General features: G+C 67.4%; 47 protein-coding genes and 1 riboswitch (1 of these 48 running past the window's edge). Of the genes, 30 read left to right on the plus strand and 17 right to left on the minus strand.

Annotated elements, in window-relative coordinates:
* Window positions 1-451 precede the first annotated feature (451 nt).
* The 4 genes from ACUXVE_RS01570 to hemH all read right to left on the minus strand — a co-directional run bounded on the left by ACUXVE_RS01570 (window position 452) and on the right by hemH (window position 4656).
* Complete coding sequence (locus tag ACUXVE_RS01570) at window positions 452-2548, minus strand: methyl-accepting chemotaxis protein (RefSeq protein ID WP_445513685.1); 2097 nt, start codon at window positions 2546-2548, stop codon at window positions 452-454.
* Between the two features lie 14 nt (window positions 2549-2562).
* On the minus strand, window positions 2563-2712 hold the full coding sequence (locus ACUXVE_RS01575) for a hypothetical protein (protein ID WP_222388105.1): 150 nt from the start codon (window positions 2710-2712) through the stop codon (window positions 2563-2565).
* A 127-nt stretch (window positions 2713-2839) separates the two neighbouring features.
* On the minus strand, window positions 2840-3697 hold the full coding sequence (locus ACUXVE_RS01580) for an alpha/beta fold hydrolase (protein ID WP_222388106.1): 858 nt from the start codon (window positions 3695-3697) through the stop codon (window positions 2840-2842).
* A complete protein-coding gene (gene hemH, locus ACUXVE_RS01585; protein ID WP_033832561.1) occupies window positions 3694-4656 on the minus strand; it encodes a ferrochelatase in 963 nt (320 codons plus the stop codon). The genes ACUXVE_RS01580 and hemH overlap by 4 nt, the downstream gene beginning before the upstream one ends.
* 166 nt (window positions 4657-4822) lie before the next feature.
* Here hemH and ACUXVE_RS01590 point away from each other — a divergent pair, with 166 nt between their 5' ends.
* The 4 genes from ACUXVE_RS01590 to tatC all read left to right on the plus strand — a co-directional run bounded on the left by ACUXVE_RS01590 (window position 4823) and on the right by tatC (window position 7250).
* Window positions 4823-5713 (plus strand): lipid-binding SYLF domain-containing protein, encoded by an 891-nt coding sequence (locus tag ACUXVE_RS01590; protein ID WP_222388107.1) that lies wholly within the window; start codon window positions 4823-4825, stop codon window positions 5711-5713.
* Window positions 5714-5787: 74 nt separating this feature from the next.
* A complete protein-coding gene (tatA, locus tag ACUXVE_RS01595) occupies window positions 5788-6015 on the plus strand; it encodes a Sec-independent protein translocase subunit TatA (protein ID WP_025878762.1) in 228 nt (75 codons plus the stop codon).
* 15 nt (window positions 6016-6030) lie between these two features.
* Window positions 6031-6504, plus strand: a complete 474-nt coding sequence (gene tatB, locus ACUXVE_RS01600) for a Sec-independent protein translocase protein TatB (protein ID WP_222388108.1) — start codon at window positions 6031-6033, stop codon at window positions 6502-6504.
* Window positions 6501-7250, plus strand: a complete 750-nt coding sequence (gene tatC, locus ACUXVE_RS01605) for a twin-arginine translocase subunit TatC (protein ID WP_025878764.1) — start codon at window positions 6501-6503, stop codon at window positions 7248-7250. The genes tatB and tatC overlap by 4 nt, the downstream gene beginning before the upstream one ends.
* Before the next feature lie 91 nt (window positions 7251-7341).
* Here the strand turns inward: tatC and ACUXVE_RS01610 are convergent, their stop codons facing one another.
* The 3 genes from ACUXVE_RS01610 to ACUXVE_RS01620 are packed head-to-tail and all read right to left on the minus strand — an operon-like array spanning window position 7342 to window position 10858.
* Window positions 7342-8253, minus strand: a complete 912-nt coding sequence (locus tag ACUXVE_RS01610) for a BPSS1780 family membrane protein (RefSeq protein WP_025878765.1) — start codon at window positions 8251-8253, stop codon at window positions 7342-7344.
* A gap of 51 nt (window positions 8254-8304) precedes the next feature.
* Complete coding sequence (locus tag ACUXVE_RS01615) at window positions 8305-9051, minus strand: glutamine amidotransferase (RefSeq protein ID WP_093821105.1); 747 nt, start codon at window positions 9049-9051, stop codon at window positions 8305-8307.
* Window positions 9023-10858 (minus strand): GspE/PulE family protein, encoded by a 1836-nt coding sequence (locus tag ACUXVE_RS01620; protein WP_222388109.1) that lies wholly within the window; start codon window positions 10856-10858, stop codon window positions 9023-9025. Before ACUXVE_RS01620 ends, ACUXVE_RS01615 begins: the two co-directional genes overlap by 29 nt.
* Window positions 10859-10941: 83 nt before the next feature.
* On the opposite strand from ACUXVE_RS01620, the gene glyQ reads away from it, so the two are divergent.
* The 6 genes from glyQ to ACUXVE_RS01650 all read left to right on the plus strand — a co-directional run bounded on the left by glyQ (window position 10942) and on the right by ACUXVE_RS01650 (window position 25905).
* Window positions 10942-11853: a glycine--tRNA ligase subunit alpha gene (gene glyQ, locus ACUXVE_RS01625; RefSeq protein ID WP_089237912.1), complete on the plus strand. Its 912-nt coding sequence runs from the start codon at window positions 10942-10944 to the stop codon at window positions 11851-11853.
* An 88-nt stretch (window positions 11854-11941) separates the two neighbouring features.
* Entirely contained in the window at window positions 11942-14017 is a 2076-nt protein-coding gene (glyS, locus tag ACUXVE_RS01630; protein WP_445513686.1) for a glycine--tRNA ligase subunit beta, read from the plus strand.
* 243 nt (window positions 14018-14260) lie between these two features.
* Window positions 14261-16057, plus strand: a complete 1797-nt coding sequence (locus ACUXVE_RS01635) for an autotransporter assembly complex protein TamA (protein WP_081794577.1) — start codon at window positions 14261-14263, stop codon at window positions 16055-16057.
* Window positions 16054-19920, plus strand: coding sequence for a translocation/assembly module TamB domain-containing protein (locus tag ACUXVE_RS01640; protein WP_445513687.1), 3867 nt, complete (start codon window positions 16054-16056; stop codon window positions 19918-19920). Before ACUXVE_RS01635 ends, ACUXVE_RS01640 begins: the two co-directional genes overlap by 4 nt.
* 169 nt (window positions 19921-20089) lie before the next feature.
* Window positions 20090-22237 carry a S46 family peptidase gene (locus tag ACUXVE_RS01645; RefSeq protein ID WP_445513688.1) on the plus strand — a complete coding sequence of 716 codons (2148 nt, stop codon included), beginning with the start codon at window positions 20090-20092 and terminating at the stop codon, window positions 22235-22237.
* A gap of 224 nt (window positions 22238-22461) precedes the next feature.
* On the plus strand, window positions 22462-25905 hold the full coding sequence (locus tag ACUXVE_RS01650; protein ID WP_222388114.1) for a hybrid sensor histidine kinase/response regulator: 3444 nt from the start codon (window positions 22462-22464) through the stop codon (window positions 25903-25905).
* A 39-nt stretch (window positions 25906-25944) separates the two neighbouring features.
* Here the strand turns inward: ACUXVE_RS01650 and ACUXVE_RS01655 are convergent, their stop codons facing one another.
* The 3 genes from ACUXVE_RS01655 to acs form a co-directional block, all read right to left on the minus strand.
* Window positions 25945-26520: a manganese efflux pump MntP gene (locus ACUXVE_RS01655; RefSeq protein ID WP_032976929.1), complete on the minus strand. Its 576-nt coding sequence runs from the start codon at window positions 26518-26520 to the stop codon at window positions 25945-25947.
* Between the two features lie 89 nt (window positions 26521-26609).
* A riboswitch (yybP-ykoY riboswitch) is annotated at window positions 26610-26699 on the minus strand.
* 288 nt (window positions 26700-26987) lie between these two features.
* Window positions 26988-27653 (minus strand): response regulator transcription factor, encoded by a 666-nt coding sequence (locus ACUXVE_RS01660; RefSeq protein WP_006477308.1) that lies wholly within the window; start codon window positions 27651-27653, stop codon window positions 26988-26990.
* Window positions 27654-27734: 81 nt separating this feature from the next.
* On the minus strand, window positions 27735-29678 hold the full coding sequence (gene acs, locus ACUXVE_RS01665; RefSeq protein WP_025878776.1) for an acetate--CoA ligase: 1944 nt from the start codon (window positions 29676-29678) through the stop codon (window positions 27735-27737).
* A 245-nt stretch (window positions 29679-29923) separates the two neighbouring features.
* On the opposite strand from acs, the gene ACUXVE_RS01670 reads away from it, so the two are divergent.
* From ACUXVE_RS01670 to xth, 4 genes are all read left to right on the plus strand, one after another.
* A complete protein-coding gene (locus ACUXVE_RS01670; protein ID WP_025878777.1) occupies window positions 29924-31345 on the plus strand; it encodes a DcaP family trimeric outer membrane transporter in 1422 nt (473 codons plus the stop codon).
* Window positions 31346-31406: 61 nt separating this feature from the next.
* Window positions 31407-33062, plus strand: a complete 1656-nt coding sequence (locus ACUXVE_RS01675; RefSeq protein WP_132823602.1) for an MFS transporter — start codon at window positions 31407-31409, stop codon at window positions 33060-33062.
* A gap of 189 nt (window positions 33063-33251) precedes the next feature.
* Window positions 33252-34658, plus strand: a complete 1407-nt coding sequence (locus tag ACUXVE_RS01680) for a coniferyl aldehyde dehydrogenase (protein ID WP_445513689.1) — start codon at window positions 33252-33254, stop codon at window positions 34656-34658.
* 222 nt (window positions 34659-34880) lie between these two features.
* Complete coding sequence (gene xth, locus ACUXVE_RS01685) at window positions 34881-35648, plus strand: exodeoxyribonuclease III (protein WP_093821081.1); 768 nt, start codon at window positions 34881-34883, stop codon at window positions 35646-35648.
* Between the two features lie 72 nt (window positions 35649-35720).
* Here the strand turns inward: xth and ACUXVE_RS01690 are convergent, their stop codons facing one another.
* Window positions 35721-35972 carry a GlsB/YeaQ/YmgE family stress response membrane protein gene (locus tag ACUXVE_RS01690; protein WP_025878785.1) on the minus strand — a complete coding sequence of 84 codons (252 nt, stop codon included), beginning with the start codon at window positions 35970-35972 and terminating at the stop codon, window positions 35721-35723.
* Window positions 35973-36056: 84 nt separating this feature from the next.
* Between ACUXVE_RS01690 and ACUXVE_RS01695 the strand changes: the two genes are divergently transcribed.
* The 9 genes from ACUXVE_RS01695 to ACUXVE_RS01735 all read left to right on the plus strand — a co-directional run bounded on the left by ACUXVE_RS01695 (window position 36057) and on the right by ACUXVE_RS01735 (window position 44264).
* Window positions 36057-36656, plus strand: a complete 600-nt coding sequence (locus ACUXVE_RS01695) for a 4'-phosphopantetheinyl transferase family protein (RefSeq protein WP_099785896.1) — start codon at window positions 36057-36059, stop codon at window positions 36654-36656.
* Window positions 36657-36695: 39 nt separating this feature from the next.
* The gene (rsmG, locus tag ACUXVE_RS01700; protein ID WP_033832551.1) at window positions 36696-37334 is read left to right on the plus strand and encodes a 16S rRNA (guanine(527)-N(7))-methyltransferase RsmG; all 639 of its coding nucleotides are present in this window, start codon (window positions 36696-36698) and stop codon (window positions 37332-37334) included.
* Window positions 37335-37446: 112 nt separating this feature from the next.
* Window positions 37447-38244 carry a ParA family protein gene (locus ACUXVE_RS01705; protein ID WP_025878788.1) on the plus strand — a complete coding sequence of 266 codons (798 nt, stop codon included), beginning with the start codon at window positions 37447-37449 and terminating at the stop codon, window positions 38242-38244.
* Window positions 38244-39167, plus strand: coding sequence for a ParB/RepB/Spo0J family partition protein (locus ACUXVE_RS01710; protein WP_049465059.1), 924 nt, complete (start codon window positions 38244-38246; stop codon window positions 39165-39167). Before ACUXVE_RS01705 ends, ACUXVE_RS01710 begins: the two co-directional genes overlap by 1 nt.
* A 142-nt stretch (window positions 39168-39309) precedes the next feature.
* Window positions 39310-40035: a suppressor of fused domain protein gene (locus tag ACUXVE_RS01715; protein ID WP_093821077.1), complete on the plus strand. Its 726-nt coding sequence runs from the start codon at window positions 39310-39312 to the stop codon at window positions 40033-40035.
* A 64-nt stretch (window positions 40036-40099) separates the two neighbouring features.
* Window positions 40100-41065: an NAD-dependent epimerase/dehydratase family protein gene (locus ACUXVE_RS01720; protein WP_445513690.1), complete on the plus strand. Its 966-nt coding sequence runs from the start codon at window positions 40100-40102 to the stop codon at window positions 41063-41065.
* A 90-nt stretch (window positions 41066-41155) separates the two neighbouring features.
* A complete protein-coding gene (locus tag ACUXVE_RS01725) occupies window positions 41156-41878 on the plus strand; it encodes a glycosyltransferase family 2 protein (protein WP_093821073.1) in 723 nt (240 codons plus the stop codon).
* A complete protein-coding gene (locus tag ACUXVE_RS01730) occupies window positions 41878-42225 on the plus strand; it encodes a lipid-A-disaccharide synthase N-terminal domain-containing protein (protein WP_005414908.1) in 348 nt (115 codons plus the stop codon). Before ACUXVE_RS01725 ends, ACUXVE_RS01730 begins: the two co-directional genes overlap by 1 nt.
* A gap of 266 nt (window positions 42226-42491) precedes the next feature.
* Entirely contained in the window at window positions 42492-44264 is a 1773-nt protein-coding gene (locus ACUXVE_RS01735; RefSeq protein WP_093821071.1) for a DUF885 domain-containing protein, read from the plus strand.
* 122 nt (window positions 44265-44386) lie between these two features.
* Here the strand turns inward: ACUXVE_RS01735 and ACUXVE_RS01740 are convergent, their stop codons facing one another.
* The 5 genes from ACUXVE_RS01740 to ACUXVE_RS01760 all read right to left on the minus strand — a co-directional run bounded on the left by ACUXVE_RS01740 (window position 44387) and on the right by ACUXVE_RS01760 (window position 51010).
* Window positions 44387-47596, minus strand: a complete 3210-nt coding sequence (locus ACUXVE_RS01740; protein ID WP_445513691.1) for an efflux RND transporter permease subunit — start codon at window positions 47594-47596, stop codon at window positions 44387-44389.
* Window positions 47597-47605: 9 nt separating this feature from the next.
* On the minus strand, window positions 47606-48799 hold the full coding sequence (locus ACUXVE_RS01745) for an efflux RND transporter periplasmic adaptor subunit (RefSeq protein ID WP_222388120.1): 1194 nt from the start codon (window positions 48797-48799) through the stop codon (window positions 47606-47608).
* Window positions 48796-50049 carry a TolC family protein gene (locus tag ACUXVE_RS01750; protein ID WP_445513692.1) on the minus strand — a complete coding sequence of 418 codons (1254 nt, stop codon included), beginning with the start codon at window positions 50047-50049 and terminating at the stop codon, window positions 48796-48798. Before ACUXVE_RS01750 ends, ACUXVE_RS01745 begins: the two co-directional genes overlap by 4 nt.
* A 56-nt stretch (window positions 50050-50105) precedes the next feature.
* Entirely contained in the window at window positions 50106-50450 is a 345-nt protein-coding gene (locus tag ACUXVE_RS01755) for a hypothetical protein (protein WP_445513693.1), read from the minus strand.
* Between the two features lie 161 nt (window positions 50451-50611).
* Window positions 50612-51010: a RidA family protein gene (locus ACUXVE_RS01760; protein WP_445513694.1), complete on the minus strand. Its 399-nt coding sequence runs from the start codon at window positions 51008-51010 to the stop codon at window positions 50612-50614.
* A gap of 110 nt (window positions 51011-51120) precedes the next feature.
* On the opposite strand from ACUXVE_RS01760, the gene ACUXVE_RS01765 reads away from it, so the two are divergent.
* On the plus strand, window positions 51121-52014 hold the full coding sequence (locus tag ACUXVE_RS01765) for a LysR family transcriptional regulator (RefSeq protein ID WP_445513695.1): 894 nt from the start codon (window positions 51121-51123) through the stop codon (window positions 52012-52014).
* On the opposite strand, the gene ACUXVE_RS01770 is transcribed toward ACUXVE_RS01765, so the two are convergent.
* Entirely contained in the window at window positions 51983-53215 is a 1233-nt protein-coding gene (locus tag ACUXVE_RS01770) for a nucleotide disphospho-sugar-binding domain-containing protein (RefSeq protein WP_445513696.1), read from the minus strand. The genes ACUXVE_RS01765 and ACUXVE_RS01770 overlap by 32 nt on opposite strands.
* A 203-nt stretch (window positions 53216-53418) precedes the next feature.
* Between ACUXVE_RS01770 and dnaQ the strand changes: the two genes are divergently transcribed.
* The 6 genes from dnaQ to uvrD form a co-directional block, all read left to right on the plus strand.
* The gene (gene dnaQ / locus ACUXVE_RS01775; RefSeq protein ID WP_208081474.1) at window positions 53419-53928 is read left to right on the plus strand and encodes a DNA polymerase III subunit epsilon; all 510 of its coding nucleotides are present in this window, start codon (window positions 53419-53421) and stop codon (window positions 53926-53928) included.
* Between the two features lie 240 nt (window positions 53929-54168).
* Entirely contained in the window at window positions 54169-54405 is a 237-nt protein-coding gene (rpmB, locus tag ACUXVE_RS01780; RefSeq protein WP_005411638.1) for a 50S ribosomal protein L28, read from the plus strand.
* A gap of 10 nt (window positions 54406-54415) precedes the next feature.
* Window positions 54416-54583, plus strand: coding sequence for a 50S ribosomal protein L33 (gene rpmG, locus ACUXVE_RS01785; RefSeq protein WP_170272460.1), 168 nt, complete (start codon window positions 54416-54418; stop codon window positions 54581-54583).
* Between the two features lie 207 nt (window positions 54584-54790).
* Window positions 54791-56209 (plus strand): cardiolipin synthase, encoded by a 1419-nt coding sequence (cls, locus tag ACUXVE_RS01790; RefSeq protein ID WP_445513790.1) that lies wholly within the window; start codon window positions 54791-54793, stop codon window positions 56207-56209.
* A gap of 24 nt (window positions 56210-56233) precedes the next feature.
* Window positions 56234-57655: an FAD/NAD(P)-binding protein gene (locus ACUXVE_RS01795; protein WP_445513697.1), complete on the plus strand. Its 1422-nt coding sequence runs from the start codon at window positions 56234-56236 to the stop codon at window positions 57653-57655.
* A 9-nt stretch (window positions 57656-57664) separates the two neighbouring features.
* Window positions 57665-57671, plus strand: partial view of a DNA helicase II gene (uvrD, locus tag ACUXVE_RS01800; RefSeq protein WP_032976788.1) — the 5' portion only. 2186 nt of this gene lie beyond the right edge of the window; 7 of the gene's 2193 nt are visible here — the first part of the coding sequence; the start codon lies at window positions 57665-57667; its stop codon lies beyond the right edge, outside the window.

Consider the following 57671-nt stretch of genomic DNA (forward strand, 5'->3'; position numbering starts at 1 on the left):
GGAAGTGAAACGTAGCTGCGCCGATGGTAGTGTGGCCTAAGCCATGCGAGAGTAGGTCATCGCCAGGGTTTATACCCAAAACCCCGCTGCTCACGCAGCGGGGTTTTTCTTTGTGCACGAGAAACCCAGGGTAGTGCTGGCCACTGGCCGGCAACCAGGTGCAGCCGCGTGGTGTTCATGAGGTTCCCGGCCAGCGGCCGGCACTACCGGAACTCGATACCCACGCGTAGATGCGGCGCCCAGGCGGTGCCGCATTCTTTGGAGCGCAGCAGTTGGCGGAGATGCTTCGCCGCAGTGGCAGGTGCCCCCGACCCTCACCATCGTGTCGCGGGCAGCCTTGAACGGATTGCGTTCGTACTCGTTGAGCCGACGAACCCTGCCGCTAACCACGCCCAACAAAAAGGCGGCGCCCTGCGGGCGCCGCCTTCCATGCAGCAGACGCAGGCCCGGATCAGTCGATCAACGCGGCCTCGCGCCGGCGGAACACCGATACCGCCTGGTTCAGTGCACCGGCCTGCGACTGCAGTTCACGTGCCGCCGCAGTGGCTTCTTCCACCAGCGCCGCGTTCTGCTGCGTGGCCTGGTCCATCTGCACCACCGTCTGGTTGATCTGCTCGATACCGGAGGACTGCTCCTGTGACGCCGCCGAGATCTCGCGCATGAGGTGGCTTACGTTCTCCACGCCGCCAACGATGCCCTGCATGCGCTGTCCGGCATCGGCCACCAACTGGGCGCCCTCGCCGACCTGACGTCCTGCCTCGTCGATGAGGACCTTGATCTCCTGGGCCGCCGCCGCCGATCGCTGCGCGAGCACACGGACCTCGCTGGCGACGACCGCGAACCCGCGTCCCTGTTCGCCGGCGCGTGCCGCTTCAACCGCTGCGTTGAGCGCGAGGATGTTGGTCTGGAAGGCAATGCCGTCGATCACGCCGGTAATGTCGCCGATCCGCTTCGACGCGCCTTCGATGGCCTGCATGGTGTCGACCACCCGCTGCATGGCGTGGTTGCCATCACTGGCTGCGCCCTGGGTGGAGGCGGCCAGCTCGCTGGCCTGTCGCGCATGCGCCGCATTCTGGCGCACGGTGGCGGTCAGCTCCTCCATCGAGGCGGCCGTTTCCTGTAGATGAGCGGCCTGTCGCTCGCTGCGCTCGGACAGCGCGCCGTTGCCGGCGGCGATTTCGCTGGCCGCTGTGCTGATGGTGGTGGCGCAGTGCTGGATGTGGCCGACCATGCGCGCCAGCTGGCCGGCGGTGGCGTTGGCATCGCGCTGGATGGCGGCGAACGCGCCGTGGTACTCGCCCTGCATGCGACGGTCGAGATCGCCGTTGGCCATCGCCGAAAGCATCTGCCGGACTTCGTCGACAGTGCTGCCCAGTGTGTCCAGCAGCTGGTTGATGCCCCCGGTCAGGCCGTCGAGGAAGCTGGCGCCTTCGCTGGCCTGCAGGCGCTGTTCCAGATCACCCTGCGCGGCGGCATCGACAATCCCGGCGACGGCATTCTCCAGCGTCAGTTCGTGGGTACGGTCATGCCATTCCACCGCAAAACCCAGGCGCGCGCCCTGTGCGTCGAACACTGGGGTGACGACCTGGGCGAAGTGCACCGGCCCGATCCGCACCTTGCCGTTGTGTGTCGCCTGCAGCCCATTGAGGATGCCGCGGATGCGGTCAGGGTTGGCATGGAAGCGATGGATGCTGCTGCCAACCAGCCGCTCGGCGTCGAAATCGGGGAAGGCCTGGCGCAGCGTGGCCTGCTGGTTGCGCAGCAGCGCCACCACCGAGCGGTTGACGTAGCGGATGACGTGATCGTTGTCTGCAATCATCATCGCCGTGCGTGAGGCATCCAGTGCCTTGCGAATCTGCGCGTTCTCGGCGTGTACCTCGGCCTCGCGGCCGCGCTGTGCCTGCACATGGCGTGCGGTATCGGCCAACGCGTGGGCCAGTGAGCCGGGCGCGTAGCTGCGTGCGTCGGTGTGTGCGCCGAGGTCGGCGCCGGTGGCGATGTCGCGCGCCAATGCCGCCAGGCGGTGCGGCCCGTGACCCAGCGCTTCGCTCTGTTGGCGCAGGCGTGCGGCGGTCTGGCCCAGCACCAGCGTCAGCACCGCCAGGGCCATGCCATTCAACAGCGGCGGCAGGACGGCCGCCCCATCAGGCAACGGCGCCAGCAACGCACTGACACCCACGGCGCCGGCCAGCCACAACGGCATACGGTCACGCTGGATGAGCAGCACGCCCAGCAGCAGCGCGATGGGCAATGCGGCATTCCATCCGCTGATATGGCAAAGCAGGCTCAACTGCAGCGCCAGCACGACGGCCAGGCCGTTGCGCGCGAGCGCATGGCCGGCCTGGCGCCAGCCCAGCCAGGCGGCTGGCAGCACCGCGGTGGCAACGGCGCTCGCAGCGGGCACCGACGTGCCGCGCACGGCCAGTACAAGGCCGATCGCTGCCAACACGCCGCTGCCCAGCAGCAGGCGACGATCGCTCCGCTCGGCCAGCTGTTGCAGATAGGGGAGGCGGCCCTGGTCGGGCGGGCGGGAGGACGCAATGGACATCGGCAACTCCTGGATCAACGGACGGCAACGACCCTGCAACGCCCTGCGCGGGTGAGCGCGACGACGGCATGGCCGGGGAATTCGGGGAATGCGGCGCAGGCAGCGACGCGGAGGACGGACACCGTGGCCACATCCTGTGGATGACGGTGCAGCAGACGGGACATGCGGACTTCCTTGCAGAACCAGGAACGAGCCGCAGGCACAAAGGGCCTGCGTGCTGTGGACGCAGGCGCCCACTACCGTTCTATCGGCCGCACTGGCGCAGAGTGAAGTGCGCGCGGCCGACGATGGTCAGCGTGCGTTGGCGTTTTCGCTCAGGAACGCATTGATGACGGCGGCGATTCGTGCCGGGTGTTCCATGTGCAGGTGATGGTTGCCGGGGAATACCGCCAGGCGGCCATCACGCAGATGCTGCAGGCGCTCGCTGCGCATCGGTTCGGGATAGTACGACTGTGCAGGCGTGGCATAGATCACCTGGGTCGGACAGGTGATGGCCTGCAGCAGGTTGTCGATCTGGCCTTCGCTGAGGCGGATCGCGGTGGGCAGCATCAGGCGCGGATCGCTGCACCAGCGATAGCCGCCTTCGACCGGCTCGACACCGCGTTCGACCAGCAGGCGCGCGCAGCCTTCGCTGAGCTGGTTGGTCATCATCCGCGCCCGGATCGGTGCGGCCAGATCCGGGAACACGCGCAGCTGCTTGCGTGCCAGTGCCCGGGTGGCGTCGACGTGCTCGCGCAGGCGGCTGGCGGTCTCTTCTTCCGGCCCGCGCAGGCCGCCGAGTGCCTCGATGGCGACCAGCCGTTCGATGCGATCACTGACCGCTGCGGTGAGGCTGGCGATGCCGGCACCCATCGAATGGCCGATCAGGGTGAACCGGTCCCAGCCCAGTGCATCGGCGACATCGAGGACATGGGTGATCGCTGCTGGCGTGGTGTACACCGCCCCGATCGGCAGATGCGCGCTGTGGCCGTGCCCGGGCAGATCGATCGCCACCAGGTCCAGGTGCGGAAGATGCGGCGCCAGCGGTACGAAGCTGGCCGCATTGTCGAGCCAGCCGTGCAGGGCCAGCACCCGCGGACCCTCACCCGGCCGGCGCAGGCCGGCGACGCGGACGCCCGCGACCGGCAGCTCAAACGGCTGCAGGCTCATGCCAGCGAGGCCACGGCCAGCCGAGCCAGTGCGCGAGCGTGTTCCGGTGCGGCGTTGAGGCAGGGGATGTAACGCATCTGCGCGCCGCGCTCGGCCAGTGTTTCGGTGAAGCCCATGGCGACTTCTTCCAGTGTTTCCAGGCAGTCGGTGGCAAACCCGGGGCAGACGACGTCGATCTGCTTCACCCCCGCTTCGGCCAGCTCCCACAGGCTGGGCTCGGCGTAGGGCTGCAGCCAGCGTTCGCGGCCGAAGCGCGACTGGTAACCCATCTGCCAGTCGTCCGCGCCCAGGCCCAGTGCTGCGGCGATCGCGCGTGCACTTGCCTCGCAGCGCTGCGGATAGGGATCGCCTGCATCGGCAAGGCGCTGCGGAATGCCATGGAAGGAGAACATCAGCTTCTGGCCGCGACCCTGCTGCTGCCAGTAGCGCTGGATCGAGCCGGCAACGGCGGCGACCCAGTCCGGATCGATCGAATAGTCCTGCACCAGGCTGACGGTGACCTGCGGGTTCCTGCGCTGCCAGGCATCCACACGATCCTCGACCGAGGCCGTGGTGGTGGTCGAATACTGCGGATACAGCGGCAATACCACGATGCGGCGCACGCCCTCGGTGGCCAGCCGATCCAGTTCGGTGGTGAGCGCGGGTTCGCCGTAGCGCATCGCGTGGCGTACGCGCAGCGTCGGCAGCAATGCCTGCATCGCCTGCGCCAACTGGCGGGTGTGGACCATCAGCGGCGAGCCTTCCGGCAGCCACACCTGGGCGTACTTGGCGGCTGAACGGCTGCTGCGCAGCGGCAGGATCAGACCGCGCAGCAGGGGCTGCCACAGCAGTGCCGGCAGCGAGACCACGCGCCGGTCGGACAGGAATTCGGCCAGATAACGGCGAACGGCGGGAGCCGTCGGCGTCTCGGGCGTGCCTAGGTTGACCGCCAGTACGGCGGTATCGGGTGCGTCGAGCATGGGCAGTATTGTCGCCGATTCCGCTGTCACGTCGGCATGCAGGGTTCGGATGGATGTCATCGATGAGGCCAATATGAGCAGGCAACGCTCATTGGGGATTCATCACAACACTACTAATTTCAGTCACTTGCTATATCTTCCTATGGACTGACTTCTGGAGCCTGCCATGCGTCGCCCGATCCAAGCCCTGCTGATCGCCGCCAGCCTGCTGTCCAGCCAGGCCATGGCCGGACCGCAGGAAGACCAGCGCGCCCGCAACGCGGTGCGTGTACTGGCTGAAATCCAGGGAATCCCTGAACAGGGCATTCCGGACAAATTGCTCGACGAAGGCCGCGCGGTCATCGTCATTCCCGACACGATCAAGGCCGGTCTGGTGATCGGCGGCCGTCGTGGCCACGGCCTGATGTCGGTGCGCATGCCCAATGGTGCGTGGTCCAACCCGGTATTCATCAAGCTCACCGGCGGCAGCATCGGCTTCCAGGCCGGTGTGCAGTCCTCCGACGTGGTGCTGGTGTTCCGCAACGACCGCAGCCTGGACAACCTCGTCAACGGCAAGTTCACCCTCGGCGCCGATGCCGGCGTGGCCGCCGGTCCGGTGGGCCGCAATGCCGCGGCCGCCACCGATGGCCAGCTGAAGGCCGAGATCTGGTCGTGGTCGCGCGCCCGTGGCCTGTTCGCCGGCGTCGCCCTGGATGGGGCGATCCTGCAGATCGACGATGCCGCCAACCTCGACGCGTACGGCAGCAACACCACCCCGCGGATGATCTTCGAGGGCCGCGCGGCTGGCTCGCCGTCCATGGATGTGGTCGCTTTCCGTGATCGCCTGGAAGAGGCGACCTACGCGGCGCGCAACAACCGCAATGGTGGCAATGACGCACCGCGTACGGCGGCCGCTGCAGCGCCTGCCCCGCAGCCTGTTCAGGCAGCGCCGGCGGCACCCGCTGAAGCGACCACGGCGCCGCTGCAGGCCGTGCCGCAGACCCCGCCGCCGGCCCAGCAGGGTTTCCAGCCGGTCAACGACGGTGAAATCCGCACTGAAACACTGGGCAACAACTGACTTTCGTCACGCGCGCCGGCTAACAGCCGGTGCGCTATGCTCGGCAATCTGATCACTAACGTAACGAGCGACTTATGGGCAGTTTCAGCATCTGGCATTGGTTGGTCGTGCTCGCCATCGTCCTGCTGGTGTTCGGCACCAAGCGCCTGACCAGTGGTGCCAAGGACCTCGGCTCGGCGGTCAAGGAATTCAAGAAGGGCATGCACGACGACGACAAGCCGAACGCGCAGTTGGGCGACGAGTCGCGCAGCCAGGACGCCTCGCGCACCGCGCAGGACGAGCACGACCGCAAGCCGCGTTGATCCGGAGCGGTTGCGGTGTTTGATATCGGCTTCAGCGAACTGCTGGTGATCGCGGTTGTCGCCCTGGTGGTGCTCGGACCTGAGCGCCTGCCCAAGGCGGCCCGTTTCGCCGGGCTGTGGGTACGCCGCGCGCGCAATCAATGGGATTCGGTCAAGCAGGAACTGGAACGCGAACTGCAGGCCGAAGACATCAAGCGGCAGATGCAGGACGTGCGCCAGGGCATGCAGGACACCGAGAACCAGCTGCGTGCCAGCGGCGAAGCCATGCGCCGCGAAGCCGAGCAGATGCAACAGCACAGCGACACCCTGGCGCAGCAGGTGCGTGCACCGGCCCCGGCCGAACAACCCCCCCATCTGGCGGATGCGCCCGAGCCGGGGGTGGCGTCGACTGAAGGTGCAGCCATTACGCCCGCCACCGCTGACGCTGCGGGCGATGCCGTTGCTGATGCCCCGGCAGAAACGCCTGCGCGCACGGAGCGCCCGTCATGAGCGAACACGACTTCGGCGAAAGTTCGCTGGTGGAACACCTGGTTGAACTGCGCTCGCGCCTGGTGCGTGCGCTGCTGGGGCTGGGCGTTGTGCTGCTGGGCCTGCTGCCGTTCACCCAGAAACTTTACAACGCACTGGCCGAGCCGCTGATCTCGCAGTTGCCCAATGGGCAGACGATGATCGCCACCAACCCGGCCGGCGCCTTCTTCGCGCCGTTGAAGCTGACGTTCTTCGTGGCCCTGTTCGTGGCCGTGCCATGGCTGCTGTACCAGCTGTGGGCCTTCGTCGCGCCGGGCCTGTATGCACGCGAGAAGCGTCTGGCGATGCCGTTGCTGGTCTCCTCGGTGCTGCTGTTCTACACCGGCTGCGCCTTTGCCTATTTCCTGGTGCTGCCGGCGGTCTTCCACTTCCTCACCACCTTCAGCCCGGAAGTGATCGCGATCACGCCGGATGCGAATGCCTACCTGGATTTCGTGCTGGCGATCTTCTTCGCCTTCGGCGGCAGCTTCGAGCTGCCGGTGGCGATGGTGATCCTGGTGCTGCTGGGCTGGATCACGCCGCAGCAGTTCAAGGAAGGACGCGGCTATGCGATCGTCGGCATCTTCGTGCTCGCCGCGATCCTGACCCCGCCGGACGTGGTGTCGCAGCTGATGCTGGCGATCCCGATGTGCCTGCTGTACGAGCTGGGCATCCACGCCGCGCGCTGGCTGGTGCCGTCTTCGGTGGTCAAGAAGCCTGCGGCCTGATCCCCGGTAGCGCCAGGCCATGCCCGGCGTTCGTGGGGAGGTGACATCCATCCGCCGGGCATGGCCCGGCGGCGCTACCGTTGAGCCCCGCTCAAGCGTGGAAGACGTCGTTGGCAGGCGGCGACTGTGGCACCGGCGGTGCGCCGCGGCTGCCGCGATGCACGAACATCTGCTTCCAGGCCGCATAGACGGCGCCGACATACAGCGGCATCAGCACCGTGGTGAACACCAACTGCGCGATGAAGGCCGCCGCCAGCGGGCCGCCCAGCAGCATGCCGAGCTGGACCACGATCACGAACAGCACATAGACGCAGAACGCGGCGATCAGGCCGAGCACGGTGAACACGGCGGTGGCGCCGATGTTCTCGATGCAGCCCTGCAGGCTCAGGCGAAGCGCGTGCATGCCGCTCTGGCGGTCGAACACCACCAGTGCCGGCTGGGTGAACATCGCCAGGGTCAGCGCCACGGCGGTGCAGAACACCAGCAGCATCCACAGCGCGATGCGCTGCGCGGGCAGGTTGGCGACCAGTTCGGCGGCGGTTTCCGGACTGATCTGCTGCCCGCTGCGGCCGAGTTCCTGCATCTTGGTCATGGTGTCGCTGAAGGCGGTGAAGCCCTCGCGGCCGATCATCAGGTACAGCAGCGCGCCCAGCAGCAGCACGGCCAGCACCTGGATCGCCAGCGGCACCAGCAGGTGGCTGACACGACGGTCGCGGATCGGCTGCAGCAGATGGGTGGCCAGGCCGGGACGGCCCTGGTCGATCTCACCCATGGCGTACAGCATGCCGCCGAACATCACCGGTGAAATCACCAGCGTCATCATCTGCAGGGCCAGGCCGGCGGTGCCGGGCAGCATCGTCCCCAGCAGGGTGACCACCCAGTTCACCAGCAGCCAGGTCAGGCCGATCCGGGCCAGCTGCAGCGGCGCACGCCGATACAGCGAGAACGTATCCAGCAACCACTGGGCGCCCGCCGAGGCTGGCAGCTTGCGAATCTCTTTCATGGACATCCGGGGGGGGACAGGAGGGGCCGGGCGGTATGCCCGTGCCGCCGATTATCCCTGTTTTGCCATCGGCTGGGCTGAAGACAGCCGGGCCTGGCGGACAAAGCGCCGCAACAGCTGGCGCGCCAGCGGCGCGGCGCTGACCGCGCGCTCGATGCTGCGCGCGCAACCGCCATGACGGCCGATGCAGTCGGCGCGTGCGCGCACGTAGCCACGCATGTGGTGGGTGGCAAATTCCGGATGGAACTGCACGCCCCAGGCCTGGCGGCCCCAGCGGAAGGCATGGCAGCCATCCAGCGGCGAGCGCGCCAGCACGGCGGCACCTTCGGGTACGCGCAGCACGGTCTGCAGGTGGGTGGCGTGGGCCGCGAAGTGGCTCGGCAGGCCCTGGAACAACGGGTCCTGCGCAGCCTGCGGGTCCAGTGCCAGTTCAATCGTTCCCGATTCGCGCCCGGCGGGGTTGTAGGCCACTTCGCCGCCCAGCGCGTGGGCCAGCAGCTGGTGGCCGTAGCAGATGCCGAACACCGGCACGTCGTCATGCGCGGTCTGCCGCAGCCAGGCGGCACTGCGTTCGCTCCATTCGGCGTGGTCGGTGACGAAGGCGGCCGAGCCGGTTACCAGCACGCCAGCGAACTGGCGTGGGTCGGGCAGGTCGGCGCCGTGCTCGACGTCGACCACGACGGTCTCGTGTTCTTCCAGGCCGGCGGCAACCCGGATCCAGTGCGGAAAGCGCCCGTAGCGGCGCAACGACGGCACGGGGCGGCCGGTTTCAAGGATCAGGAAGGGCGCTGGATTCATCCGGGGGAGGCAGTACGGACAGGACTTCCTCGATTGTAGTCAGCCCCTGTGCCACCTTTTCAAGCCCGGCCTGGCGCAGGGTTCGCACTCCTTCAGCACGCGCGGCACGGTTGAAACCGGCCAGATCCATGTCCGCACGGATCAGCCCGCGCAGGCGCGAGCCCAATGGCAGCAACTCATACAGGCCGATGCGGCCGAGGAATCCGGTGCGCCGGCACTCCAGGCAACCGACCGGCCGACAGGGCGTGGCGGCATCTGGATATGCAGCTTCGCTATCAGCCAGCACTGCCCAATCGGCCCGGCCGAGGGTGTGCGGCTGCTTGCAGTGCGGGCACAGGGTGCGAACCAGGCGCTGGGCGAGGATGCCGTTGACGGTGGATGACAGCAGGTAATGCGGTACGCCCAGGTCGAGCAGGCGGGTGATGGCCGAGGGCGCGTCGTTGGTGTGCAGGGTGGACAGCACCAGGTGGCCGGTCAGCGAGGCCTGCACCGCCATCTGCGCGGTTTCCAGGTCGCGGATCTCGCCGATCATGATGATGTCCGGATCCTGCCGCAGCAGGGTGCGCACGCCGCTGGCGAAATCCAGGTCGATGTTGGTCTGCACCTGCATCTGGTTGAATTCCGGCGCGATCATCTCGATCGGGTCTTCCACCGTGCATACGTTGACGTCCGGCGTGGCCAGCCGCTTCAGGGTGGAATACAGGGTGGTGGTCTTGCCCGAACCGGTCGGGCCGGTGACCAGCACGATGCCGTGCGGGCGCTCGACCAGGGCGGTCCAGCCGGCCGCTTCCTGCGGGCTGAAGCCGAGCTGGTCGATGCTCTTGAAGGCCGCTTCCGGGTCGAAGATGCGCATCACGCATTTCTCGCCGAAGGCGGTCGGCATGGTCGACAGGCGCATTTCCACTTCACGGCCGCCGGGCGAGCGCGTCTTGATGCGACCATCCTGCGGGCGCCGGCGCTCGGCCAGGTCCATGCGTCCGAGCACCTTGATACGGCTGACCACAGCGGTCATCACCGCCGGTGGCACTTCGAACACCTTGTGCAGCACGCCGTCGATGCGGAAGCGCATGCGCCCCATGTCGCGGCGGGGCTCCAGGTGGATGTCCGAGGCGCGCTGCTCGTAGGCGTACTGCAGCAGCCAGTCGACGATGTGCACGATGTGCTGGTCGTCGGCATTGACGTCGCCGGTGCGGCCCAGGTCCACCAGCTGCTCGAAGCTGGGCAGGGTGGTGTTGGCCTCACCCCGTACGTCGCCACGGGCACCGCGCACCGAGCGGGTGACGCCGAAGAACTCCATGGTGTAGCGGTGCAGGTCCAGCGGATTGACCACCGCCAGCTCGATGCGCAGGCGGGTCAGGTGCTGCAGGTCGCGCAGCCATTCCTGCGCCAGCGGCTCGCTGGTGGCCACCAGCACGCGTTCGCCATCCACCGCCAGCGGCAGGAAGCGATGGCGGCGCGCGTAGGCGTGCGAGGCCACGGCGGTGACCGAGGCGACGTCGACCCGGGTCGGGTCGATGCGCAGGTAGCGGCTGCCGGTGCGCTGGGCCAGCCACTCGGTGAGGCGTTCCAGATTGAGGTCGCCGCCGTCGCTGGCGGCCAGTTTGAGGTTGGACAGCAGCACCAGTGGATGCACTTCACTGGCGTTGCGGGCGCCCTGTGCGGAAAAACGGATGCGCTCGCGCTCGTGCGCAGCCACCACGCCGTCGGCCAGCAGGGCCGCCGCAACCTGTTCGAACTGCAGGCGACCGGGCGGCAACGGTGCCGCGCCAGGCTCGCCGGGCGTGCCCGTGGGCAGCCGATGTTCCATCCACCTGCTCCTTCCGGGTACGGAATGCCCCGCAGGTCGGCCGTTATACTAGCGCACCCCTTTGCCGGCCAAGACTCGTCCGCATGTCCGCGACCCCGACCGTTCCGATCACCTTCCAGGGCCTGATCCAGACCCTGAACCAGTTCTGGGCCCAGCAGGGCTGCGTGCTCATCCAGCCGCTCGACCTGGAGGTGGGCGCCGGTACCTTCCACCCGGCCACCTTCCTGCGTGCGATCGGTCCGGAAACCTGGAACGCGGCCTACGTGCAGCCGTCGCGGCGCCCGACCGATGGCCGCTACGGCGACAACCCGAACCGCCTGCAGCGCTACTACCAGTACCAGGTGGCGATGAAGCCGGCACCGGACAACATCCAGCAGCTGTACCTGGATTCGCTGAAGGCGGTGGGCATCGATCCGCTGGTGCACGACCTGCGCTTTGTCGAGGACAACTGGGAATCGCCGACCCTGGGTGCCTGGGGCCTCGGCTGGGAAGTCTGGCTCAACGGCATGGAGGTGACCCAGTTCACCTACTTCCAGCAGGCCGGTGGCCTGGAGTGCCGGCCGGTGCTGGGCGAGATCACCTATGGTCTCGAGCGCCTGTGCATGTACCTGCAGAACTGCGACAACGTCTACGACCTGGTCTGGACCTACGGCCCGGATGGGCAGCCGGTGACCTACGGCGACGTCTACCACCAGAACGAGGTGGAGCAGAGCACCTACAACTTCGAATACGCCGACGTGGAAGAAATGTTCCACCGCTTCGATGCCTGCGAGCGCGAAGCGCAGAAGCTGGTGGAAGTGAACCTGCCGCTGCCGGCCTACGAACAGGTGATGAAGGCCAGCCACACCTTCAACCTGCTCGATGCGCGCCGTGCGATCAGCGTGACCGAACGCCAGCGCTACATCCTGCGCGTGCGCGCGCTGGCCCAGGCGGTGGCCAAGGCCTACTACGAGCAGCGCGAGAAGCTGGGCTTCCCGGGCGCGAAGAAGGCCTGACGGCCCGTTCTCCCATCACGCGTTTCACCTACTACCCCAGGGGCGCCGGCCGCGTCGCGCGCTGCGCCCCCACCACAGGATCGAACCGATGAGCCACTTGTCTCCCCTGCTGATTGAACTGGGCACCGAAGAGCTGCCGGTCAAGGCACTGCCGGGCCTGGCCCAGGCCTTCTTCGACGGTGTTGTCGACGGCCTGCGCAAGCGCGGCGTGGAACTGGAGCTGGGCGATGCACGCCCGCTGTCGACCCCGCGCCGCCTGGCCGTGCTGCTGCCGGGCGTTGGCCTGGAGCAGCCGGAACAGCACAGCGAAGTGCTGGGCCCGTACCTGAACATCGCGCTGGACGCCGAAGGCCAGCCGACCAAGGCGCTGCAGGGGTTCGCGGCCAAGGCCGGGATCGACTGGACCGCGCTGGAAAAGACCACCGACAACAAGGGTGAGCGCTTCGTGCACCGTGCGGTGACCCCGGGCGCGCGCACCGCTGCGCTGCTGCCGGAGATCCTGCGCGAGGCCATCGCCGGCATGCCCATTCCCAAGCCGATGCGCTGGGGCGACCACAGCTGGGGCTTCGCGCGCCCGGTGCACTGGCTGGTACTGCTGCACGGCGGTGACGTGGTCGAGGCCGAACTGTTCGGCCTGAAGGCCGACCGGATGAGCCGCGGCCACCGTTTCCTGCACGACAAGACCGTGTGGCTGACCCAGCCGCAGGACTATGTGGAATCGCTGCGCGCCGCCTTCGTGCTGGTTGACCCGGCAGAGCGTCGCCAGCGCATCGTCGCCGAGGTGGAAGCCGCTGCAGCCACCGCCGGTGGCAGCGCACGCATCACCGAGGACAACCTGGAGCAGGTGGTGAACCTGGTCGAGTGGCCGTCGGCGGTGCTGTGCAGCTTCGAGCGCGCGTTCCTGGCGGTGCCGCAGGAAGCGCTGATCGAGACGATGGAGATCAACCAGAAGTTCTTCCCGGTGCTGGATGACGGCGGCACGCTGACCGAGAAGTTCATCGGCATCGCCAACATCGAGTCCAAGGACGTGGCCGAAGTGGCCAAGGGCTACGAGCGGGTGATCCGCCCGCGCTTCGCCGATGCCAAGTTCTTCTTCGACGAAGACCTGAAGCAGGGCCTGCAGGCGATGGGCGAGGGCCTGAAGACGGTGACCTACCAGGCCAAGCTGGGCAGCGTGGCCGACAAGGTCGCGCGCGTGGTGGCGCTGGCCGAAGTGATCGCGCCGCAGGTCGGCGCCGATCCGCTGCTGGCCAAGCGTGCCGCGCAGCTGGCCAAGAACGACCTGCAGTCGCGCATGGTCAATGAGTTCCCGGAACTGCAGGGCATCGCTGGCCGCCACTACGCGGTGGCCGGTGGCGAATCGCCGGAGGCGGCGCTGGCCATCGACGAGGCCTACCAGCCGCGCTTCGGTGGTGATGACATCGCGCTGTCGCCACTGGGCAAGGTGCTGGCGATCGCCGAGCGCGTGGACACCCTGGCCGGCGGTTTCGCCGCGGGCCTGAAGCCGACCGGCAACAAGGACCCGTTCGCCCTGCGCCGCAACGCGCTGGGCCTGGCCCGCACGATCATCGAAAGCGGCTTCGAGCTGGACCTGCGCGTGCTGCTGGCCAGCGCCAACGCCGGGCTGGCCGCGCGCAACGTGCAGGCCGACGTGGCTGAGCTGTACGACTTCATCCTCGACCGCCTGAAGGGCTATTACAGCGACAAGGGCGTGCCGGCCAGCCACTTCAACGCGGTGGCCGAGCTGAAGCCGGCCTCGCTGTACGATTTCGACCGCCGCCTGGATGCGATCGGAACCTTCGCGGCGTTGCCGGAAGCCGAGGCGCTGGCCGCGGCCAACAAGCGCATCCGCAACATCCTGCGCAAGGCCGAAGGCGATATTCCGGGACAGATCGATGCGGCCCTGCTGCAGGAAGATGCCGAGCGCGCGCTGGCCGAAGCCGTGACTGCCGCCATCGACGATACCGGCGCCAGCCTGCACCAGAAGGACTACGTGGCCGTGCTGGCGCGCCTGGCCCGCCTGCGTCCGCAGGTCGATGCGTTCTTCGACGGGGTGATGGTCAATGCCGAGGATCCGGCACTGCGCGGCAACCGCCTGGCGCTGCTGACGATGCTGGGCGAGCGCCTGGGCAAGGTCGCGGCGATCGAGCACCTGTCCAGCTGATCGCCCACGATGGGTAGCGCCGGGCCACGCCCGGCGGTTGTTCTGCAGGCCGCGCTGCGCGCTCGCCGGGCATGGCCCGGCGCTACCCGGTGATGTCCATCGGAGCCATCGTCGGCATCGCACACGATGCCGGCGTCCGCGCATGCGGTCGCGACGATCGCCACAAAGGCGCGTATTTTGACCGCCACTTAACAACCGATCCGGATTGACGTGATGCATTTCGCATCGTCACCTTCGGTCGGTATGCTGTGCCGCATGCAGCCAACGAAATACGCCCTGCCGCTGATGGTCCTCTCGCTTTGCGCCACTTCCGTGGCCCATGCGCGCGGCACCATCGACAAGGTGGACATCAAGGGATTGGACAAGGGCGACGACGCCGCGATCATCGAGAACATCCAGGAATCGCTGTCGTTGTTCGACACGATCGGCAAGGAGCAGGGCGAGTCGCGCCTGGAATACCTGCTGTCTCAGGCCGAGCGGCAGACCCGCCAGGCGCTGGAACCGTTCGGGTACTACAACCCGGTGATCAAGGTCGAGGCGCCACGCCAGGACGAGCACGTCACCGTGCTGATCCATGTCGACAAGGGCCAGCCGGTGCTGGTGCGCCGCGAGCATATCGACATCACCGGTCCTGCGATGTACGACCAGTACCTGCAGGACGACCTGGCCGCGTTCAAGCCGCGCAAGGGCCAGCGCTTCGAACACACCCAGTACGAAGCCAGCAAGATCACCGTGACCCGGCGCCTGGCCGAGCGTGGCTACTTCGACGCCGACTACACCCAGCGCCAGGTGCAGATCACCCGCGCGGACAACGCTGCCGACATCGACCTGACCTGGGACAGCGGCCGCCGCTACAACATGGGCCCGGTGACCTTCGAGCAGAACTATTTCGACGACAAGCTGTTCGACCCGCTGGTGTACTGGGACCAGGGCAGCTACTTCCACGAAGGCAAGCTGGACCGCCTGCGCGAGTCGCTGACCAAGCTCGATTACTTCAGCGTGATCGACATCCAGCCGCGCCCGGACCAGGCCGATGAGAATGGCGAGGTGCCGGTCGATGTGAAGCTGACGCGGGCCAAGCGCAGCATCTATTCCTACGGCCTGAGCTACGGCAGTGAAAGTGGCGCGGGTGTGCGTGGCGGCCTTGAGCGGCGCTACCTGAACAGCCGCGGCCACAAGATGAACACCCAGCTGGACTATGCGCAGAAGCGCAAGAGCCTGATCACCAGCTACCGCATTCCCGCATTCAACTGGCTGGATGGTTGGTACACCTTCGCCGCCAGTGCCTACGACGAGCAGACCGACTACATCGATCTGCGCAACTTCAAGCTGATCGCCAGCCGCAGCGGCGAGATCAACGAGAACTGGACCGCCATCGCCTCGATCAACGCGCTGCGCGAGCGCTGGCGCTATGCCTCGGGCACCGAATTCACCGATGCGGTCTACAACACGTCCACGCTGGTCTACCCGCAGATCGTGGCCGACTACGTGAAGGTGGACGACGAGCTGTTCCCGCGCAGCGGCATCAGTGGCACCGCGACGGTGCGTGCCGGCGTCGAAGGCGTCGGATCGGACACCAGCTTCGTGCAGGCCAATGCCGTGCTGCGCTGGTACATCCCGGTGGGGCCGACCAATCGCCTGATTCTGCGCGGCGAAGGCGGCACCACATGGACCAGCGACCTGGTGGCGATGCCGCCCAGCCTGCGCTACTTCGCCGGTGGCGACCGCAGCATCCGCGGCTATGCCTACCGTGAGGTCGGACCGCGTACGCCGAAACCGGACAAGTACGCGCTCGGTGCCAAGCACCTGGTGGTCGGCTCGGCCGAATACGAGCACTACTTCAATGGCGGCCCGTGGGGTGCAGCGGTGTTCGTCGATACCGGCAGTGCTTTCGATACCAACATCGACCTGCATACCGGCGTCGGCTTCGGCGTGCGCTGGAAATCGCCGGTGGGCCCGGTGCGGGTCGATATCGCGCACGGTCTGAACAACCCTGATTCGCAGTTCCAGCTGTACCTCAACATCGGAGCGGACCTGTGAGCACGCCCGCACCGACTCCGTCGCCGAACACGCCGCCGCGGCGCGTGCGCTTCTACCGCCGTCGCCGCTTCTGGGCATGGTCCGGCGCGGGCGTGATCGGCCTGGTGCTGGTCGCCCTGCTGGCCGTGTACTGGCTGCTGCAGACGGTGGCCGGCCGCGACGTGCTGCTGGCGCAGGTGGTGGCGCGCCTGCCGGTGGGTGCCAGCTTCACCTGGGACAAGGTCGATGGCCCGGTGGCCGGACCACTGACCCTGTACAACGTCGACTTCCGCTACGACGACATCCATTTCCACGCCGAGCGCGCGCACCTGGAGCCGGACCTGCGCCCGCTGCTGGGTCGCAAGCTGCTGCTGGACAAGCTGGAGCTGACCAACGCCACGCTCAACCTGGCCAAGAGCGATGAGCCGTTCAAGCTGCCGTCGTGGCCCGATTCGCTGCCGCAGATCGAAATGCCGCTGGCGATCCAGGCCGATGTGATCACCATCGACAGTTTCCGCATCAGCCAGGCCAACGAGCCGGTGATCGACATCAGCCGCGTGCGCGGTGGCATCGAGATCGCCAACGGCGAGTTCCAGGCGCGCAAGCTGGTGGTAGACAGCGACATGGGCAATTTCACTGCCCAGGGCCGCTACATCCCGGCCAAGGACTACGACACCGACGTCACCGTCACTGCGGTGCTGCCGGCACCGCGCGGGCGTACCGCGGCCACGGTCGGCCTGGTCGCGCGCGGTGATCTGGCGCATATGGAAGTGGCGTTGGCCGGTCGCGCACCGAAGCCGCTGCACGCGATGCTGGTGTTCGATGGCCGCACCGATCCGACCTGGAACGCGACCGTACGCAGCGACGAGCTGGACCTGGCGCTGTTGTCGCCGGCATTGGCCAGCTCGGCCATCGCACCGCTGGCATTGGACTTCACCGCCTCCGGCAAGGGCGGCAACGCCAACCTGCATGGCCGGGCGAAGCAGGGTGAGCAGGAACTGGAGCTGGCGCCCTCGGTGGTTTCGCTGCAGGACCAGGTGCTGAAGGTCTCGCCGCTGGTGGTCAAGGGCCTGGGCGGCGAAGCACGCCTGGAAGGTACCGCCGATTTCAGCCAGCAAGACCAGCAGAAGCTGAATTTCTCGGTGATCGCGCAGGACCTGACCTGGGTGCCGGCACCGGACCCGAACACCGCCGGCAGTTCGCCGGTGCCGGTGACGCTGAAGGAAGCGCGCTTCGGCCTGGCCGGTACCTTGAAGGCGTGGGCGGCGATCGGCCGTGCCGATGTCGAGCGCGAAAAGCAGAAGGCGCAGCTGCGCTTCGATGTGCGTGGCAACGATCAGGCTGCCGAGATCCGCGAACTGCAGGCGCAGACCCCGGGTGGCCAGCTGCAGGTGGAAGGCAAGGTGGCCTGGGCACCGCAGCTGGACTGGGAGGCCAAGGCCACGCTGAAGGATTTCGACCCGGGCTACTTCGCACCGGGCTGGGATGGCCGTCTGTCCGGCAATCTCGCGTCCAAGGGACGCCAGCTGCCGCCGCCGGCCAATGCGCCGCCGGACACTGCGGGCACGCTGGAGGCCACGGTGGACCTGCCGTCGCTGAAGGGCATCCTGCGCCAGCGCAATGTGGATGCCCAAGGCAAGTTCGCCCTGCAGGGTGAACAGGGCCAGGGTGAATTGAAACTGGCCGTCGGCAGCAGCCGGGTGACCGCCTCGGGCAAGGTCGGCGACCGCCTGGACATCGATGCGCGCTTCGAGCCGTTGCAGCTGAGCGATCTGCTGCCCGGCGCCGATGGTGGCCTGCGTGGCCAGGTGCAGGTGAAAGGCCCGCGCGATGCACCAGACATCACCGCAGATCTGGTCGGCAACAATCTCAACTGGGACGGCTATGGCGCTGAAGGCCTGAGCATCAAGGGCCGCCTGCCGTGGCGTGGCGACAGTGGCACGCTGGCGATACAGGGCCAGCAGGTCAATGCCGGCATGCTGCTGGAACGCTTGAACATCGATGCGCAGGGCAGTGTCTCCAACCTGCGCCTGGCCGCACAGACACGCAACGAACTGGGCGCGATCGAGCTGCAGGGCAGCGTGCGCCAGCAGGGCGAGCAATGGCGTGGCGAACTGGCCGCGCTGCGCATCGCACCGGTGAAGGGCGATGCGTGGGCACTGCGTGCGCCTGCGGCATTCGCCATCAACGGCAGCAACTACACGCTGGGCGAAACCTGTCTGGGTGCTGCGACCGGTGGCGCCCTGTGCGCGCATGCCAACTGGCCGCGCGAAGGCCTGGTGGTGCGCGGCGATGCGTTGCCGCTGGCGCTGGTGCAGCCGTGGTTGCCGCCACAGTCCGGCCGACGCATCTACCTGCGTGGCGAACTCAATCTGGACGCGCAGATCCGGCCGCGTGGCAACGCGTGGGAAGGGCACGTGGAAGTGCGCTCGGCCGAAGGCGGCGTACGCCTGGGCGAGAACCGCAACACCAGCCTGGCCGATGCCAACCGTGGCGAACTGGTGCGCTATGACCAGTTCTCTCTGAAGCTGGACATGACCCCGGCCAGCATCAAGGGCTATCTGGGCATGGGCTTCCAGGGCAACGGCTTCGTTGATGCGAAGATGCAGACCGGTTGGGAGCCGAGTGCGCCGCTCAACGGCGAGCTCTACCTCAACATGTCGCGCCTGTACTGGCTGGAACTGTTCTCGCCGGATGTGGTGCGCCCGACCGGCCTTATCGAAGGCCACGTGAGCCTGCGTGGCACGCGCGGCCAACCGTCGCTGGGCGGTGATGCACAGCTGAGCAACTTCAAGGGCGAGTTCCCGGCGCTGGGCCTGACCTTCGACCAGGGCAAGGGCAGCTTCGTCGCCCAGCCCGATGGGTCGGCCAAGATCACCGCGCAGGCCAATTCGGGCAAGGGCACGCTGTATGTCGACGGCGGCCTGTCCTGGTTCGGCGATGCACAGCCGCTGCAGCTGAAGATCCACGGCGAGAATGTGCTGCTGTCCAACACCAGCGAGCTGCGCATCATCGCCAATCCCAACCTGGACTTCACCCTGGCCAAGGCCGCGATGGAGCTGCGCGGAACGGTGCACGTGCCTGAGGCCGACATCGATCTGGAGCGCCTGGACCGCGGCACCTCGGTGTCCGAGGACGTGGTGGTGCTTGACCCGGCCGATCCGGAAGAGTCGCGTACCTCGCCGCTGGACATGGAGCTGGCCGTCAGCCTGGGCGACAAGGTCAAGATGAGCGGCTTCGGCCTGAAGGGCGCGCTGACCGGCAGGATGCAGGTCTGGGCCAAGCCGGGCCGCGAGATGACCGCCAACGGTGGCCTGGAAGTCAGTGGCCGCTACAAGGCCTATGGCCAGGACCTGACCATCACCCGCGGCAACCTCAACTGGAACTACAACGCGGTGTCCGACCCGCGCATCAACATCCGCGCCGAGCGCCGGATTGGTGATGTCACCGCCGGCATCGACGTGACCGGGCGCGCGCAGCAACCACGCGCCGATGTCTGGTCCGATCCGGCGATGTCGCAGTCCGAAGCGCTGGGCTACCTGGTGCTGGGGCGCAGCCTGACCGGTGCCAGCAGCGACCAGACCCAGCAGGTGAACGCCGCATCGGCCGCGCTGTCGGCCGGCAGCGGGCTGCTGGCTTCGCAGCTGGGTGCCAAGCTGGGCCTGGACGATGCCGGCGTCAGCCAGTCGCGCGCGCTGGGCGGCTCGGTGATCGGTGTGGGCAAGTACATTTCGCCCAAGCTGTACGTGGGCTACGGCGTATCGCTGGTGGGTGCCGGTTCGGTGATCACGCTGAAGTACCTGCTGCGCCGCGGCTTCGACGTGGAAGTGGAATCGAGCACGGTGGAAAACCGTGGCTCGTTGAACTGGCGGCGGGAAAAATAACGATGTGGTCGTGCCGGCCGCCGGCCGGCAACTGCACCGGATTTCCCGGTTCGGTGGGTTGCCGGCCAGCGGCCGGCCCTACCGTGCACGCATACCCAACCATCGGCCGTTGCCCCATCCGGCCCCAGCAGCTATGGTCCCGGGCTGTTCTGTCGTACCGGATTGCCTCATGTCGCCACGCAAAGCCCTCCCCACTGCCCTGGCCCTGGGCCTGACCCTCGCCGCCGGCGCCCATGCCGACGAAGGCATGTGGATGCCGACCCAGCTGCCGGAGCTGGCCAAGCCGCTGCAGGCGGCTGGCTTCAAGGGCAACCCGGCCGATCTGGCCAACGTGACCGCGCCGCCGCTGAGTGCGGTCGTGCGTGCCGGCGGTGGCACCGGCTCGTTCGTGTCGGCCGATGGCCTGCTGCTGACCAACCACCACGTGGCGATGGGCGTGATCCAGTACAACAGCTCGCCCGAGCACAACTTCATCAACGATGGCTTCATCGCCAAGGGTCGCGCCGACGAGCGTCCGGCCAATCCGGACTTCCGCGTGCTGGTCACCGTCGGCTTCGACAAGGTGACCGACCAGGTGCTGGCACAGGCCAAGGGCAAGACCGGCCGCGCGTACTTCGACGCGGTGGATGCAGCCAGCAAGCAGATCGTGGCCGAGTGCGAGAAGGACGGCAGCGTGCGCTGCTCGGTGGCCAACATGTATTACGGCACCGACTTCTACCGCATCGCCCAGCTTGAGCTGAGCGATGTGCGCCTGGTCTATGCGCCACCGCGCGCGATCGGCAACTACGGCGATGAGATCGACAACTTCATGTGGCCGCGCCACACCGGCGACTTCACCCTGCTGCGTGCCTACGTGGGCAAGGACGGCAAGCCGGCCGCCTACAGCAAGGACAACGTGCCGTACCAGGCACCGGCGCACCTGCAGATGTCGGTGGAAGGCCCGAAGGAGGGCGACTACGCGATGCTGGCCGGTTACCCGGGCATCACCTACCGCCATCGCACCGCCGCCGAATTCGCTGGCCAGATCGATACCGTGCTGCCGCGCCGGGTGTCGGTGTTCCAGCAGATGATCGACACCATCGAAGCGGCCAGTGCCAAGGATGCGCAGGCACGTACCCGTTATGCCTCGCAGTTGCAGTCGCTGAAGAACAACCGCAAGCGCGCCGCCGGTGAGCTGGAAGGGCTGCTGCGCAGCGATGCCAAGGCCGAGCGTGCGGCCGACGAGCAGGCGATGCTGGCCGCCACCGATCGCAAGTACCAGGGCGACATCAAGGCGCTGCTGGCCAACCTGTCGCAGGGTGCGGCGGTGGGTGAGCGCGACCTGCTGCTGGAGCAGATGGCCGGCCAGAGCCAGCTGCTGCGCTCGGCACTACTGCTGGAACGCCTGCGCATTGAATCGGCCAAGCCGGACGCGCAGCGCGAGACCGGCTACCAGCAGCGCGACCAGGCGATGATCGAGGGCGTGCTGAAGCAGGTGCAGCGCCGCTATGCACCCGAGGTCGAGAAGGCGCTGCTGACCACCCTGTTGACCCGCTACCAGCAGCTGCCGGATGCGCAGCGCGTGGCTGAGTTCGACACGGCGTTCGGCCGTACCCCGGCACAGCTGGCGCAGGCGCTGGACACGCTGTATGCCGGCACCCAGCTGGGTGACGAAGCGCAGCGCCTGTCCCGCTTCGCCGCTGCCCGCGAAGGCAAGGCGCTGGCCGCCGATCCGCTGATTGCCGTGGCCGGCCCGCTGGTGGCCGCGCAGCTGCGCATCGAAAACGAGAGCAAGACCCGCGAAGGCGAACAGCTGCGCCTGCGCCCGGCCTACATGCAGGCCTTGTTCGCCTGGCGTGCCAAGCAGGGCCGTGCGGTGTACCCGGATGCCAACCGCACCCTGCGCATCAGCTACGGCAAGGTGGAAGCGCTGCACCCGCGTGATGGCGTGACCTATTCGCCGGTGACCACCGTGGCCGGCATCGTCGAAAAGAACACCAACGCCTATCCGTTCGATGCCCCCAAGCCGCTGCTGGCCGCGATTGCCAAGGGTGACTTCGGCAGCACCGCCGACCCCGCGCTGAAGACCCAGACGGTCAATTTCCTGACCAACCTGGACACCACCGGCGGCAACTCCGGCTCGCCGGTGCTCAACGCCAAGGGCGAACTGATCGGCCTGAACTTCGACAGCAACTGGGAGTCGGTCAGTGCCAGCTGGTGGTTCGACCCGCGCTACAAGCGCGCCGTGCACGTGGACATGCGCTACCTGCGCTGGCTGCTGGCCAAGGTCTACCCGGCACCTGAACTGCTGAAGGAAATGGGCGTTCCGGCGGAATAACGCCGGTTCCCGGTAGGCGCCCACGATCTCCCGGCAGGTGCCCACCGTCTTCCGGTAGGTCCCCACTGTTTCCTGGTGGGTGCCCACCGTTGGTGGGCACGGACGCCCCTGCCACGACCAACGGTCGTGACCCACCTTTGCGACCCCCCGTCGTGACCTACCATCACGATCAACGGTCGTGATCTACTGGATCTACTGGCCCCTCCTCCGACGGAAACACGCGCTTGGTCTCCAGCTGGATCCTGCTGCTGGTCTCGGTTGCCTACGCTGCGCTGCTGTTCGGCGTGGCGTGGTGGGGCGACCGTCGCCCGATGTACCCGGACCGGCCGTGGCTGCGGCCGGTCGTCTACAGCCTGGCGCTGGCGGTGTACTGCTCGTCGTGGACCTTCTACGGCGCAGTCGGTACCGCCGTGCGCAATGGCGTGGGCTACCTGCCCATCTACATCGGCCCGTTGCTGCTGCTGCTGTTCGGCTGGCGCATCATCGAGCGCCTGGCGCTGATCGCGCGCAGCCAGAACGTGGTCTCCATCGCTGATTTCATTTCCTCGCGCTTCGGCCGCTCGCGGCGGCTGGCGGCGCTGGTGGCGATCATCGCGCTGATCGGCATCATTCCCTACCTTGCCCTGCAGTACAAAGCGGTGGCGATGAGCCTGCAGGTACTGACCGGCAACACCGGCCCGACCGGGTTCTTCAGCGATCCGGCCCTGTACGTGGCGTTGCTGATGGCGCTGTTCGCCACCCTGTTCGGTACCCGCCAGGTGGACGCCACCGAACACCACCACGGCATGATGCTGGCCATCGCGCTGGAGTCGGTGATCAAGCTGGTGGCGATGGTGGCGGTGGGCGTGTTCGCCTACGTCTGGCTCAGCGACCGCAACGAGGCGGTGGTGGAGTCGGTGCATACGCTGTTCACCGGGCTTCCGCCGGTGGGTTTCATTTCGCAGACGCTGCTCAGTTTCCTGGCCATCATCTGCCTGCCGCGCCAGTTCCATGTGGCGGTGGTGGAGTGCGGCGATGTGCGCGACGTGCGCCGCGCGCGCTGGATGTTCGGCGGCTACCTGGTGCTGATCTCGGCGATGGTGCTGCCGATCGCCACGGCCGGCATCAGCCTGTTCGGTACCGGAAGCGACGTGGCCGACGACTCGATGGTGCTGGCGTTGCCGCTGGCGGAGGGTCGCAACGCGCTGGCACTGATCGCCTATATCGGCGGGTTCTCTGCCGCCACCGGCATGGTCATCGTGTCCTCGATCGCGTTGGCGACGATGGTCAGCAACGATCTGGTGATGCCGGTGCTGCTGCGTCGCAGTGGCGACCACCAGGAAGCGGCCGATGTCGCTTCGCGGGTGCTGTGGATCCGCCGGCTGGCGATCCTGCTGCTGGCACTGATGGCCTACAGCTACTACCGCAGCAGCAGCAACGACAGCACGCTGGCCTCGTACGGACTGATGGCGTTCGCCGCGGTGGCGCAGTTCGCGCCGGGCCTGATCGGTGGCCTGTACTGGCGCGGCGCCAGCCGTCGTGGCGTCGAGACCGGCATGCTGCTCGGCTTCGCCACCTGGCTGTACACCCTGCTGCTGCCGGCGATGACCATGGCCGGCTGGATGGATGCAGGCTGGGTGCAGCATGGTCCGTTCGGCATCGATTGGCTGCGGCCACAACAGCTGTTCGGCATGACCGGCTGGGACCCGCTGACCCATGGCACGTTCTGGTCGCTGCTGGTCAACGCGGCAACGATGATGCTGGTATCGGCGCGTTGGCGTCCGGGCGTGGATGAGCGCCTGCGCGCTGCGCCCTTCCTCGATCCCTATGCCGAGCGGCCTTCAGTGGCCGGTGGTTGGCCCGGCCACGTGCACGTGGGCGACCTGCTGGCACTTGCCTCGCGCGTGGTCGGCGAGCGCCATGCGCGGCGCTCGTTCTTCGAACAGGCACAGTCGCTGGGGCGCGAGCTGCAGTCCTCGGCACCGGCAGACCGTCCGTGGGTGCAGTTCACCGAGCGCCTGCTGGCCGCATCGATCGGGGCGGCGTCCGCGCGCCTGCTGCTGACCAGCCTGCTGCGCGGCTCGGGCATGGATCTGGGCGAAGTGGTGGCGGTGCTGGACGAAGCCGGGCAGGAGCTGCGCTTCAACCGTGAGATCCTGTCGACCACCCTGGAAAACATCAGCGCCGGCGTCAGCGTGGTCGACCCGGACATGCGCCTGACCGCGTGGAACCGGCGCTACCAGGACATGTTCGGCTACCCCGACGGCATGCTCTACGTGGGCCGCCCGGTGGCGGATCTGATCCGCTACAACGCCGAGCGTGGCGAGCTGGGCGAGGGCGACATCGAAGTGCAGATCAATCGGCGCATCGGCTACATGCGCGCCGGTTCGCCGCACGTGTTCGAGCGCACCCGCAGCGATGGCAAGGTGATCGAAATGCGTGGGCAGGCACTGCCCGGCGGCGGCTACGTCACCAGCTACAACGACATCACCGACTACAAGCATGCCGAACGGGCGCTGCTGGAAGCCAACGAAACACTGGAACAGCGCGTGGCCGAGCGCTCGCACGAAGCGGAAGTCGCGCAGCAATCGAAGACCCGCTTCCTGGCGGCGATCAGCCATGACGTGCTGCAGCCGTTGAATGCGGCGCGGCTGTTCGCTTCGGCGCTGCGCGACAGCGACCATGTCAGTGACGAGCAGCGGCACCTGGCCGAACGCGTGGATGCGTCGCTGCGTGCGGCCGAAGAGCTGCTGGATGGGCTGCTGGATGTGTCGCGGCTGGATGCTGGTGGCCTGCATCCGGTGATCGGCGAATTCGATGTCAGCGCGTTGATGCGTGAGCTGGCCGCGCAGTACACGCCGGTTGCGGCCGGGCGTGGGCTGCGGCTGGATCTGTTCGCGCGTACCACCTGGGTGCGCAGTGATCGCCGCCTGCTGCGCCGCGTGCTGCAGAACTTCCTGGCCAATGCGCTGCGCTACACGCGGCAGGGGCGCATCGTGCTGGCCGTACGCCAGCGCGGCGACGAAGTGGAGCTGCAGGTGTGGGATACCGGCCCCGGCATTCCCGAACACCACATGCGACAGATCTTCGATGAGTTCCACCGCTACCAGCAGCCGTTCGACTGGGGCGAGCAGGGCCTGGGGCTGGGCCTGTCGATCTGCCAGCGCATCTCGCGCCTGCTTGACCATCGCTTGAATGCCCGCAGCCGGGTTGGCAGTGGATCGATGTTCTCGATCATCCTGCCGCGGGTAGCGCCGTTGCCGGGATATACCGAAGCGCTCACCGTGGCGCAGGCCGCACCGCCGATCCGCAGCGATTCGCTGGCCGGCCTGCGCGTGCTGTGCGTGGACAACGACGAGGAGATCCTTGATGGCATGCGCGCGCTGCTGGGGCGCTGGCAGGTGCAGGTGATCACCGCATCGACGGTGGACCAGGCGTTGCAGAAGATCGCCGAGCGTCCGCAGGTGATGCTGGTGGACTACCACCTGCACGATCGCATGGATGGCCTGGATGCACTGGTGGCACTGCGCGAGGCGGCGGGCTATCCATTGCCCGGCGCGCTGCTTACCGCCGATGGCCGCGATGAACTGAAGCGGATGGCACGCGAGCGCGGCTATCGCCTGTTGACCAAGCCGATCAAGCCAGCCTCGCTGCGGGCATTCCTGGGCGCGTTGCGCGACGCCCGGTAGTGCCGGCCGCTGGCCGGCAACCTCGCAATCGCCGGCAGGTTACGCCACGCCGTGCAGGTGTTCGTACAGGATCGTCGCACCGATGATCACCAGGATCACGCCACCGATGATTTCGGCGCGCTTGCCGACCATGCTGCCGAGTGCGCGGCCGAGCATGATGCCGGCGGTGACCATGGTCAGCGTGCACAGGCCGATGACCGCAGCCATCACGCCGATATGCACGTCCATGAAGGCCAGGCCGATGCCCACTGCCATCGCGTCGATGCTGGTGGCGAAGCCGGTCAGTGCCAGCTTCCAGAAGCCGTGGTGCTGCGACGGATCTTCATCGTCCTCGCCGCTGTCAGGGCGCAGGCCGTTGTAGATCATGTGGATGCCCAGTGCGCCGAGCAGGCCGAAGGCGATCCAGTGGTCGAAGGCTTCGACGTACTGCAGGGCGGCACGACCGAGCAGCCAGCCGATGATGGGCGTGATCGCCTCGATGACGCCGAAGATGATGCCGGCGCGCAGCGCATCACGGAACACCGGCCTGCGCATGGCGGCACCCTTGCCGATCGCCGCGGCGAAGGCATCGGTGGACATGGCAAAGCCGATCAGGAGGATCGAAACAGGAGACATGGGCGGCAGCAGAAGGTCGGGCAAGGACGGACGCACGGCTCGCGCTCGCGCCCAACCTGACGTTGCGCGCGCGGGCCGCTGGTCTCGCCAACCATCATGGTTGTCCACGCCACGGCGCACTGGCCGAGTATGTTGACGTGGACGATTCCTGCGTAGGAATCCGGCTACTCCCCAAGGGGACGCGAAGCTTAGCACCGTGATCTGCGCGTGGCGCATTTCCTGCGAAACGCGCAGGCAGGGCTGGTTTGTATAGCGATGGCTATACCACGGGCGATACGGTAGCGCCGGGCCACGCCCGGCGAGCGCAGCGGGTAGTGCCGGCCGCTGGCCGGCACACGCAACGGCGACAGCGTGCCAAGCAAGCGTGGCACCTACCAAAGCAGTTTCCGGTAGCGCCGGGCCATGTCCGGCGAGCGCAGCGGTGATACAGGTACAGGCGAGTGCCGGCCAGCGGCCGGCACGAACCCTCAATCCTCTTCCGGCGGCAGCACGATGGCGTCGTCGTCGATCGCCAGCTTGCCGGCCATCAGCACGGCCTGGGTGCGGTTGGTCACGCCCAGCTTGCGCAGGATCGCGGTTACGTGCGCCTTGATCGTCGCTTCGGAGACGTTGAGGTCGTAGGCGATCTGCTTGTTCAAGCGGCCAGCGCCCAGCATCTGCAGCACGCGGAACTGCTGCGGGGTCAGCTCGCGCAGGCGCTGGCCGACTTCGCGTTCTTCGCTGCCGGTGGGCGGCACGTTGTGTGCTTCCGGCGGCGCCCAGGTCTCGCCATCGAGGATGGTGCCCAGTGCATGGCCGATGGTGTCCGAATCAGCGGATTTCGGAATGAAGCCCAGCGCGCCATGGTCGAGTGCACGGCGCATCACCGTGGCTTCTTCGCGTGCGGAGACCACCACCACCGGCAGGTGCGGATGCAGCGAGCGCATGTGCACCAGTGCGTTGAAACCCTGTGCGCCGGGCATGTTGAGATCCATCAGGACCAGGTCGGCGTCGTTGTGCTGGTCAGCCAACGCATACAGCGCCTCGACGCTGTCGGCCTCGAACAGTTGAACGCCCGGAATGACCCGCTGCACGGCACCCCGCAGGGCTTCGCGGAACAACGGATGGTCATCGGCAATCAGGAGGGTGGTCATGGTCGGGGGGAACCGTGGGGGGAAAGCAGATGGGGTCAGAGCCCTTTCCTTGCGGAAAGGGATCCGACCCCGGGTCGTACGTCAGCGCACCTTGCGCTCGTCCACCAGCGACGCCACCACCGACGGATCGGCCAGGGTCGAGGTGTCGCCGAGCTGGTCCGGTGCGTTCTCGGCGATCTTGCGCAGAATGCGGCGCATGATCTTGCCCGAACGGGTTTTCGGCAGGCCCGGCGCCCACTGCAGGTGGTCGGGCGTGGCGATCGGCCCGATCTCCTTGCGCACCCAGGCGACCAGCTCCTTCTGCAGCTCATCGCTGGGCGCTTCTTCGGCCACCAGGGTGACGTAGGCATAGATGCCCTGGCCCTTCACGTCGTGCGGGAAGCCGACCACGGCGGCTTCGGCCACCTTCGGGTGCGAGACCAGCGCGCTTTCCACTTCGGCGGTGCCGATGCGGTGGCCGGACACGTTGATCACATCGTCCACGCGGCCGGTGATCCAGTAGTAGCCGTCTTCGTCGCGGCGGCAGCCGTCACCGGTGAAGTAGCTGCCCGGATAGGTGCGGAAGTAGGTGTCGATGAAGCGCTGGTGGTCGCCGTACACCGTGCGCATCTGGCCCGGCCAGGAGTCACGGATGATCAGGTTGCCTTCGGTCGGGCCGTCCTTGATCTCGCCATCGGCATTGACCAGGGCCGGCTGCACGCCGAAGAAGGGCAGGGTGGCCGAACCCGGTTTCAGATCCATCGCACCGGCCAGCGGCGAGATCAGGATGCCGCCGGTCTCGGTCTGCCACCAGGTATCGACGATCGGGCAACGGCTGTCGCCGACCACCTCGTAGTACCAGCGCCAGGCTTCGGGATTGATCGGTTCGCCGACGCTGCCTAGCAGGCGCAGCGAGGCGCGCGAGGTCTTCTTCACCGGCTCCTCGCCTTCGCGCATCAGCGCACGGATGGCGGTGGGGGCGGTGTAGAAGATCGACACTTTGTGCTTGTCGATCACGTTCCAGAAGCGCGAGGTGTCCGGGTAGTTCGGCACGCCCTCGAACATCAGCGAGGTCGCGCCGTTGGCCAACGGGCCGTACACGATGTAGCTGTGGCCGGTGACCCAACCGACGTCGGCGGTGCACCAGTAGATGTCGTCCTCGCGCAGGTCGAACACCGCTTCGTGGGTGTACGCCGCGTACAGCAGGTAGCCGGCGGTGGTGTGCAGCACGCCCTTCGGCTTGCCGGTGGAACCGGAGGTGTAGAGGATGAACAGCGGATCCTCGGCGTTCATCGGTTCCGGCTCGCAGCTGGCCGGCTGGCTGTCGACCACATCATGGAACCAGCGGTCGCGCGGGGCCTGCATGTCCACCGCACCGCCGGTGTGGCGCACCACCAGCACGGTTTCCACGGTATTGGTGCCGGGCAGCTTCAGCGCCGCATCGACGTTGGCCTTCAGCGGAATCTTCCGGCCACCGCGCAGGCCTTCGTCGGCGGTGATGATCAGCTTGCTCTGGCAGTCGCTGACACGGTCGGCGATCGAATTCGGGGCGAAGCCACCAAACACCACCGAGTGGATCGCACCGATGCGCGCGCAGGCCAGCATGGCCACGGCAGCGTCGACGATCATCGGCAGGTAGATGGTGACCCGGTCGCCCTTCTTGACGCCCAGGTTGCGCAGCGCGTTGCCGAGACGGCAGGTGCGCTCGTACAGCTCGCGATAGGTTACGTGCTGGGCCGGCGCGTCCGGGCTGTCCGGCTCGAACAGCAGGGCCGTCTTGTCGCCGCGCTTTTCCAGCTGGCGGTCCAGGCAGTTCACGCTGGCGTTGAGCTCGCCATCTTCGAACCACTTGATGTGGAAGTCGGACAGGTCGTAGCTGACGTTCTTGATCTTCGTCGGCTTGCGCGACCAGTCCAGCCGCTCGGCGGCCTTGCCCCAGAACGCATCCGGATCGGATACCGAGGCCTGGTACTGCTGTTCATAGGTGTTCTTGTCGATACGCGCCTTGGCGGCGAACTGCGGATCGACAGGGTAGAGATCAGCCATGGCACCCTCACTTGCACGTTGACTTTGTGTGTGCAGCCGCAGCATTGCAGCAGCCGTTCCCCCTCAGTTTGCCCCATCCACCCCCGGTCGCGTCACCACTTCGGTTAGACCTTGGTCGAAAGTCGGGCCCCTGCAGGCCCGGGTTCGACCAATGGCCAATAGCCGGTGCGTGCAAACGCCCCGCAGTCTCGGCTCGACCGTGCCCCACGCGCGGCATCACCTTGCCACTTGGGAGAGAGGGCAACATGAGCCACCGTACGTTGAAAGCCGTGCGCACACCTTTGGCGGCCTGCCTGTTGGTCGCCCTGGTCGCACCGGGCATGGCGTTCGCCGAGACCGCCAAAGAGAAGGCACTGGAGTCACGCGTCGCCGAGCTGGAGCGGCAGGTTCAGGCGCTGCTGGCGTCGCAGCAGCAGCAACAGACCCAGATCGTGCAGACCCAGCAGGCGGTCACCGACGTCCGCACGCTGCAGGCCGAACAGAAGCCGGCGGTGCCTGCGGGCAAGCAGCCGATCCAGGTCACCACCATCACCCCCGGCGCGGCGCCGGGCACCACGGTCAAGATCGGCGGTTTCATCAAGGCCGATTTCCTGGCCACCCAGACCAGCGATGGCCAACTGGCCGACGACGCCACCGGCCGCTCGCTGTACCTGCCCGGGCAGACCCCGGTGGAAGGCGCCGGCGGCAGCGGCAAGCGCTCGGACGTGGACTACAACGCCCACGCCAAGTTCTCGCGCTTCAACCTGGGCATCGACAACGTCAGCGAGTCGGGCAACAAGGCCGGCGCGTTCTTCGAGATGGATTTCTTCGGCAACTCGCTGGGCAACCAGACCGCCACCAACACCTATGGCGTGACCCTGCGCCATGCGTACATGTACTGGAACAACTGGATGGCCGGCCAGACCTGGTCGAACTTCATGGATGCGGCGTCGTTGCCGGAAGCGGTCGACTTCGTCGGTCCCACCGATGGCGTGATCTTCGTGCGCCAGGCGCAGGTGCGCTACACCCAGGGTGGCTTCAGCGTCGCGCTGGAGAATCCGGAAACGACCACCCTCACCGGTACGCGCAATCCGGTCACCGGCGCCTGGACCAATGCCAGCGCCAATTCCGATCGCGGCAGCCTGCCGGACCTGACCCTGCGTTATGGCTGGAAGGGTGACTGGGGCACGTTCGGTGTTGGCGGTATCGTCCGTCAGCTGAAGGTCGACAACCAGGCCACCGGCGCAAAGGCCGACAAGGTGGCCGGTGGCCTGACCCTGGGCGGCAAGTGGGTGATGGGTGACAGCGATTCGCTGCACTACCAGTTCACCGGTGGCGAGGGCATCGCCCGTTACATCGGCCTGGGCATCACCGCCGATTCGGCCTATGACGTGGCCCGTGACGAGCTCAACCCGACCGGTGTGATCGCCGGCTATGTCGGTTGGCGCCATGCGTTCTCGCCGAAGCTGCGCACCAACCTGATCTATGCGCGCAGCGACTACGACAACGACAGCATCCTCGGCCCGCTGGTGACCAAGAGCGTGCAGAGCATCCGCGGCAACATCTTCTACTCGCCACTGCCCAAGGTCGATGTCGGTGCCGAGCTGATGTATGGCAAGCGCGAGATCGAGAACGGCAACAAGGGCGATATCACCCGTCTGCAGTTCACTACGAAGTACAGCTTCTGACCGAGTGCCGACCAACGGTCGGCACCCACCAACAACGATTGCTTCGGAGGGGAAGCGTCCCATGTCCACAACACCTGCGCCGGCGAAAGCCCAACTAACCCAGGGACACAAGAAGGTCATCTTCGCGTCCAGCCTGGGCACCGTTTTCGAGTGGTACGACTTCTTCCTGTACGGCTCGCTTGCCGCGATCATCGCCAAGCAGTTCTTCAGTGGCGTCAATGAAACCACGGGCATGATCTTCGCCCTGCTGGCCTTTGCGGCCGGCTTCTTCGTGCGCCCGTTCGGTGCGGCCTTCTTCGGCAGCCTCGGCGATCGCATCGGCCGCAAGTACACCTTCCTGGTGACCATCCTGATCATGGGCATCTCGACCTTCCTGGTCGGCGTGCTGCCCAACTACGCCTCGATCGGCTTCGCCGCGCCGGTGATCCTGATCATCCTGCGCCTGGCCCAGGGCCTGGCCATGGGCGGCGAGTACGGTGGTGCGGCGACCTACGTGGCCGAGCACGCGCCGGACGACAAGCGTGGCCTGTACACCAGCTTCATCCAGTGCACGGCCACGCTCGGCCTGTTCATGTCGCTGCTGATCATCCTGGCCTGCCGCTACTTCCTCGGCAACGAAGCGTTCGAAGCCTGGGGCTGGCGCATTCCGTTCCTGGTCTCGATCGTGCTGCTGGGCGTGTCGGTGTGGATCCGCCTGCAGCTGAGCGAGTCGCCGCTGTTCCAGCAGATGAAGTCGGAGGGCAAGGGTTCCAAGACGCCGTTCCGTGACAGCCTGAAGGGCGGCAACCTGAAGCTGATGCTGCTGGTGCTGCTCGGCGCCGCAGCGGGCCAGGCGGTGGTCTGGTATGGCGGCCAGTTCTACGCGCTGTTCTTCCTCAGCAGCATGCTGAAGGTCGATGCCACCACCTCCTACCTGCTGATCGCCGCCGCGCTGGCGCTGGGCGTGCCGTTCTTCATCTTCTTCGGCTGGCTGTCCGACCGTATCGGCCGCAAGAAGATCATCCTGGCCGGCTGCCTGCTGGCCGCCGTCACCTACATCCCGATCTTCAAGGGCCTGACCCACTTCGCCAACCCGGCCATCGAAGAAGCCCGCAGCAGTTCGCCGGCGCTGGTCGTGGCCGACCCGACCACCTGCTCCTTCCAGTTCGATCCGGTGGGCCTGCGCAAGTTCACCAGCTCCTGTGACGTGGCTACCGCCGCGCTGACCAAGGCCGGTGTGCCGTATGACGTGCAGCCGGCCGCTGCTGGTTCGCTGGCGATGGTCAACGTGGGCAGCGCCAGCGTCACCTCGTACGAGGCCGCCGGCCTGACCAAGGAAGAAGGCAAGGCCAAGGCCGATGCATTCGGTGCCGAGCTGAAGACCGCGCTGACCGGCGCTGGTTATCCCGCCAAGGCTGATGGTTCGCGCATCAACTACGCCGGCACGATCCTGATGCTGTGGCTGCTGGTGCTGTACGTGACCATGGTCTACGGTCCGATCGCCGCCTACCTGGTCGAACTGTTCCCGACCCGCATCCGCTACACCTCGATGTCGCTGCCGTACCACATCGGCAACGGCTGGTTCGGTGGCTTCCTGCCGGCGATCTCCTTCGCGCTGGTGGCCGGTACCGGCAACCTGTACTACGGGTTGTGGTACCCGATCATCATCGCGCTGATGTCGGTGGTGATTGGCGGCCTGTTCCTGCGCGAGACGAAGAACGTGGACATCACCAAGTAACCGGCGTGCCGACCAACGGTCGGCACCCACCGGGTTCCAGGGGCCGTGGTGCAGACCACGGCCTTTCTTTTTCTGGTAGTGCCGGCCGCTGGCCGGCAACTGCACGATGCCTGCCGAAGTTCCATGAGATTGCCGGCCAGCGGCCGGCACTACCGGTTGTCTCACGCACGTACGCCGTATAGTCGCGGAATGACCGCCTCAGCCGCCGACCTCCCCGCCGTTCTGCATATCCTGCGTACTGCCTGGCAGTCGCAGCGCCCGTCGCTCGACCAGCGCGAATCCGACCTGCGCCGCCTGCGCGCGGCGTTGAAGGACCGCATGGACGAAATGGCCCAAGCCATCGCCGAAGACTTTGGCCACCGCGCCCACGTGGAATCGAAACTGGCCGATGGCATGAGCGTGCTGTCGGCCATCGATCACCTGCGCCGCCACCTGCGACGCTTGTCGAAGCCGCGTCGTGCATCGGCGGGCTGGAAGCTATGGCCGGCGCGCGCGCAGCTGCGGCCGACGCCGCTGGGCGTGGTCGGGGTAATCTCGCCGTGGAATTATCCGGTCACGCTGGCGTTGGTGCCGCTGGCCACCGCGATTGCCGCCGGCAACCATGTGCTGTTGAAGCCTTCGGAGCACACACCGCGCACCAGCGCGTTCCTGGCCGATCTGCTGGCCAGCGTGTTCCCGCCCGATCGCGTGGCGGTGGTGCAGGGTGGGGCGGACGTAGCCGCGGCGGTGTCTTCGCTACCGCTGGACCACCTCGTGTTTACCGGTTCCACCGCGGTCGGCCGCAAGGTGATGGCGGCGGCGGCGGAGCATCTGGTACCGCTGACGCTGGAACTGGGCGGCAAGTCGCCGGCGATCGTCTGCCGCGATTTTCCGTTGGACAAAGCCGCCGCGCGGTTGGCCACCGGCAAATGGTTCAACGCCGGACAGACCTGCATCGCGCCGGATTACGTGCTGATCGACAGCGTGCGCCAGCGTGAGTTCGTGCAGGCGCTGCAGCAGCAGGTGCGCGAGCGCTATGGTGATTTCAGCGATGCCGACGAATACACGCGGATCATCAACGAGGGCCAGTACCGGCGCCTGCAGGGCTATCTGGCGCAGGCCCGCGAACGCGGGGTGCCGGTGATTCCGCTGGCGCGGGTGGATGACGCGCGTGCCGATCGCGAGCGGCTGCTGGTGCCGACCGTGGTGCTGGACCCGCCGGATGACCTGGACCTGATGCGCGATGAGATCTTCGGCCCGATCCTGCCGGTGCGTGCCTATCCGGACCTGGATGCGGCGTTGGCCGACATCGTGGCCCGCGACCGGCCGCTGGCGTTGTATCCCTTCAGCCACGACACGGCCACGGTGGAGCGCATCCTCGGCCAAGTGCTGGCCGGCGGGGTCACGGTCAACGACACGCTGCTGCACTTCGCCGCCGATGGCTTGCCGTTTGGTGGGGTGGGCGCCAGTGGCATGGGGGCGTACCACGGGCGGGCCGGGTTTGATGCGATGAGCAAGCTGTTGCCGGTGCTGTGGCAGTCGCGCTGGGCGGCCAGTGACCGGCTGCGGCCGCCGTATTCGAAGATTGCGGGGTTGTTGAAACTGCTGCTGCGGTGAATCCAGGCAGGGCGTGCACCCAGTGGTAGTGCCGGCCGCTGGCCGGCAGCTGCAGGGTCTTGCTGGAAGGGTCATCGGGTTGCCGGCCAGCGGCCGGCACTACCGGTAGGGGCCCATCCGCGCGGCCCGTTCCGGTAGGGGCCAACCTTGGTTGGCGCGCGTGAACCACAAGCGCCGACCAAGGTCGGCCTCTACCAAAGCCCACCCGGGTAGAATGCCCGCATGAAAATCGCCTCGTGGAACGTCAATTCGCTCAATGTCCGCCTGCCGCACCTGGAGCAGTGGCTCAAGGACTTCGGCCCGGACATCGTCGGCATCCAGGAAACCAAGCTGGAGGACCACAAGTTCCCGGACTCGGCGCTGGTCGCCGCCGGCTACCGCAGCGTGTTCGCCGGGCAGAAGACCTACAACGGCGTGGCGCTGGTGTCGCGCGAGCCGGCGCAGGACGTGCAGATCGGCATTCCCGGCTTCGAGGACGAGCAGAAGCGGGTCATCGCCGGCACCTTCGGCGACCTGCGGGTGATCAACCTGTACGTGGTCAACGGCCAGGACGTGGGCACCGACAAGTACGAGTACAAGCTGCGCTGGCTGGAGGCGGTGCATGCGTGGATCGCCGCGGAACTGCAGCGTCATCCGAAGCTGATCGTGATGGGCGACTTCAACATCGCCCCTGACGGGCGCGACGTGCATGACCCGGAGGTGTGGAACGACAACCACATCCTGACCTCCACTGCCGAGCGCGGCGCACTGAACAAGCTGCTGCAGCTGGGCCTGCACGATGGCTTCCGCCTGCACAATGATGAGGCCGGCACCTTCAGCTGGTGGGACTACCGCGCAGCGGGTTTCCGCCGCAACCTCGGCCTGCGCATCGACCTCACCCTGGTCTCCGATGCGCTGAAGGGCAGTGCGGTGGCCTCGGGCATCGACCGCGAGCCGCGCACCTGGGAACGTCCCAGCGATCATGCGCCGGCGTGGGTGGAATTGGGTTGAACGAACGGGGCCCGGCGATTGCCGGGCCCGTTGCGATGCATCTGCCGGCCAGCGGCCGGCACTACCGCCGCGTCAGCGTATGCTCTTGCGGGTGAACAGGTTGACGATGGCCAGCAGAATCACCGCGCCGATCAGCGAGAACAGGAACGTGCGCAGGGTGATCGCTTCATTGATGCCGCCGCCAAACAGCCAGCCGGAAATCAGTGCGCCGACGATGCCCACCACGATGTTGAGGATGATGCCCTGCTGGCCATCGCGCTTCATGATGATGCTTGCCAGCCAGCCGACGATGCCGCCGACGATCAGCCAGATGATGATGCCCATGATCGACTCTCCGGTGGATAACCGCGTCCAGTTGACGCGCAATGCCGTGAACCCGCTGTGCAATCCTGTGACGGGCGCGTGCGGATGAGCCTGCCAGCCACCCTCGAGGGCCCCTGGCGGTTTGGTCCGGTTACCGTCTGGCGCTGCCCGCACGTCCCCGGCCAGCGCGGTGAGCCGCAGGCCCGGCAGGTGCTGGCACAGGCACTGGGCGGCGAGCCGGATGCGCTGCCGCTGGTGCGCGACGACAAGGGCCGGCCGGAACTGAGCGGCGCGCTCGCCCACTACGGCACCGGCTGGAGCCACAGCGGCGAGGTGCTGCTGGTAGCGCTGGGCGAGGGCGTGCGGCTGGGCGTGGACCTGGAACTGCTGCGGCCGCGCCCGCGCATGCTGGAAATCATCCAGCGCTTCTTCCATCCCGACGAAGTGGCCTGGCTGCAGGGCCTGGACGAGGCCGACCGCGAACATTGGTTCTTCCGCGTCTGGTGTGCCAAGGAAGCGATGCTGAAGGCACACGGGCAGGGCATTTCCTTCGGCCTGCACCGCCTGCAGCTGGCCCCGGCCAACGATGGCGCCCTGCACCTGCGCTGGTGCGACCCGGAGCTGGGCGAGGCCGCGCGCTGGCATCTGCACGAATGGCAGGCCAGCGGACAATTCCGCGCCGCATTGGCCTGGTATCCGCAGTGAATCGGCGAATCAACGGCGAAAACCGGCGATAATGCCGGCATGAGCGAACACGATCTTCCCGCCGGCGTAGCGACCACGCTGCAGCAGGGCCTGGCCAGCATGGGCCTGGCCGCCGAGCTGGCCCCGCCGCTGCTGCGCTACCTGGCGCTGCTGCACCGCTGGAACGGCACCTACAACCTCACCGCCATCCGCGATCCGCAGGAAATGGTCACCCGCCATCTGCTCGATTCGCTGGCGATGCAGCCGTTCGTGGCCGATGGCAGCCTGGCCGACCTCGGTACCGGCCCCGGGTTGCCGGGCATCCCGCTGGCGATCGCCTGCCCGGGCCTGCAGGTCACCCTGGTGGAAAGCAACGGCAAGAAGGCCCGCTTCATGCGCGAGGCCGTGCGCCAGCTGGGCCTGGGCAATGCCCGCGTGGCCGAATCGCGCGCCGAAGCGCTGGCCGAGCCGGGCAGCTACGACCAGCTGACCGCGCGCGCGATGGACACCCTGGCCGGCATCGTCCGCGTCGGTGGCCACCTGCTGCGCCCCGGCGGCGTGTTGCTGGCCATGAAAGGCGTCTACCCGCATGAGGAGATCGCAGCGCTGCCGGCCGGTTGGCAGGTGCGCGAGGTGGTCCCGCTGAGCGTGCCCGGTCTGGCCGGTGAACGCCATCTGGTCACCGTCACAGGTCCCTGAACCCCGCCGCCCGCCCCTTGTGGAACAAGCGGTTGGCGATCCACGATTTCCGCACGGGCCCGGTTGTACGCATAATGACCGGTCCCAGCACACGTCGACGAGGCACACCCGCATGGCCCGCATCATCGCCATCGCCAACCAGAAGGGTGGCGTCGGCAAGACCACGACCGCCGTCAACCTGGCCGCTTCCCTGGCCAACGCACCCAAGCGCGTGCTGTTGGTCGACCTGGATTCCCAGGGCAACGCGACCATGGGCAGTGGCGTGGACAAGCGCGAGCTGGTCTCCTCCACCTACGACCTGCTGCTGGGCGAGTCCAGCGCCGCCGACGTGCGCGTGCAGACTGCCGAAGGCTACGACCTGCTGCCGGGCAACATCGACCTGACCGCGGCCGAGATCCAGCTGATGGCGCAGAGCGAGCGCGAGCAGCGCCTGAAGCGCGCGCTGGCACCGATCCGCGATGAGTACGACTACATCCTGATCGACTGCCCGCCGGCGCTTTCGCTGCTGACCCTCAACGCACTGGCCGCCGCCGATTCGGTGATCGTGCCGATGCAGTGCGAGTACTACGCACTGGAAGGCCTGAGCGCGCTGGTGGAAACCATCGAAGCGCTGCGTGCCAACCTCAACCCGGCGCTGGAGATCGAAGGCGTGCTGCGCACCATGTTCGACGTGCGCAACAACCTGGCCAATGCCGTGTCGGCCGAGCTCACCGAGCATTTCGGCGACCGGGTGTTCCGCACCATCGTGCCGCGCAACGTGCGCCTGGCCGAGGCGCCCAGCCATGGCCAGAGCATCGTCGGCTACGATCGTGCTTCGCGCGGCGGCGTGGCCTACCTCGGCCTGGCCGGCGAGATCATCCGTCGCAACAACGAACGCAACAAGGCCACCAAGGCCGTGGAGACCGTCTGATGACCAGCAGCAAGCCTGCAGCCAAGAAGCGAGGCCTCGGCCGCGGCCTGGACGCACTGCTCGGTCCGAAGGGCGCGGTCAGCCAGGTGCAGGCCAGTACGGCGGTGATCGAGCCGCTGCCCGGTGAAGTGCTGCGCAAGCTGCCGGTAGGCCAGCTGCAGCCGGGCAAGTACCAGCCGCGTCGCGAGATGGACCAGGGCAAGCTGTCCGAACTGGCCGACTCGATCAAGTCGCAGGGCGTGATCCAGCCGATCCTGGTGCGCCAGCTGCCGGCAGGCAACTTCGAGATCGTCGCCGGTGAACGTCGCTGGCGCGCCTCGCAGCTGGCCGGCCTGGACGAAGTGCCGGTGGTGGTGCGCGAGCTGGAAGACCGCACCGTCATCGCGATGGCGCTGATCGAGAACATCCAGCGCGAAGACCTCAACCCGCTGGAAGAAGCCGAAGCGCTGCAGCGCCTCATCAGCGAATTCACCCTGACCCATGCCGAGGCCGCCGAGGCCGTCGGTCGCTCGCGCGCGGCGGTGTCCAACCTGCTGCGCCTGCTGGAGCTGCCGATCGCCATCCGCCTGCTGCTGGAAACGCGCCGGCTGGAGATGGGGCACGCCCGCGCGCTGCTGACGCTGGCCCCGGAACTGGCCAGCAAGCTGGCCCAGGAAGCGGCCGATGAAGGCTGGTCGGTGCGCGAGGTCGAGCGTCGCGCGCAGGCGTTCGCCGCCGGCAAGGTGCCGAGCAACCGTCCACAGCCGGTGGCCAAGGTGCAGCAGGCCGATATCGCCTCGCTGGAGACCGAGCTGTCCGAAGCGCTGGGCACCTCGGTTGCGATCAACCATGGCCGCGGCGGCAAGGGCAAGCTGATCATCCATTACGCCAACCTGGACACGCTCGATGGCGTGCTGGAGCGGCTGCGCACGCGCCAGGGCTGACCCCGGCGCATCTTCATGGGCGTACGGCCCGTTCCTGCCGTGTGCCGTCGATTGCAGGGAACGCACCGCCGCGCGTGCCGGAGGCCGCGTCGTCCACCGCAGGTGGGCCGCTCCGCCCCGTGGCTCATCCAGGGAGCAGGACATGACCATTGAAGTAGACGACGTCAGCCCGGGCGGCAGCCCGATCCTCGTGCACAGCCGCGAGAAGGACTTCACCCCGGCCCAGGGCGAGTCGCACATCGAAGAGATCAGCGCCTACATCGAGCGCCATCTTGGCCCGATCTCCGGTGTCTTCCACGAAATCATCTCCGATATCGTGCATATCGACGTGCATGTGGTGCCCGCCACCGACGAGTGCCCGTACCTGCGGCTGGTGACCTCGGGCATGAGTGATCTGCCGATGGCCGTGCCCGACGAGGTGGACGCTCCCCGGCACATGGAACTGATGGTGACCCTGCCGGCGGATTGGCCGATCACCCAGGATGCCTTCGAGGATGAGCGCAACTATTGGCCGGTGCGCCTGTTGAAGACCCTGGCGCGGCTGCCGCACGAGTACGACACCTGGCTGGGCTTCGGACACACCATTCCCAACGGCCATCCGTCCGAGCCCTATGCACCGGGCGTGGGGTTCGATGGCGCCATCGTGCTGCCGCCGGTCACGACCCCGGACGACTTCGGCACGCTGGCGCTGGAAGACGGCACCACCATCGAGTTCATGGCGATCGTGCCGCTGTACCCGGAAGAGATGGACCTGAAGCTGAAAAAGGACTCGGAAACCCTGCTGGACCGCTTCGATGCGAAGAACATCCAGGATGTCATCCAGCCGGGGCGTACCAATGTGGCCAAGAAGCGTTTCGGCCTGTTCTAGGCCCTGCGCGTACCATCAGACGCCATCACTACTGAATCGAACGTTGAATTCCAGGCTCACCGCAATGACCATCCTGCTCACCGGCGCAGCCGGCTTCATCGGTGCCTACACCGCCCGTGCCCTGCTTGATGCGGGCCAGTCGGTGGTCGGCCTGGACAACTTCAACGATTACTACGACCCGCAGATCAAGCGCGACCGCGTGGCCGCGCTGTGCCCGACGCTGGATCTGCGCACGCTGGACCTGACCGACCGCGACGGCCTGGCCGCGCTTTTCGACGAAATACAGCCGACCGCGGTGATCCACCTGGCCGCGCAGGCCGGCGTGCGCTATTCGCTGGAAAACCCGCACGCCTACGTCGACAGCAACCTGGTCGGCTTCGTCAACATGCTCGAACTGTGCCGCCACCGTGGCGTGCAGCATCTGGTGTATGCGTCCAGCAGTTCGGTCTACGGCGATTCGGCCACGCCGCCGTTTTCCGAAGACCAGCGCGTGGACCAGCCGCGCTCGCTGTATGCCGCCACCAAGGCCGCCAATGAACTGATGGCCTACACCTACGCACAGCTGTATGGCCTGCGTGCCACCGGCCTGCGCTTCTTCACCGTGTATGGCCCGTGGGGCCGGCCGGACATGGCGCCGCTGCTGTTCTCGCGCGCGGTGCTGGCTGGCCGTTCGATCGACGTGTTCAACGAAGGCCGCATGCAGCGCGATTTCACACATGTCTCCGACATCGTGGCCGGTATTCTCGGCGCCCTCGCGCATCCGGCGGATGGTCCGGTGCCGCACCGGGTGTTCAACCTCGGCAACCACACGCCGGTCGAGCTGGAGCGCTTCATCGGCGTGATCGAGCAGGCCGCCGGTCGCCCCGCGCAGAAGGTCTACAAGCCGATGCAGCCGGGTGACATGGTGCGCACGATGGCCGATACCCGGCGCGCACATGACGCATTTGGCTACGAACCGGTCATGCCGATCGAACAGGGCCTGCCGCCGGTGGTGCGTTGGTGCCGCGAGTATTTTGCTGATCGCGCCTGAAAACCGATCCTCACGCCGCTGGATTCATCTTCGGATAACCTCGGCTTCGGAAAATGCGCGGTCTTTGTCCCTTCTTGGCCGAGTCCCCCCATGAGCCAACCCGATCTGTCCGTCGTTGTCCCTGTATTCAACGAGCGCGACAACGTCGCGCCCCTGGTGGCCGAAATCACCGCTGCACTGCGCGGACGGCTGCCGTTCGAGATCGTCTACATCGACGATCATTCGCGCGATGACACCCTGGCCGTACTGCAGGGCCTGAAGGCCACCACACCGGAGCTGCGCGTGCTGCACCACGTCTCGCAGAGCGGGCAGAGCACCGCGGTACGTACCGGTGTCAAGCACGCGCGTGCGCCGTGGATCGCCACCCTCGACGGTGATGGCCAGAACGACCCGGCCGACATCCCCAAGCTGCTGGACGCCCGTGATGCGGCCGACGCCCAGGTGAAGCTGCTCGCCGGCTGGCGCGTCAACCGCCAGGACAGCGGCAGCAAGCGCTGGGCCAGCAAGTGGGCCAATGCCATCCGCGCGCGCATGCTGCGCGATGACACCCCCGATACCGGCTGCGGCATCAAGCTGTTCGAGCGCAACGCCTTCCTCGATCTGCCGTACTTCGACCACATGCATCGTTACCTGCCGGCGCTGATGCAGCGCGCCGGCTGGAAGACCACCAGCGTGCCGGTCAACCATCGCCACCGTACGGCCGGCGTGTCCAAGTACAACAACCTGGGCCGCGCGCTGGTCGGCATCCGCGACCTGCGCGGCGTGGCCTGGCTGATTACCCGCAGCAAGCGCACTGCGGTGGAGGAGCGTTGATGGATCTGGAGCTGCACTGGCTGGACCAGCCGCTGACCTGGTTGTACTGGACCGGCCTGCATGTGACCGGTTGGAAGCTGATCGGCTACACCGGCGCGTTGATGTTCGGTGGCCGCTGGCTGGTCCAGTTCATCGCCTCCAAGCGCGCCGGCAAGCCGGTGATCCCGCGCCTGTTCTGGTACATGAGCGTGGTCGGCAGCCTGATGACGCTGAGCTACTTCCTGTTCTCGGCCAAGCAGGACTCGGTGGGCGTGCTGCAGAACCTGTTCCCGGCGTTCACCGCGTTGTACAGCCTGCAGCTGGACATCAAGCATCGCGGCTGGAAGCGGGACAAGGCCAGTCACTGACGCCCCGGTAGAGGCCGACCTTGGTCGGCACCGCTGTGGTAGCGCCGGGCCATGCCCGGCGGCTGTGGGATGGCGGTGAACATCGGCCGCGCTGCGCGCTCGCGGGGCATGGCCCCGCGCTACCACGCGCCTTGGGCGCTGGGTCTCCCCGCCTGCCAACCAAGGTTGGCAGCTACCAGGGCTAGGCCCAGGCAGGACCTTCGTCCCATGCCATGGGCGGTGCGGGGTGCCATGATCGGGGCCTGCCTTCCCGGGAACCTGTGCTTGTGAAAACCCGTCTTGCCGTTGCCCTGCTGATTGCCCTGTCCGCCCCTGCCGTGGCGTTGGCCGCACCGCCCACTGCCGCCGCGCCGGCCAGCGTGGCCACTGAATCGCCCGCCGATGCCGCCTTCCGCGCGCTGTACGAGAAGGAATGGAAGTGGCGCCAGCAAGGCGGCGGCGAGGCCAGCGAGGACGAGGACGCGCCGGCCAATGCCACCCGCATGCCCGACGTCGGCCCGGCCGCGCAGCAGGCACGCCTGGAGGTATGGGACCAGACCCTGGCCGCGCTGAAGAAGATCGACCCGAAGACCCTTTCGCCCGACAACCAGGTCAACTACGCGATCTACCGCGACCAGGTGTTCAACCTGGCCGAAGAAGTGCGCCTGCGCGGCTACGAGATGCCGTTCAACGCCGATTCCTCGTTCTGGTCCAACCTGTCCTTCATGGCCCGGCGCGAAATGAAGACCGTGCAGGACTACCAGAACTACATCGCGCGCCTGAATGATGTGCCGCGCTACTTCGACCAGCAGACCGGGAACATGCGCGCCGGCCTGAAGCGCGGCTTCAGCGTGCCGCGTGCGGTGCTCGATGGCCGCGAGGTGTCCATCGCCACTGTCGCCGAACTGAAGGACCCGACCGAATCGCCGCTGTACGCGCCGTTCAAGAAGCTGCCCAACACCGTCCCGGCTGCGGAGCAGGCCAAGCTGCAGGCACAGGCCCGCGCGGCGATCAGCGGCAAGGTGGTGCCGGCGTTCCAGCAACTGCGCACCTTCTTCGTCAACGAATACGTGCCACAGGCGCGCACCACCCTGGCCGCCGAAGCGATGCCTGACGGCAAGGCGTACTACAAGCAGCAGATCCACGAATACACCACGCTGGACCTGTCGCCGGACGAGATCCACCGCATCGGCCTGGATGAAGTGGCACGCATCCAGAAGGAAATGAACGACATCATCAAGCAGGTGAAGTTCAAGGGCAGCTTTGCCGAGTTCCTGACCTTCCTGCGTACCGACCCGCAGTTCTATGCCAAGACGCCGGAAGAACTGCTGTCGCGTGCCGCATGGATCTCCAAGCGCGCCGATGGCCAGCTCGGCAAGTACATGACATTGCCGCGCGCGCGCTTCACCATCGTGCCGGTGCCGCCGGACATCGCGCCGTTCTGGACCGCCGGCCGTGGTGGCATGGGCACCTATTGGCTCAACACCTACAACCTGCCATCGCGCCCGCTGTACAACCTGCCGGCGTTGACCCTGCACGAATCCGATCCGGGCCATGCACTGCAGGGTGCCATCGCTGCCGAGCAGAAGAACCTGCCGGAGTTCCGCCGCAACGCCTACATCTCCGCCTATGGCGAAGGTTGGGCGCTGTACTGCGAGAAGCTGGGCGTGGAAATGGGTATCTACGAAACCCCGTACGAGGATTTCGGTCGCCTGACCTACGAGATGTGGCGCGCCACGCGCCTGGTGATCGACACTGGCGTGCACAGCAAGGGCTGGAGCCGCGAGCAGGCGCTGGCCTACCTGCGTGACCACACGGCGCTGAGTGAGCACGAAGTGACCACCGAAGTGGATCGCTACATTTCCTGGCCGGGGCAGGCGTTGAGCTACAAGCTCGGCGAGATCGCCATCGTGCGCCTGCGTGCGCAGGCCGAGAAGGAGCTGGGCGACAAGTTCGACGTCAAGGGCTTCCACGACACCCTGCTGAAGCAGGGTTCGGTGCCGTTGCCGGTGCTGGAGCAGCAGATCCAGGCGTACATTGCCGAGCGCAAGAAGGCCTGATCGCCGTGTCGCCGGGCATGGCCCGGCGCTAGCGGAACGTGCGGTGGTAGCGCCGGGCCATGCCCGGCGAGCGCGAAGCGCGGTAGACGGGGGCGGATCACAGGATCCGACCCCGTGAACTTTCAGCCAGCCGTCCGCACCTTGGCCACGCGCGCGGCGAAGGTCGGCAGCACCAGCAGGGTCAGCACCGTGGCGGTGATCAGGCCACCGATCACCACCGTCGCCAGCGGCTTCTGCACTTCCGCACCGGAACCACTGGCGATCGCCATCGGAATGAAGCCGACGATGGCCACCAGTGCGGTGGTCAGCACCGCGCGGATACGGCTGGATGCACCATTGATCGCGGCCATCATCGGCACGTCACCGGCGTCCAGGCGCTCGCGGATCGCCTGCATCAGCACCAGGCCGTTGAGCGTGGCCACGCCGGACACGGCGATGAAGCCCACTGCGGCCGACACCGAGAACGGCATGCCGCGCAGCAGCAGGGCGAGGATGCCGCCGACCAGCGCCAGCGGTACGCAGCTGAACACCAGCACCGCTTCCTTGCCGCTGCGCAGGGCCATGAACAGCAGGCTGCCGATCAGCAGGAATACCACCGGCACCACCGTGGCCAGGCGCTTTTCCGCGCGCTGCAGGTTCTCGAACTGGCCACCCCAGGTCAGGTACGCACCGGGCGGCAGCGCCACGTCGGCCACGGCGGCCTGTGCTTGGCCAACGAATCCGCCGAGGTCGCGGCCGCGCACGTTGGCCTGCACCACCACCCGGCGGCTGCCGTTGTTGCGGCTGATCTGGTTCGGTCCTTCGCTGACGCTGATGCGCGCTACCGAGGACAGCGGAATCACCACACCGGCCGGCGTGGCGATCGGCAGCGAGGCCAGCTGATCCGGATCGTTGCGTGCGCTGTCATCCAGCCGCACCACCACATCGAAGCGACGGTCGCCTTCGAATATCTTGCCGGCTGCCATGCCGCCGATGCCGGTGGACAGCGCATCGCTGACGTCGGCGGCGGTCAGCCCGTACTGCGCTGCCGCTACATGGTCGATCTTGACGTTGAGCGTGGGCAGGCCGGAAATCTGCTCCACCCGCACATCGGCCGCGCCCTCCACCGCGCGCAGCTTCAGCGCCACCTGGTCGGCCACCTTCTGCAGCTGGCTGAAGTCATCGCCGAAGATCATCACCGCCAGGTCGGTGCGCACGCCGGAAATCAGCTCGTTGAAGCGCAGCTCGATCGGCTGGCTGAACTCGAAGCTGTTGCCCAGCTGCTGGCCGGCCAGTGCTTCGAAGCGGGCCACCAGCGCCTCCTTGCCCAGCTTCGGATCGGGCCAGTCCGCACGTGGCTTGAGCACGATCACGCTGTCGGAGATGTTGGTCGGCATCGGGTCGATTGCCGCTTCGGCCGTACCGGTACGCGAGAACACCGTTTCCACTTCCGGTTGCTGGGCGATGGCCTTCTCCAGTGCCAGCTGCATCGCCAGCGACTGCTCCAGCGAAGTAGACGGGACGCGCAGTGCCTGCATCGCCACGTTGCCTTCATCCAGGGTAGGCATGAACTCGCGGCCGAGCAGGCCGAACGAGCCAATGCCCACCAGCAGCATCAGCGCTGCGCCGGCGATCACCGCGCGCGGCCGCGCGACGGCCTGGCGGATGATCGGCTCGATGCGTCCACGCAGCACGCGGATCAGCTTCGTTTCGTGCTGGCCATCATCACTGTGTGCCTCGCCTTCCTTCGGCTTCGGCTCGCGCACCATCAGCGCGGCCATCGCCGGCACGAAGGTGAAGGAGAAGATGAAGGCACCCACCAGGGCCAGCATGAACGTGGCGGCCATCGGGTGGAACGTCTTGCCCTCCACACCTTCCAGGGTGAGGATCGGTGCGAACACCAGCAGGATGATCAGCTGGCCGAACGCGGCCGGTCGTGCCATCTTTCGCGCCGAATCGGCCGCTACGCGCAGGCGTTCCATCGCGGTCAACGCACGGCCCAGTTCGGCACGACGCTGGCCCAGCATCAGCAGCGTCGACTCGATCACGATCACCGCGCCGTCCACCAGGATGCCGAAGTCCAGCGCACCCAGGCTCATCAGGTTGCCACTGATGCCGAAGCGGTTCATGCCGATCACCGCGAACAGGAACGACAGCGGGATCACCAGTGCGGTGATCGTCGCCGCGCGCAGGTTGCCGAGCAGCAGGAACAGCACCACCACCACCAGCAGCGCGCCCTCGGTGAGGTTCCTGGCCACGGTCTTGATGGTGGAATTGACCAGCACGCTGCGGTCCAGCACCGGCGCGGCCACGATGTCCGCCGGCAGCGAGGCATTGACCTGCTGCAGCCGTGTGGCGGCCGCCTGGGCCACGGTGCGGCTGTTGCCGCCGGCGATCATCAGCGCGGTACCGAGCACGGCCTCGTGGCCGTTGCGGCTGGCCGCCCCCAGGCGCGGTGCGCGGCTTAGGCCGACATCGGCCACATCGGCCACCCGCACCACCACGCCGTTGCGGGTGGCTACCGGCGCCTGTGCCAGGTCGTCGGTGGTCAGTGCCAGACCGTCGGCACGCACCACCAGGCCTTCGCCGGCGCGCTGCACGAAGCCGGCACCGGCCTGCACGTTGGAGCGCTGCAGGGCCGTCACCAGATCGGCCAGGCCCAGGCCATGCGCGGCCAGCCGCGCGCTGTCCGGATGCACGCCGTATTCCTTCACGTAGCCACCGACGGTGTCCACGCCCGCCAGCCCGGGGCTGGAGCGCATCTGCGGCGCGATGATCCAGTCCTGCACGGTGCGCAGGTAGGTGGCGCGTTCTTCCGGCGTGCGCAGCAGGTTGCCTTCCGGCGTGCGGTAGACCTCGCCGGCCTGCCAGCCAGCTTCACCGGGCTTGGCCAGCTTCGCAGGGTCGAACGCGGTGAAGTCCACCGTCCACATCAACACCTCGCCGAGGCCGGTGGTGACCGGCGACAGCATCGGCGAGGCACCCTCGGGCAGCGCTTCGGCGGCCTCGCGCATGCGCTCGGCCACCTGCTGGCGGGCGAAGTAGATGTCGGTGGCATCGGTGAAGATCGCGGTGACCTGCGAGAAGCCATTGCGCGACAGCGAACGGGTGGTGGCCAGGCCGGGGATGCCGGCCAGCGCGGTTTCCAGCGGATAGGTCACCTGCCGCTCGATCTGCTCGGGCGTCAGTGCCGGTGCCACGGTGTTGATCTGCACCTGGCGGTTGGTGATGTCCGGTACCGCATCGATCGGCAGCTTGCCGAGCTGGAACAGGCCCACGGCGGCAACGAGTGCAGCCAGGGCCACGACCAGCCAGCGGTGGCGTACCGCGGTTTCAATGATGAGCTTGAACATGGAAGGTCCTCAGTGCCCGTGCTCGGCTTCGCCCTTGGCCAGTTCGGCCTTGAGCAGGAACGCGTTGGCGCCGACGATGCGTTCGTCGCCGTTCAAGCCGCTGAGAATCTCGATGCGGTCACCGGCACGTCGGCCGGCCAGTACCGGCTGCACCTTGAAGCCGCCCTCGACGGCGACGAATACCGCGCTGTTGCCGCCGACGTTCTGTACCGCATCAGCCGGTACGCTCAACGCGCCGTCCTTGCCGTCGGTGACCACCACCGCCGATACCGGCGAACCGGCCGGTGGCAATGCGGCACCCACCGGCGTGGCACGGATCACCGCCACGCCACCCTGCTGGCGCACATCGGCGGCCGAACCGGTGACGGTGGCACTGAAGCTGCCGCCCGGCACGGTCACTTCCAGCGTCATGCCCGGCGTGACCTGCGCGGCCAGCGCCGGTGGCGCGGTGAACACCAGCTCGTTCATCGACGGATCGGCGACGTCGGCCACCGGGCTGCCGGCCGCCACCACGCCGCCGGGCGTGACCTGCACGTTGCCGACGATGCCGGCCACCGGGCTGGTGATGCGCACGCGGCCGCTGCTGTCGGGTGAACCGGTGGCGGCGGCCTGTGCCTGCGCGGCAGCGGCCTGCGCCTGCGCCGCCAGCGAGCGCGCGCGTGAGGTTTCCAGTTCCTGGCGAGCGACCACGCCCTGTTCGACCAGTGCCTTGTCGCGGCCGTGGGCCAGGCGCGCCGCCTCGGCCTCCGCGGCGGCGGCAACCGCATTGGCGCGGAACACGGCCGCCTCGCCACTGACCACGATCGCCAGCGCCTGGTTCTGCTTCACTGCCGTGCCCGGTGCGACCAGCACGCGCTCCACGCGACCGGTCACGGTGGAAGCGACCGAGGCACGTGCACCGATCGACGGTTCCACCCGGCCGGACAGCCGCGTCGAACCACCGCCGCCGCGGCCGACGGCCACCACGTCGATGCCGGATGCCTTGATCTGCTCTGGCGTCAGCTGCACCACGCCTTCATCGGCATCTGCCGCGTTGCCGGTTTCGGCCTTGGCGTCGGTGCTGTCGGCGGCGTGGCCATCGTCGGCTGTTGCCTTGCCGGCGGGCTCCGAGGCATTCGGGGCCTGTGTGTTACCAGAACAACCGGCCAGCAATGCAGTCAGCAACAAGCCGCCAACCAGCGGAAAAGAACGGGACAGGTTCATCGGGCCTCCACAAAGGGTGCGCGCCCTTCAAGGCGGGCGAGATCGATTTCCGCGCCAACGCGCGACAGGCGCGCGTCCACAGCGGTGCCGCGGGCGGCGATGAGGGCACTGCGGGTGCTGCGCAGTTCCAGCTGCGAGATGCGCCCGGCGTCGAAGCCGATGCGCGCCAGCCGATAGGCTTCCTCGGCGGCTACCACACTTTCGTCGGCCGCGCGGGTGCGGCTGCCGGCGGCCTTCAGGCCCGCTACCGCCGACAAGCGTTCGGCTTCGCTGTCGCGCCGCTGCTGGTCCAAGCGCGCTTCGGCCGCGCGCTGTTCGGCACTGGCGGCGCGGATGCCACCACGATTGCGGTCGAACAACGGGATCGAGAGGCTCACGCCGAGCGTGTAGGCCTGTTCGCGGTCCTCGCGGAAACGCGTCTGCGCGGCGGTAACGCTGAGGTCCGGCAGGGCACGCTTGCGCTCGACGTCGACTAGACGACCGGCCGCATCAACTTCGGCTTCGGCCACGCGCACGGCCAGAGCCACATCGGTGGCGCCAGGCGGTACTGGCGGTGCGCGATCGAGCAGGCTGTTGTCGATGGTCTGCACCGGTGCATCCAGCAGGGCCGCACCTGCCAGGCGGGCCAGCGCGGCGTCGCGGAAGGCCTGCGCCTCATCCAGCGCGGCGCTGGCATTGGCCACTTCGCTCTGTGCCTGCACGGCACGCAACTGCGGCTCGCGGCCATGCTTGACCATGGCGATGACCGCCGCCGCATCGTCGCGGGTGAGGCTCAGCGCTTCTTCGGCCAGCGTGTAGCGACGCAGGGCGCTTTCGGCCTGTGCGTAGATCGCCGCCAACTGGCTGGCGACATCGCTGCGGCTCTGCGTACCCCGCAGGGCAGCGGCCTGTGCCTCGGCGCGGGCGGCGCGGACGCGCGCGCCGCGCTGGCCCCAGACCTCCAGCGGCTGGGACAGGGTAAGCACGGTGTCGGCCCTGCCCATGCCGCCGTAGGCGCCTGTGCCCCAAGCGTTTTCGGCGGACCAGGAAAGGGATGGATTGGGCAGCGCCCGGGCCTGGTCGGCGCGGGCGTCGGCCGCCTCGGCCAGTGCCGCGCCGACGCGGGCGCCGGGCAGCTGGTCCAGGCGTTCAAGCAGGGTGTCGTACGAAGGTGCGGCTTGTGCGGCGACCTGTGCGGCGGGGATCAGGCCCAGCAGCACGGCGACGACCAGCCCGGCCGCGCGCGGCGACCGAGGTGTCAGGATCGACATAGGGGGATTCCGGTTGTGAGTGAAACGGGAGCCCGCGATTGCGGGACGCGCTCAACTCACGCCCGGGGAGGACGTGCCAGTTCGTCCTGGGCGACCGCATAGGTCGCCGCGTCGCCTGCGTTCATCCAGCGCGCCGGTTGCGGCGTGCCAAAGGCGGCGAAGGTGCTCGCCGGCAGGCTCAGGTTGGAGTGGTGGCAGTGGTTGTGGCTGCAGGCAGCGGCGTGCTTGCCGTCGTTGTCACTGTCACCGTCGGCGTCTTCGGCGCCGGATTGCACATGCACCACCGTGCTGTCGTGCGGTTCCACCGCACACGCCAGCACATCGGCCACCGGCACGACCACGAATGCCGCCATCAGCAGCATCAGCAGGGTCGAACGAAGGTGGCGGGCGATCCGGCGCATGGAGGGGAGGCTAGCAAGCGGTTTTCGGTGGATACAATATCAATGGCCACCTCGGGAATTTGTCGGCGTGTTCCGTTCAGGCGGGTGTCCGGGGTGCCGGCCGCTGGCCGGCAATCCCATGAACCCTGCTGGCGCAATGCGCTGCCGGCCAACGGCCGGCACTACCGGTCTGCGGGCAGTTTGGCGATCACCTTGATCTCGAACTGGAACCCATACAGCCAGGTCACGCCGATGCCGGTCAGGGTCGGGTGCGGCGCTTGGCCCCAGTACTCGGGCACGATCGCCCAGGCCTTCTCGAAGTTCGTTTCCGGATCGACCAGGAACACGGTCACGTCGATCACGTCATCGAACGTGCAGCCTGCGGCGGCCAACACCGCATTGAGATTCTCGAAGGCGCGGCGGACCTGGGTCTCGAAGTCCGGTTCGGGCGAGCCGTCCTCGCGGCTGCCGACCTGGCCGGAGACGAACAGGAAGCCATTGGATCGGATCGCCGGCGAATAGCGGTTGCGCTCGTACAGCGCCTGCCGGCCGGCGGGAAAGACAACATCACGGTGGGACATGGGACGGATTCCAGACGGGAGCGGACCATCCTCCCCGCCACCGCTGTCTGGATAAACCGTGATCATCTGTCTAGATTGATTGCATATTCCAAACAATCACAGCCACGGCCATGGACCGTTTCGAAGCGATGCGCGCGTTCGCCCGGGTGGTGGAGACCGGCAGCTTCACCCGCGCCGCGCACACCCTGCAGCTCAGCCGCACCACGGTCACCCAGCTGGTGCAGCAGCTGGAAGCGCATCTGCGGTTGCGGCTGCTCAACCGCACCACGCGCCGGGTCAGCGTTACCGCCGATGGCGCGGCGTATTACCCGCGCATCGTGCGCCTGCTGGCCGAGCTGGAAGAGGTCGAAGGGGGGCTGGGCGAGGCCGCCGCACAACCGCGCGGGTGCCTGCGCGTCGACGTGCCGGGGCCGTATGCGCGCCTGCGGCTGGTGCCGGCACTGCCGGATTTCCAGGCCCGCTATCCGGAGATCCAGCTGGACATCGGCGTCAGCGACCGCGAGGTCGATGTCATCGCCGACAACGTCGATTGCGTGATCCGTGGTGGCGCGCCTGCCGATCCCGCGCTGGTGGCACGACCGCTGGCGCGCCTGCCGATCGGCTTCCATGCCAGCCCGGGCTATGTGCAGCGGTTCGGTGTGCCGGAACACCCGCGCGCGCTGGAAGGGCCGGACCACCACACGGTCGGTTTTCTCAGCCCACGCAGTGGCCGCGCCCGCGTGTTCACCGCGCAGCGTGGCGCCGAGCGCGTCGAGGTGCAGGGGCGCTACTCAATCGGCTTCGATGATGGCAACGCCTATCTGGCCGCTGGCCTGGCCGGCCTCGGCGTGGTCGCGCTGCCCAGCTACATGGCCGAACCGCATGTGGCGCGCGGCGAGCTGCTGCCCGTGCTGCACGATTGGCAGCTGCCGCCGATGCCGATGCACGTGATGTTCCCGCCGAACCGGCACATGAGCCAGCGGCTGCGGGTGTTCATTGACTGGGTGGTGGAGACGTTGGGCTGAGCCACCGCTCGAGTGCGGCCACGCCGCATGCCACTCCATCCTCGTTCGCCATTGCAGCGCCCAGCGCGGCCGCACGTGCGCGTGTATCGGCATGCTCGGCGAACGCCAGTGCATCGGCCAACACCTTCGGCTGCAACCGCTTGGGTGACAGTGGCGCCGGTGCCACGCCCAGGTGCTGCAGTCGATCGGCCCAGAAGAACTGGTCGGCGGCGAACGGCATCACCATCGACGGTATGCCGGCGCGGCATGCCGAATGCGTGGTGCCGCTGCCGCCGTGGTGGATCGCCAGTGCGCAGCGCGGCAACAACGCTTCATGCGGGGTCGGGCCGATCACCCGTACCGAGTCGGGCAGCGTCATGTCGGGCACGCCGACCCAACCGGGAAACAGCAGCACGCGGCGTGGCGCCAGCGCCGACAACAGCGCCGGCAGCACACGCTCGCGCTCGAAGCCGGTCATGCTGCCGAAGCCCAGATAGACCGGCGGCGGTCCTGCATCGAGGAAAGCCCGCAGTTCGCACGACGGTTGCCACGGCGCAGCAGGGGCCGACCATTGGCCGCACACGAGGTGGTCGGCCGGCCAGTCCGAAGGCGGTGGCAGCAGCTGTGGCGAGATGCCATACAGCATCGGCAGGCCAGCCCAGAGGGAACGTCGTGGTGGCTGCCCGGCGTGCTGGCGGGCCGTGTTGATCGGGCCGCGGAACTGTCGCCAGATCAGGCCGTTGACCAGGCCATAACTGGCCCGGTTCAACCAGCCCGGCGAGCGTCCGGGCGGCAGGAAGGGCGAGCGGAACGCGCGCGTCGGCGTCAGCGGAATCATGCCGGCGCCGATCACCGGAAAGCCGCGACGCTCGCCGACGCTCATGCCGACGAACGCAGCCAGGCCACCGGTCAGGATCGCATCGCAGCCGTCGGCAGCAGCATCGGCCTGGCGCATCCAACCGGCGACATGTTGCAGCGCCATCCGTGCCAGCCCGGTGCTGGCGGCGGCAACGCCATTGCCGCGTGAGACCAGCGCCACCACTTCGTCGTGGATGTCGCCTTCCAGCGCGGCGTGCGGGACGCCCAAGGCCTTCGCGCTGTCGAGGGTGCCGCCGTCGGCCAGCAGCATGACCTCGTGACCGGCCGCGATCAGCCCATGGCAGAGCATGGCCAGCGGGCGCGTATCGCCTTCGGTGCCGTAGGTGAGGGCCAGCAGTCGCATTGGAGCCTCCGCAGTGAATCACCAGTATGCCGGCATCGCTGTGTTCGTCCGCGCTCCTGCCGACGCACCGCGTGGGACAATCCCGCCTCATCTGCCCCCGCCGCACGGGGCGCGCGCAACAGGATCCAGCACCGCATGACCGCACTGCCATCCCTACCGTCCCTTGTCTGCCGCATGCCGGCCGCTGCATACCGGCGTGCGCCGTGAGCCGCGTCGTCGCACTGGACACCGAAACCACCGGTATCTCGCATCGCCTGGGCCATCGGGTGATTGAAATCGGGGCGGTGGAACTGGTCGATGGACAACTCAGCGGCCGCCAGTTCCACACCTACCTGCAGCCGCAGCGGAAGGTGGACTGGGGCGCGCAGCGCGTGCACGGCATCAGCGATGCCATGCTGGTGGGCAAGCCGCTGTTTGCGAGCAAGGCCGCCGAACTGCTGGAGTTCCTGCGTGGCAGCGAGATGGTCGCGCACAACGCCACCTTTGACGTCGGCTTCCTCGACAACGAGCTGCGCCTGGCCGGCATCGCCGAAGGGCTGGCCCAGCACTGCCGCGTGACCTGCAGCCTGAAGCTGGCCCGCAAGCGCTGGCCGGGCATGCCCAACAAGCTCGACGATGTGCTGCAGCGCCTGCGCATTCCCGGTACCCGCGGCCTGCATGGCGCACTGAAGGATGCCCACCTGCTGGCCCAGGTGGTGCCGCACCTGCGCTGAGGGCAGGGCGCCGCCATCGTGTTCAGGCGTGGCCTGTGGGTAAGTTGCGCAAGGTCTTGATTGCGTGCATAATGCGCGGCTCGCTGTGTCCGGTTTCGTGCCGGGCGGCGCCCCCGGGAGCACGTCCCCGGCCGCCCAACGCCAGCGTAACCCTTTGATTCTCTTGACGTGTGGTGGGCAACCACCGAGGCCGCCGTCCCCCGGGCTACGGGGAGACACAACTTACTATCGAGGTGCGCCATGTCCCGCGTATGCCAGGTTTCCGGCAAGCGAGTGCAGACGGGTAACAACGTCTCGCACGCCAACAACAAGACCCGTCGTCGTTTCCTGCCGAATCTGCACGAGCGCCGCTTCTGGGTTGCCAGCGAGAACCGCTGGGTGAAGCTTCGTGTTTCCGCGCATGCACTGCGCACCATCGACAAGAACGGTATCGATTCCGTTCTGGCTGAGCTGCGTGCGCGCGGCGAAAAGGTCTGAGGAGTAGACGATCATGGCAGGCAAGCGCGATAAGGTCCGTATGATTTCGACCGCTGGTACCGGTCACTTCTACACGACCGACAAGAACAAGAAGAACACCCCGGGGAAGATGGAATTCTCCAAGTACGATCCGGTCGTGCGCAAGCACGTCCCGTACAAGGAAGGCAAGATCAAGTAATCCGCAAGGATTGCGGGTCGCTTCCGAAAAAACCCGCCCTCGTGGCGGGTTTTTTTGTGGCCCCCCGCCCCTGGTAGGTGTCGACCTTGACCGACACGTTCCGACCCCGTGGGTGCCGACCGTTGGTCGGCACGCTGTCCCCAGCGCTGCTCGACTCTGCACACCCCGCTGGGCAGAATGGCCCCACACCTCCCAACGGGCGACGCGATGCTGTTCGAGTGGCTGCTGGGCTCGTACCTGCTGTTGATCGACTGGCTGATCCGGCTGGTGGCGCTGTGCTGGATCCCCACCCGCACCACGCCGGGCGCGGCGCGCAGCTGGCTGCTGCTGGTCGGCTTCGTGCCGCTGCTGGGCCTGCCGCTCTATCTGCTGTTCGGGCATCCGTGGCTGTCGCGCGAGCGCATCCGCCGGCAGGCCGAGGCCTCGCAGGTCATCCGTGAAGAACAGGCGCTGCAGCGCCGCCTGCGCTGGACGCCGCAGCCCGATACCGCCAGCGCCGAAGTGGTGCCGCTGGTGCAGCGCCAGGGCGACTTCATGCCGGTGCACGGCAACGCGGTCGACCTGCTGACCGACTACAGCGAATCGCTGCATACCCTGATCGCCGACATCGACCAGGCCCAGGACCGGGTGCACCTGCTGTACTACCTGATGTTCGATGACACGGTGGGCGAGGCCATCGTCGAAGCCCTGCAGCGTGCCGCAGCGCGCGGCGTGCAGTGCCGCGTGCTGCTGGATGCGGTCGGCGCCAAGCGGGGCCTGCGCGCATACAGCAAGCGGCTGCGGTCACGTGACATCGAAGTGCGCGCGATGCTGCCCGGCGGCCTGCGTTGGCGCCGCAGCGGGCGCATGGACCTGCGCAACCATCGCAAGATCGCGGTGATCGACAACGAAGTGGGCTATGTAGGTTCGCAGAACCTGGCGCGCCCTGAATTCGTTGCCGGCCACCCCAACCGCGAGCTGGTGGCGCGCGTGCGCGGGCCTGCGGTGGCGCACCTTGAAGCCGTGTTCGCCAGCGACTGGTACATCGAAACCGGGCAGCGCCTGGAGGTCATCGCCGACGTGCCGGTGTGCAGCGAGGACATCGCCACCCAGCTGCTGCCCAGTGGCCCTGCCTACCCGTACAGCAACGCGCGCGATGCGGTGGCCGCGCTGATCCATCTTGCCCGGCGCCGGCTGGTGATGGTCACGCCCTACTTCGTGCCCGACGAAGCAACGCTGAGTGCACTGCGCATCGCCGCGCTGTCCGGCGTGCAGGTGCAGCTGATCCTGTCGGCCAGCAACAACCAGCGGCTGACCTCGTGGGCGCAGGAGGCCTACTACGATGAGCTGCTGCGCTGCGGTGTGCAGATCGCGCTGTACGAGCCGCAGTTCCTGCATGCCAAGCACATGAGCGTGGATGAGGACATCGCCGTGCTCGGGTCGATCAACATGGATATCCGCTCGTTCGCGCTGAATGCCGAAATCGGCCTGATCTGCTACGACCGACAACTGGTCACGCAGTTGTGTGCCATCGAGGACGACTACCTGCGCCAGTCGCGCCTGCTGGACCTGGAGCAGTGGCGCAAGCGTCCCACGTGGCTGCGCAGCCGCGAGGGCATCGCGCGCCTGGCCGATGCCTTGATGTAGGCCGGCGCCAGCCGGGCAGGGCCGATGGCCTACAATCGGCGCATGACTGATTCACCGCGTAGTGGCGAACTGGACCTGGCGATCATCGGCGGTGGTGCGGCTGGGGTGCTGGTGGCGATCCAGGTGTTGCGCCAGGCCCGAGCGCCGCTGGCGCTGGCCATCTTCGAGCCGGCCTCGCAGCTGGCACAGGGCATTGCCTATGCCACGCCGTGGCCGGAGCACCTGCTGAACGTGCCGGCGGCGAAGATGAGCGCCTTTGCCGACCAGCCCGGCGACTTCCTCGATTTCCTGCAGGCCGCCAACGCCTATCCGGGCGAGGCGCGCGAAGTGCTGGGCGAACGCTATGTGTGTCGCCACTACTTCGCTGCCTACCTGCAGCAGCGCCTGCGCGAGGCCGAAGCGGCCAGTGCGGCGCGATTGCAGATCGTGGCCCAGCCGGTGTTGGCATTGCATCCGGATGACCGCGGTTACCAGTTGCAGCTGGGCGATGGCCAAACATTGCATGCAGCGCAGGTGGTGATCGCCACCGGCAACAGCATGCGGCCGTTGCCGGTGGACGGCGTCGACGCGCTATCTGCCGATGACGTGGCCGAAGCTTGGGATTATGACGGCGTACGCACGCTGGCCAGTGACCATGCCCTGGCCATCGTCGGCTCCGGGCTGAGCATGGCCGACACCGTGCTGGCATTGGTGGCTGCTGGCCATAGCGGGCCGCTGCACGTGATCTCGCGCCACGGCCTGCTGCCATTGCCGCACGCCCACGGCGGCCTGCCGGCGTTCGACCCGCAGGAGCTGCTGCCGATGACCCTGCGCCAGCGCCTGCGCGTACTGCGCCAGCACGCACGGCACGCACAGGCCGACGGCATCCCGTGGCAGGGCGTGATGGATCGCATCCGCCCGCACGGCCAGGCGCTGTGGCAGAGCATGGACGCCCCCGATCAGCGCCGCTTCCTGCGCCACGTGGTGCGCTACTGGGACGTGCACCGCCATCGCATTGCTGAACCGGTGGCCGAGCAGTTGCAGGCGCTGCAGGCCAGCGGCCAGCTGCGCGTTCACCGCGCCCGCCTGCAGCGCGTGTGGCGCGACGGTGATGTCCTGCGGCTGTCGGGTCGCGAGGCGGGCGGCGGCAACGTGCAGTGGACGATCGCTGCGGTGGTCAATGCCACCGGTGTGGAGACCCGCGCCTCGGCACTGCGCAATCCCTTGCTGCAGCAGCTGCAGGCCGATGGCCTGGCCCGCCCCGGGCCGCATGGGCTGGGACTGGACAGCAGCGTGCCGGGCGACCGGCTGTGTGCAGCGGCTGGCCAGCCACAGGCGCGCCTGGGGGTACTTGGCAGCCTGCGCATCGGCAGCCTGTGGGAAAGCCTGGCGGTGCCTGAACTGCGTCAGCAGGCGCAGGCACTCGCCACGCAGGTGGTCGCAGGAGCTGCGACGTCGATGCCGTAAAATGGAGGCATGGATG

Source organism: Stenotrophomonas sp. 3(2025) (genome assembly GCF_052665395.1).

Bases quoted from the DNA above. Each gene is read 5' to 3' on its own strand.
- ACUXVE_RS01610 (WP_025878765.1), bottom strand. From the start codon at position 8,253: ATGAAAGAGATTCGCAAGCTGCCAGCCTCGGCGGGCGCCCAGTGGTTG.
- ACUXVE_RS01690 (WP_025878785.1), bottom strand. From the start codon at position 35,972: ATGGGCATCATCATCTGGCTGATCGTCGGCGGCATCGTCGGCTGGCTG.
- ACUXVE_RS01590 (WP_222388107.1), top strand. From the start codon at position 4,823: ATGCGTCGCCCGATCCAAGCCCTGCTGATCGCCGCCAGCCTGCTGTCC.
- ACUXVE_RS01720 (WP_445513690.1), top strand. From the start codon at position 40,100: ATGACCATCCTGCTCACCGGCGCAGCCGGCTTCATCGGTGCCTACACC.
- cls (WP_445513790.1), top strand. From the start codon at position 54,791: ATGCTGTTCGAGTGGCTGCTGGGCTCGTACCTGCTGTTGATCGACTGG.
- ACUXVE_RS01725 (WP_093821073.1), top strand. From the start codon at position 41,156: ATGAGCCAACCCGATCTGTCCGTCGTTGTCCCTGTATTCAACGAGCGC.
- ACUXVE_RS01655 (WP_032976929.1), bottom strand. From the start codon at position 26,520: ATGTCTCCTGTTTCGATCCTCCTGATCGGCTTTGCCATGTCCACCGAT.
- ACUXVE_RS01670 (WP_025878777.1), top strand. From the start codon at position 29,924: ATGAGCCACCGTACGTTGAAAGCCGTGCGCACACCTTTGGCGGCCTGC.
- ACUXVE_RS01755 (WP_445513693.1), bottom strand. From the start codon at position 50,450: ATGCGCCGGATCGCCCGCCACCTTCGTTCGACCCTGCTGATGCTGCTG.
- ACUXVE_RS01740 (WP_445513691.1), bottom strand. From the start codon at position 47,596: ATGTTCAAGCTCATCATTGAAACCGCGGTACGCCACCGCTGGCTGGTC.
- ACUXVE_RS01675 (WP_132823602.1), top strand. From the start codon at position 31,407: ATGTCCACAACACCTGCGCCGGCGAAAGCCCAACTAACCCAGGGACAC.
- rpmB (WP_005411638.1), top strand. From the start codon at position 54,169: ATGTCCCGCGTATGCCAGGTTTCCGGCAAGCGAGTGCAGACGGGTAAC.
- glyS (WP_445513686.1), top strand. From the start codon at position 11,942: ATGAGCCACTTGTCTCCCCTGCTGATTGAACTGGGCACCGAAGAGCTG.
- ACUXVE_RS01750 (WP_445513692.1), bottom strand. From the start codon at position 50,049: ATGTCGATCCTGACACCTCGGTCGCCGCGCGCGGCCGGGCTGGTCGTC.
- ACUXVE_RS01680 (WP_445513689.1), top strand. From the start codon at position 33,252: ATGACCGCCTCAGCCGCCGACCTCCCCGCCGTTCTGCATATCCTGCGT.
- ACUXVE_RS01570 (WP_445513685.1), bottom strand. From the start codon at position 2,548: ATGTCCATTGCGTCCTCCCGCCCGCCCGACCAGGGCCGCCTCCCCTAT.
- ACUXVE_RS01635 (WP_081794577.1), top strand. From the start codon at position 14,261: ATGCTGTGCCGCATGCAGCCAACGAAATACGCCCTGCCGCTGATGGTC.
- ACUXVE_RS01615 (WP_093821105.1), bottom strand. From the start codon at position 9,051: ATGAATCCAGCGCCCTTCCTGATCCTTGAAACCGGCCGCCCCGTGCCG.
- rsmG (WP_033832551.1), top strand. From the start codon at position 36,696: ATGAGCGAACACGATCTTCCCGCCGGCGTAGCGACCACGCTGCAGCAG.
- ACUXVE_RS01760 (WP_445513694.1), bottom strand. From the start codon at position 51,010: ATGTCCCACCGTGATGTTGTCTTTCCCGCCGGCCGGCAGGCGCTGTAC.
- ACUXVE_RS01695 (WP_099785896.1), top strand. From the start codon at position 36,057: ATGAGCCTGCCAGCCACCCTCGAGGGCCCCTGGCGGTTTGGTCCGGTT.
- xth (WP_093821081.1), top strand. From the start codon at position 34,881: ATGAAAATCGCCTCGTGGAACGTCAATTCGCTCAATGTCCGCCTGCCG.
- ACUXVE_RS01745 (WP_222388120.1), bottom strand. From the start codon at position 48,799: ATGAACCTGTCCCGTTCTTTTCCGCTGGTTGGCGGCTTGTTGCTGACT.
- ACUXVE_RS01580 (WP_222388106.1), bottom strand. From the start codon at position 3,697: ATGAGCCTGCAGCCGTTTGAGCTGCCGGTCGCGGGCGTCCGCGTCGCC.
- ACUXVE_RS01660 (WP_006477308.1), bottom strand. From the start codon at position 27,653: ATGACCACCCTCCTGATTGCCGATGACCATCCGTTGTTCCGCGAAGCC.
- ACUXVE_RS01770 (WP_445513696.1), bottom strand. From the start codon at position 53,215: ATGCGACTGCTGGCCCTCACCTACGGCACCGAAGGCGATACGCGCCCG.
- ACUXVE_RS01645 (WP_445513688.1), top strand. From the start codon at position 20,090: ATGTCGCCACGCAAAGCCCTCCCCACTGCCCTGGCCCTGGGCCTGACC.
- ACUXVE_RS01575 (WP_222388105.1), bottom strand. From the start codon at position 2,712: ATGTCCCGTCTGCTGCACCGTCATCCACAGGATGTGGCCACGGTGTCC.
- ACUXVE_RS01765 (WP_445513695.1), top strand. From the start codon at position 51,121: ATGGACCGTTTCGAAGCGATGCGCGCGTTCGCCCGGGTGGTGGAGACC.
- acs (WP_025878776.1), bottom strand. From the start codon at position 29,678: ATGGCTGATCTCTACCCTGTCGATCCGCAGTTCGCCGCCAAGGCGCGT.
- tatC (WP_025878764.1), top strand. From the start codon at position 6,501: ATGAGCGAACACGACTTCGGCGAAAGTTCGCTGGTGGAACACCTGGTT.
- ACUXVE_RS01705 (WP_025878788.1), top strand. From the start codon at position 37,447: ATGGCCCGCATCATCGCCATCGCCAACCAGAAGGGTGGCGTCGGCAAG.
- hemH (WP_033832561.1), bottom strand. From the start codon at position 4,656: ATGCTCGACGCACCCGATACCGCCGTACTGGCGGTCAACCTAGGCACG.
- glyQ (WP_089237912.1), top strand. From the start codon at position 10,942: ATGTCCGCGACCCCGACCGTTCCGATCACCTTCCAGGGCCTGATCCAG.
- ACUXVE_RS01710 (WP_049465059.1), top strand. From the start codon at position 38,244: ATGACCAGCAGCAAGCCTGCAGCCAAGAAGCGAGGCCTCGGCCGCGGC.
- ACUXVE_RS01795 (WP_445513697.1), top strand. From the start codon at position 56,234: ATGGCCTACAATCGGCGCATGACTGATTCACCGCGTAGTGGCGAACTG.
- ACUXVE_RS01715 (WP_093821077.1), top strand. From the start codon at position 39,310: ATGACCATTGAAGTAGACGACGTCAGCCCGGGCGGCAGCCCGATCCTC.
- ACUXVE_RS01730 (WP_005414908.1), top strand. From the start codon at position 41,878: ATGGATCTGGAGCTGCACTGGCTGGACCAGCCGCTGACCTGGTTGTAC.
- ACUXVE_RS01620 (WP_222388109.1), bottom strand. From the start codon at position 10,858: ATGGAACATCGGCTGCCCACGGGCACGCCCGGCGAGCCTGGCGCGGCA.
- tatA (WP_025878762.1), top strand. From the start codon at position 5,788: ATGGGCAGTTTCAGCATCTGGCATTGGTTGGTCGTGCTCGCCATCGTC.